Here is a 57671-nt window from a genome sequence, read left to right as displayed (position 1 = left end):
TAATGCCGGAAGAACAGAACAGATAATCACTTTTATACCGTTTTGTTTTGCCAGCTCACACATTGAAAATATATTCCCGGAAGTTGCCTCAAGCGAATAAGGTCCGGTGTTTTGGGCAATGTCATTTATACCTGCCAAAATAACCACCACGTCGGGTTTTAAATTGATTACATCCTGACGAAAACGCAACAACATTTGAGGCGTTGTCTGGCCGCTTATGCCTCTATTGATATATTTTTTTGCATTAAAAAATTCAGGTCTTTTATTGATCCAGCCTTCTGTAATTGAATTTCCCATAAACACAACCCTGCTATGATCCTGAGGGCTTAATACCGGAACTTTAGCATTTTCGTCTTTATAACGATTTAAATTGGGCCAATCCTGAGCGTGGGAAATAGTTATAGAAAAAAAGAGTAGTAAACAGTAATAAAAATATAGTGTTGTTTTCAATTTGAAAGAGGTATTCGATTACAAAATTAGATTTGATAGTTCGATTTTATCATTTTGAATATTAACTAACAATAAGTAGTATGAATAAAATTTTAACATTAAGCATTACAATTAAAAAAGTAAACACTACAAACACTCAGTAATACACAAAAAGCAAGATCATCCCGGCAAATATACTAAAACGTTTTAGCAAAAAAAATATTTTTGAAAAAATTAATAATCGAACTCTAACTTTTCAGTTTAAATAAGTTAAGGAATAGGTTTTAAAATTGGTTTTGTGTGTTTGTTTTTAGCAATAAAAAAAATCCAAAGTACGGGTATACTTTGGATTTTTTTGTTGGGAATTATAGCAAAACTAAGCTACTGTTTTGTCTCTAAATTTGCTTCAAAAGGCGAAGCTGGCAAATTCTCTTTATTGTACAAATTAGCCTCTACAGGATTATCTGCCCAAGCATATCTCACTTTAAACGGATCAATAACCGCGTCGCTCCAGACTATAACTTTATCGTCTTTTATAATCGCATTTGCCCAAACAAAATGACCGTCATTTCCGGCAATTGCAAAACTTTTTAATTCGCCATTATCTTTAACCATTAAGCCTGATCCTACATCTGAAAAACTCAGAATCAATTTGCTTTCTTTTTGTTCAATTGCCTTAAAAATTGGCCCTGAAGCTACTAAATTTTTCTCGCCATAAACTTTTTTTCTTGCCTGTAATGCGAGTCTTTTACCAACATCGTATTTGTTTAAAGGATGAATATCATTCCATTCGCCTAAATCTATGGTTACTGCCATTCCGGTGTTTGGTACTTTTAAGGTATTAAGTTGCTGTTGCCTTAAAGCAGCCCAGTTACTTTCTACCGGTTCTGTTTTTGGATCCATAAAATTGGTGAGTTGTACGTATAAAAAAGGCAATTTTGGCTGCTGCCATTGTACTCGCCAGTTTGTAATTAAGGTTTCCATTAAAGCATAATATTCTGATGGCTTTTTGGTGCTCGATTCGCCCTGATACCACAAAACACCCTTTATTGAATAGTTTTTTAATGGCGCAATCATCTCGTTGTACAGTCCAACTGGTTTCCATCTCACAAAAGTTTGTGCGGGTAAAGGCAGCATTTTGGCTCCTAATTGATATTTCCATGATCCTTTTAAATCTAAAGTATCATTTCCTAAAACCAATTCGTAGGGCTTGTCTAAAACAAAGCCTCCTTTACCCGAATTATTGATAACCCGAACCGAAATTTCATTTTTACCTTCTTTTAAAAGATTACTATTGAAGGAATAAATCCTTGGCGGATACAAATATGAAGTTGTTCCCACAAAATGATTGTTTACATAAACCGAATCGGCATCGACAATTCGTCCTAAAATAAATTTTGCTATGTTTTCCTGTACTTTCGGAATCGTAAATTCTTTTCTGAACCATACGACTCCATTTACATTTCCTAACTCATTATCTGCCCAATATCCCGGAACATTCATTGTTTTCCAATTTGAATCATCCAAATCTGAATTTTTCCAATTGTTTTTTAATCCTTCATCACTATTATTGGCCAATTTATACCATTCCTGACTAATTTTACGATCATTTTCGTCGATTTGTTTCTCAAGTGTTCCATCTTTATATTTTAAAAATTCCTGATAATAATCGGGAAATTTTTTCACATTTTCTTCGCTGATCCAGGATTCGGCTGGAGAACCTCCCAAAGCACTATTTATCAATCCAATTGGAATTTTATATTTTTCATAGATCTCTAAAGCAAAAAAATAAGCCACTCCTGAAAATTGTAAAACGCTTACAGGATTTGCCGAGATCCATTCTCCTGCTGTGAAATCTTCTTTTTCATTGGCAAAATAATATTGATCCGGAACCAAAAACTGCCTGATGTTTGCATTTTCTGATTTAGCAATAACTTCTTTGTATTTGTCTTTTAAACGACCCATAGGAAGTTCCATGTTTGATTGTCCGGAACATATCCAGACATCACCGAAAAGGATATTTTTTAAGACAATTGTATTACTCGCTTTCAAAGTCATTTCGTAAGGACCGCCTGCTTTTTGTGACGGAAGTACAACTAACCATTTACCTTCTGCATTTGTAATTGCCTTGTATGTTTTATTATCGAAAGTAAGTTCTATTTTTTCTTTGGCGGAAGCCCAACCCCAAATTTTTACTTTGGTATCGCGTTGTAAAACCATTCCGTCACTGATTAAGCGCGGTAATTTTATTTGTGCGTTTGTGCTAATGCTAAGGAGTAACGTAATGAATATTATTATTTTTTTCATTTGTTGTTGTTTTTTTTTGCCCACGGATTTTACGGATAAAACGGATTTTTGCTGATTTTTCTTTTATCGCCACAAATTTCACGAATGTCCACTAATCTATACTTTGTGTTGATTTTTCAATTTTACGAATTTTTTAATTTGTGAAAATTCGTGAAATTCGCGGCTAAAAAAATCATTCATAAGTATACAATTTCAGTTTTTGAATTTCGTAATCGCCTACGGATATTCTTAAATGTCTTCCCTGATGGGTTTGGTCTCCGTTAAAATGTCGGATGGTTCGCCAGGTTTCATTTTCGAATTTTCCCTGATCTGTTTTTAAAATTCCTGCATTTAAATTTTTATTTTTTAATGGTTTAAAGGTGACTACAATTCCGGATCCGGCGATGTAAAACTCATCGGTTCCTATTTCGATAATTACAGCAGCTGATGTTGGCCAGGTATCTTCTTTGGCACCATCTGACCAATTTAAGGTATAATCATGTTTGAATGTAAATTCGTAATTGCCTAATTGAATAATCTGCACTTGATTTTCCTTATCTAATAAAACGCCGTCAATTTTCCCCTGACCTTTATTCGCTTCAATAACAGGCATTAATTGTTTGACTAAATCATATATTTTTCCCAGTGGTTCTTTTTTTGCATCAACAACAGATTCAATAGAAAAAGGCGAAAAACCCATTGCTTCATAATGTCCTATGGCATACAAACCTTTGAATGGTGCGCTGGCATCAAAACGATGTTCGGGTATAAATAAAGGATCGCCCTGACGGGTAAATAGATCATTCCAGTGTTTGAATTCAGGATTGTAAAAATCCGGAGAAAGAAAATCAATAGCTGTTCCGGCTGCTTTCCAGACATCCATAAGATGTGGCAACGGACCGGCACTTGGATATTCTCCCGGTTTTTTATCCGGCGCGTTTAATGCTGCGTTTACAAACATTGGTATGGCATAACTGTCCTTTCCGGCTTTAGCTACTTTATTGGTGAATTTAGCAAAATACCAGGCCATAAAAATCTCATCGGTCTGCAATCCTTTTCCAAAAATTTGTTCCCAATTTCCTGAGGTTTTAAAACCATTTTTCTTCCATATATCTAAAAATTCAGGAACTAGTTTTTCTTTGTTCTTTTGCAGGTATTTTATTAATTCTTCGGGAACTTCTTTTTTGAAAGCTGTATTCGCCAACGGATGATAATCTCTGGCAGTTGGCAACATTCCTATTTCATTTTCGACCTGCATCATAATTACTGTCTGCTCTTTTTGATCGAAAGCTTTAATATGCGCCATCAATTTCTGAAAAGCATTTAAATCTGCCTGTAGATTGTTTTCGCCAAAAGGCGTTAAAATTTCATGACTTTTATCTTTGTCATCTTTTATTCTTGGATATTTTTTTTGGTTTAATTTTACCCATTCCGGAGCATGACTTGACATACTGTTTTTCCAGGATCCGAACCATAAAAAAACTATTTTCAGGTTTTGTTTTCTGGCTTTCAGAATTAAATCATCAACTAAAGAAAAATCAAACTTACCTTCCTCCTTTTCTACTAATTCCCAATAAACAGGAGTTAAAACCGTATTCAGATTCATATCGGTTAATTTTTCCCAAATAGGTTCCATGCTTTCCATACTTGTTGCCGAAGAGTTTCCTAATTCGCCACCCAGTATAATAAAAGGTTTTTCGTTCACAATCAATTGGGTTTTGTTGCCTTTTTTATGAAGGCTTGGTATTTTATCCTGACAAAAACCAATTTGTGTGAATAAGAAAATCAATAAAAAAAATCTGTTTTTTGAAAAATCAAACATTCTAATTCGTTTCATATTAAAAATTAATAGTTTTATTGCACTCTTAACTAAAGTTTGAATTAAAAGTTAAGAAAACAAATAATCCATAGCACAAACCCATTTCGGGATTTGTACTACGGATTTATTTATCAAAAGAAATTTATGGTTTTACCAGTTCTCCAGAAAAATCTTTACTCACATCTTTTCCTGCAAGTCCATCTGCAGTTCCTTTATAAGCATGTTTACGAACATAATTGGCATCCCAAAGGTTTGGAGATTCATCAGGAAGCCAGAATTCATGCTCTTTTACGCTATCAGAAACGCCCCAGATTGTTACACCATATTGTTGCGGTACAGGAATGTGTTTTTTATACATATCGATCACAAATTGATACATTTCAGACTGAGCTGCTTGTTGCGCTACAGTTGGTGCATTTGTTCCTAATCGTACATCTAGTTCAGAAATTTTAATCAATTTTCCTGAAGCAGCTAATTTTTGGAACATCTGAACAATTTTATCTTTGTTAGTAGTCAGGCCAATATGCATCTGAGTTCCAATTCCATCAACAGTTCCGCCCTGACTTTCGATGTATTCGACATACTTGATTAAACCTTCGCATTTGTCTAATCTGGATTCCAGATTATAATCATTTATAAATAGCTTATCTGTAGTGTTTCCGTTTTGACGGGCTAATTTAAATGCTGTTACTGCGTAATCTTTGCCCAAATATTTTGCCCATGAAAAATAATCTGTAGCCGTATCTCCTTCATTACCGGTTCTTAATGTTCCGTCTTCTTTCATTGGCTCATTTACCACATCCCATGCAAAAACGCTTGTTTTATAATGTGTCATCATTTTAGAAATCCAGTCTTTCATGGCATCTCCGATGATTTTTGTTTTTTCGGCATCGGTTTTCTCAATGTTTATTGGTGCTGTTACGCCTCCTCCTCCAGAAACTTCGCCCGAAGTTACTACCACATTATCAATATAATACGTTCCTGCAGTTCCTCCCAAATCAAAGTTCAAACCTGTCTCTGTACCATTTCCGGTGAATTTCCATTCGACTAATTTCCAGGTTGTCGAGGTAGCCTGATCTCCCTGATAATGTGCTGTAGCTCCTGTCGTTGAACATCTTACAGAACCTGTTGCTTCAGATTTGATCATGTATGAAATCGTATAATCTTTTCCGGCTGTTAAGGTCGAAGTGAAAAGAGAATTAATCTGTGTTTTCCACTGATTTGCAGCGTCCGAAACTGCATTTACTACTTTCATGGCACCACTTCCTTCATACGTATTTGGAGCAGCAGCAAGACTTAAGGCATCTGTTGCCCCGTTGGCTTTTGTCCATCCCGTAATTCCTGAATTAAAAGTTCCATTAGGAATTAAATTTACAATACCCGATACAGCGTCAAGATCTACAACGGCGATTGTATTTACATCTATTAAATAGATAACATTTGGCAGATATCCCAGATCTAAATTAAATTGAAAAGTAGTACTTCCTGCTTTAAAATCTCCCGGAGCCAATTTAATTTTAACTTGCTGCCAGGCTGATGTTGTTGCAAAAGCTTCTGTATAACTTCCTCCTGAATTATACCAATCTTTATAAGGATATTGATTGGCTAAAGATGCATTAAAAGAAATACGACCTTTACCCGTTACATCTGATTTAATGTAGAATGAAATTTCATAATTATGCCCTGTTACAATAGGAACATTTGGAGAGGTTAGCTGCAAACTATAAGATTGCGCTGAAGCTGAACTTGAAGCTAATTGAATTGCCTGTGAATTGGTTGCTAAACCGGAATTTGCAACAATTGCGATTCCTTTTCCCGGATTATTTCTTGCCCAATTGGCAAAAGTGCCACTTTTTAAACCGGCTACATCAAGTATGTTGGTTCCACTTGAACCCGGAATTACGGTTGGTGCAATAAGACCATTTAAATAACTTGCATTTTGGTTCGAATGCCAAACCAAAGTATGACCAAAAACTGTTAGTCCTGCTTTTTTTGTTTCTGCAATAAAAGCATCAATGGTTGCAAAATTTATTTCGCCTTTTGCATTGACCATTGCGCCGTGTTTCATGGCATAACCCGGAGTTACCTCATCGAAGTTTTCGTTTACAATTTTTCTGTACGCAGCATCGCTCATGTACAAATCGGCTCCGATACCGTTTCCTAAAACAAAATCAGTATAGGTTTTTAAGGGTTGATATCTGCTGATTTTTTCAACCAGTTCTAATGGAAGCTCTGCTCCTGTCACTGCGCCATGATCCGGATCTTTTTGCCAGTCCATTTTGTTGTCGTCACATGATGACAAAATCATTAAAGACGAAGCGATTATAGGGAATATATATTTATATTTCATTTTTACTATTTTTTTAAATTACACGATTTATCTTTTTAATTAAATATGCTTTTACTTAATTAAGGAAAATCATTATAAACCGGTGTATCTAGTGAAACAATTCTCCAGTTGTCTGTATATACTTTTACTGAAGTGGCTTTTGCAGGAAATTCTACTTCGCTTGCCGTTCCTAAAACATCTTTTAATTTTACATCAGAATTTTCGAAATAAATTCCAAAGTTTTGATAGGTCGCAGCTTCACGATAAGCCAAAACGGTTTCGAAAGTAAAAGCTTCTTTAGACCATGCATAAAATTTATTTAGCGGAATGGTAATTGTTGTCCAGCCTGTCGTTTGAAAAGCAACTGATTTTCCGTCTACTAACCACGGAATGTAGTTATAAACAGCACCTGCCCATTCGCCGCCGTTAAAATTATTGACCATACACATTTTTAAATATCCTGAATCTTTCCAGGCATCCGGAACATAGATTTCAAATTGCAATGCTACTTTGTCAAGCGGCGTATTTGCAGGAATATAAGGAGTTAATTGGGTTCTCCAGTTATCAGAACCTGTTCCTGCTGTCCATACTTCTGATTGACGCACTTTTGTATCAAAAGCAGGCATACGTGAAGGATGATGCGGTACATATTTTCCCTGAGAAGTATTTCCTGTTCCTATAGTGGCTGATTCTATATCTGTTGGCAAAATCATAGTAGCTCTGTCCCATGAACCCTGACTTCCTTGTCCGTCGAAATTGATTAAAATACCTTTTTTGAAATTAAAATAAGCCGGAGAATAAGCTCCTCCGTTTGAACTCTGAACAAATATTGAACCTCCGTTGTCTGAAATTCCGCTTGGAACTGTAACGGTAAAAAACTCACCATCAGGATCAGATGTAATGCCGCTTGTTACTTCGACATTACCAGGAAAAACTACTTTACTTACTTCGGTTAAACCGGAACCTTCAACAGTAATGGTTTCGCCAGGATTTGGCATCGTGTTCGAAATACGGTCAATAACCGGTTTTGATGAACGAATTTCGAATGAGAATATTGCTTCATTACTATCATTTACAAATCGAATGGTATTTCGAACTGAAGGATCTGCATCGATTGTAGGCGTATCAGCAGAAATATTGATCAGCATAGAATTATCAGATACAAAAACAACATTAAAATAAGTGGAGTATCCGTTGATATACACTCTTTTTAATCCGGTAAATCCGGAACCTTCAACACGTATGGCCTGACCTAATCGGGCAAAAGTAACTTCTCTATCCGGCACAGACGAATTTACATCTTCCAGAAATACTCTGCTTATGGTAATTGTTTTGCCACTAGAATCGCTATTATCACAAGCAGTAAACAGGATGCTAAAAACCATCATTATAAGAAATGCGATGGGCGCCGAGTACTTTTTATTTAAAATATATTTCATATTAATCTTCTTTAGATTTATTATTTTTCTACTAGAATAAGTCTTTGATTCTTTCTTCGGTGAACTGATACGGAACTGGATTTTCTCTCAATAAAGGATTTTGAACAAGCTCAGACTCCGGATAAGGCAACACAAAAATGGTAGCATCTATTACACCAATAGCACGAGAACTGGTGCTTTTTGTAGCATCAACAGCAACTGCATTTGTTGCCGAATCATAAAGAATTGGTGTGACCGTTCCTCTATTTTGACCTGTTACATAGTTTACCACTTCTTGCTGTTTGTAATACGATCTTCTAACCAGATCATACCAATACTGACCTTCCATACACAACTCTACTCTTCTTTCGTGAATAATATCAGCATAGGTAAGTGTTGTTTTAGGATCAAGACCTGCACGTACACGAAGTTTATTTACTCCTGATAAAGCAAGGGCATCTGCGGTACTGGCATTGTTTCCTAAGGCAGCTTCGGCATAATTTAGATACACTTCGCCTAAACGCAGCATATAAGTATTTAAAGCCGAGTTCATACGGGTAATTTTAGAATTGTCTTTTGTTGATCCTACTACTCCTTTTTTTACTGTTAAGAAATCTTTGGCGTGATCTACGGTATATCCTCCGTTTGACTTGCTTATTTCCGGATAAAAATCATCATCACCCATCCAGGTAGCTTTACGGCGTGCATCTTTAGATTCATATTCTTGTAAAACATTGTATGAAGCTCTTGTCCAATAACCCCAGGCAGCATCATCTCCGGTAATATCAGAGCTAAATGCAAAATAAGCCTGTTGTGTATTGTTTACTCCATAATCTCCGTTAGGAACCCACTGCAAAGCAAACATTGACTCTGAATTGTTGTTGTTTTCGACCATAAATAAATCAGCATAATTAGGCATCAAAGTATAAGGACCTGAAGTGATTACTTTTTCTGCCGCTTTTTTAGCCAGATCAAGATATTCCTGATTTCTTGATCCGCTATTTGGGTTATCGCTTATTCCTGAATAGGATAAATAAACGCGTGATAACATTCCAAAAGCACTATATCGTGTTAAACGTCCTGACTGACCTGCCGTTTCCGGAAGATATTTAGCTGCATATTCTAAATCACGCATAGCAAATTCGTAAACATCTTTTAATGGATTTTTATTGACGATTGGATTTTTTACCAATTCTCTCGGGTCTGTAGAAATGATTACATCTCCCCATAACGAAGCCAAATACCAATAGGCGGTTCCTCTCATAAATCTTGCCTCAGCAATATATTTGCTTTTAAGGCTTTCGTTTACAGTACTGCTATTAATACCAATAATAACATTGTTGGATTGCTGCACAACATTGTACAAAGATCCCCAAGCCGAAACTAAAGGCCCTGTTAATCCTGTTTCTGTAAGATCTGTAAACGGATACACGTAATCAGAAAAAGGAGCATATAAGTTTGCTGCGCGTCCGTCGCCTAAACCATAATAAAATTTATCATTAAAATCGAACCAGACTTTATTGTATAACGGCCCTGTTGCCGCCTGAAAATCAGACTCTGATTTATAAAAGTTTTCTTTGGTAATTCGATCTTGTGGTTCAACATCTAAAAGATCACTACAACTAGTCCAAACAAATGGCAATGCGATCAAAAGAACCTTATAAATTATTTTTTTTGTTTTCATCGTTTGTAGTATTTTAGAAATTAACATTTAATCCAAGTGTAGTAATTATTGGCGACGGATAACGTCCGTTGTCAATACCGGTCAAAAGAACATTTTGATTAATAGAACCTACTTCCGGATCATAACCTTTGTACTTTGTAAATGTTAATACGTTTTGTGCATTAGAATATACTTTGATATTAGAGATACCGTATTTTGAGTATAATTTCTTTGGCAAATTATAGCCTATCGAAATATTTTTTAATCTTACATAAGAACCATCTTCTACAAATCGATTACTCAAACGATAGTTAGATGCAGATGATGCAGATGAAGCTCCAATTCTTGGCATATAAGGATCACCACCCACGATTTGCACGTTACGATAATCGTTTGGCCCGTTTGGATCGATTAAATCTAACTGGGCATATCCCAAAGCCGATTTTAATAAATTGGTGTTTTCGCGTGGGTTTTCTAACCAGCGTCTTTGATAGTTTAAGACATCGTTACCATAAGATCCGGTAAATAATATATTCACATCAAATCCAAGAAATGAGAACGTATTCCCGATACCAAAAGTAAAATCAGGGGCCGGATTACCAATATAGCCGGTATCTTTTTCGTTAATAACACCATCTTTATTTACATCTTCAAACATATAATCCCCAATCCATACACCGTTTTCTCCAATGGCCATTCCTTCAGGTAAAGCAGTTGGTTTAACTACGCCGTCTTTATCCTTATAATAAAAATCTGTAGCTTTCTCAAAGCGGCCTATTACTTTATATCCGTAAAATTGTCCTATTGGCTGCCCCACCGCAGTACGCGTAACCACAGTTACATCAGAACCTTGCTGCAGCGTCATATTATAAACTCCGGATTCTGTATTAAGCGCCAGAACTTTGCTTCTGTTCATAGAAAAAACGAAATTAGATTTCCAGCTAAAATCATTTCTCTGCATGTTTATAGTATTCAATGTAAATTCAAAACCTTTGTTTTCAAGAGCTCCAATATTGAATGTTGGAGGAGCTGTAGAACCTTGTCCAGATGTTCCGGCATAAGCTGGAAGTGCTAAATCAAGCAGTAATCCGTCTGTTTTTTTATAATAAACATCAGCAATAAGTTCGATTCTGTTATTAAAAAGTCCCAGGTCTAAACCAATATTACTGGATTTGGTTTTTTCCCATCCCAGATCAGGATTTGCTGTGTTAGTTGCAATTTGACCGCTTCCCCAATTGGTTGCAGAAGTACCGTAAACTGACGTATAAGCATAATTAGGAACACTTTGATTACCTACAATACCCCAACCTAATCGCAGTTTCAAATTATTAATTGTTTTATTATCTTTTAAGAAGTTTTCATTTGAAACTTTCCAGGCCAATGCTGCTGACGGAAACCAATCCCAACGATTGTCTTCGGCAAACTGAGAAGAACCATCTCTTCTAATTGTACCTGTTAGCAAATATTTATCATTAAAGGAATAAAATACTCTTCCAAAATAAGAACTAAGCGCTCTTGTAGAACTTCCGTTTGAATTTCTTGCTGTCGTAGGATCACCAGCATCCAAATCAGTTGCTCCGTTTGTAATATATCCTGAACGGTAACCCGAAAGATTTTCCCAATGTTGTTCCTGCATTTCCTGACCCAACATAACGTTTACAGTGTGAATACCAAAACTTTTATTGTAGGTTAAAAGATTATTCCAAATCCAGTTTTGACTTAGCGTTTTTGCTCTTGTACCTTCTCTTACATCATTTACAAGTGCACCAAAAGCATACGATGGATTAAATGTGTAATTATTGCCAAAACCATAATCTAGAGAGTATTGCGATTTAACCTTTAAGCTTTTAGAAAAACTGATCTCTGCATAGGTATTTCCTCTTATACCATAATTCTCGTTATGATTGTCTCTCATTAAAGCCAAACCTAACGGGTTATTTTGAACAAACTCAGTTGTATCAGGTCCGTCAAAAGTACCATCGGCATTACGGGCAGCAACATTTGGCGTTTGCTTAAGTGCTGTAAGGATTAATGAACCATCTGTAAATGTTGTTACTTGTTCTGTTTTATTAACTGCCAGATTTACTCCAAGTTTTAAATAACTTTTTACCTGAGAATCTATAACTCCTCTAAGATTGAAACGGTTAAATGAGGAACCAATTGCAATACCATCCTGATCCAGATATCCAATTCCTAAAGCATAAGTCGTATTATCTGATCCGCCTGAAGCAGATAAATTATAACTCTGCATCATAGCGGTTGTAAATAATTCGTTTTGCCAGTTTGTACCGTCACCCAATAAATCAGGCCTGATAAAATTATTGTCCCTTTCTACAATTCCCAGATCTGCACGGGTATTTTTTAATGTTCCGTATTCTCTAAGATTAAGGACTTGCAATTGTTTTGGAATTTCCTGCCACCCTACATAACTATCAAAATTCAGGGTAAGTTCTCCTTTTTTTCCTGTTTTGGTGGTAATCATAATAACTCCATTTGCCGCTCTTGATCCATAGATAGCCGTTGCAGAAGCATCTTTTAAAACATCCATCGAAAGAATGTCTGATGGATTTATTCCCGCAAGCGGATTTGCATTCATAGAACCTGTTGACCCATCGATTACAACACCATCTATAACATAAATAGGTTCATTAGATCCTGTAATCGAACTTATACCACGAATACGAACAGAAGAACTCGAACCCGGAGCACCATTATTCTGCTGAATATTGACCCCTGCAGCGCGTCCTTGTAAAACCTGATCGATTGTTGTTGCTACAGATTGTGTTACTGCGGCACTACTTACCGAAGAAACAGCACCGGTTAAATCTCCTCTTTTCATGGTACCGTATCCTACTACAACAACTTCTTTTAGATTGTTTAAGTCTTCTTCAAGTACTACATCAATTTTACTTTTATTAGCGATCGCGATTTCTTTTGCTTTGTAACCTATAAAGCTATAGACCAGAATTCCAGAAGAAGGTGCGTTAATAGAGTAAGTTCCGTCAAAATTAGAAACGGTATTGATGTTACTTCCCTTTACAATAATATTTACTCCGGGTATTGGCCCATTGCTATCCGAAACTGTTCCTGATACCTTTGTTTGAGCATTTACAGCGGCAGAAAATACGAACATCAGGATCAGGTAACCCAGATTTTTAAAGTATTTTGATTTGCTTTTAGTAATTAAAAAGTTAGTCATAAATAATTGGTTTAATTAGTTAATAGTATGGTTTAGTTAGTTTTTGTTTTGAAGACTTATAGTATGTATTTGCCTTTATGAAAAAAAGTACTTTACAAGCCTTTTTAAAAACAAATATATACAAAAAACAACAACACACAATCGGTTGCGTTAATTTTTATTTCGAATTATTAAAAAATATACCTTAAAAAAAACGTATAACTTATTTTAAATTATAAAATATTGAATATATCTTAAAATAAGCATTTCGAGTTACGAAAACGTTAGAGATATCAAATCATTTGGACTAAAACCTTAAAAAAAACATAAAAAGTAAAAAAGCAGTTATTTTTTTTATTGAAGTGATTTTAATCAAAATTGAATTACAAAAACAAGGAAGTAAAACCTGCAAAAAACATCCAATAATAGAAAGAATATGAGGTTTTAGGTTATTCAATAACAACATTTTAGCTATTAATGTGCTAAACATTCAAAAAAACAAAAACAAACAATCGGTTGCTCATAAAAGCACAAAACTCCCTTCAAAATGAATTGAAAGGAGTTTGTAATTTATTACACAAATTGTAACTAAAATGTAATTTTATTCAGCTTAAAAAACTTACAATTTCATCTTTTTAGCATCTTCTATAAATTGATTCAGACCAATATCTGTTAATGGATGTTTTAGCAATCCTTTAATCGCAGAAAGTGGTCCTGTCATAACATCTGATCCCACTTTTGCACAGTTTACAATATGCATAGTATGCCTTATCGAAGCCGAAAGTATTTGTGTCTGATAATCGTAATTATCGTAAATTTCTCTGATCTCTGCAATTAAATGCATTCCGTCTGTCGAGATATCGTCCAGTCTTCCTAAAAAAGGTGACACATAAGTTGCTCCCGCTTTTGCAGCCAGCAAAGCTTGCCCTGCCGAAAATACCAAAGTAACATTGGTTCTGATACCTTTAGACGAGAAATATTTACAGGCTTTTACCCCCTCTGCAATCATGGGTAATTTCACCACAATTTGAGGATGTAAAGCAGCAAGCTCCTCTCCTTCTTTAATCATTCCTTCAAAGTCTGTCGAAATAACTTCTGCCGAAACATCTCCGTCTACAATATTGCAAATGTTCAGATAATGTTTCAGGATATTGTCTTTTCCTGTAATGCCTTCTTTGGCCATCAAAGACGGATTTGTAGTAACGCCATCCAGAACTCCCAAAGCCTGAGCTTCTTTTATGTCTTCGAGATTAGCAGTATCTATAAAAAATTTCATAGTTTTTGGTTTAAGGTTGTTTATAGAGACGCATTGCTACGTCTAAGTAAAGTTGTAGTGAGAGAAAATGTGTATTTTAGATTTATTCTTCAAAAAACATTCAATAAAAAATAACTCTTTATTATTTTATCAAACTGACTTTTTTTCAATTTAAGAATTAGAAAACAGTAACTAAACCTTCAATCTATTTCCTGAATTCAAACTAAAAAAATCGTCATAATCGCAATACACATTCTCTTCATTCATCTAAAAAAATAATCATTTTGTTTTTAAAATAGCATCCAAAAAAAAATAACCTCCTATAGCTATCACATTAATTATTTTTGATAATATTTCCCACCAGATTGTTTTTAATTGAGACCTAACAGATTTAAAAAAACCTGTTAGCTCTTCTTATACTAGATATATTGATTGATAATATTTTCAAACAATTCTTGTTTTCCACTTTGAAGGTTTAATTCTCCATTATCATGTGCGATAGCATACAAATCTTTCAAATTTAATTTCCCATCGGCGAAGTCTTTTCCTTTTCCAGAATCGAATGAACTGTATCTTTCTTTTCTCAGTTTTTCATAAGGAGAAGAAGTAATAATTTTATCAGCTGTCAATAAAGCTCTTGCAAAAGTATCAGCGCCACCAATATGTGCCAGGAAAACATCCTCAAGATCTGTTGAATTTCTTCTGATTTTGGCATCAAAGTTTACACCTCCGCCTTGCAGTCCTCCTGCTTTTAAGAATACCAACATCGCCTCTGTAGTTTCCTGAATATTATTTGGAAACTGGTCCGTATCCCAACCGTTTTGATAATCACCTCTATTAGCGTCAATACTTCCTAACATTCCTGCTTTTGCAGCTACTTCTAGTTCATGCTGAAAAGTATGTTGTGCCAATGTTGCGTGGTTTACTTCGATATTAATTTTAAAATCTTTATCTAAACCATATTCTTTCAAGAATCCAATGGCGGTTGCCGAGTCAAAATCGTATTGGTGTTTTGATGGTTCCATTGGTTTTGGCTCGATAAAGAAAGTCCCTTTAAAACCTTGCGATCTTGCGTAATCTCTGGACATAGCCAGGAATTGTGCCATATGGTCTAATTCTCTTCCCATATCTGTATTCAATAACGACATATAACCTTCACGTCCGCCCCAGAAAACATAATTTTCTCCATCTAATGCAATTGTAGCGTCCAAAGCCAGTTTTACCTGACCTCCCGCTCTTGCCACTACATTAAAATCAGGATTTGTCGCTGCTCCGTTCATGAATCTCGGGTTCGAAAAACAGTTTGAAGTTCCCCAAAGCAATTTAATCCCGGATTCGGCTTTTTTCTGTTTTAAATATTCCGTAATGGTAGCCAAACGTTTTTCTGATTCTGCAAAAGTTGGACCTTCTGCAATTAAATCATAATCATGAAAACAGAAATAATCGAAACCCATTTTACTGATAAATTCAAAAGCAGCATCGGCTTTATCTTTCGCTGCCTGAATAGGATCTGATGACTGATCCCATGCAAAATTTTGAGTTCCCGGACCAAACGGATCACTTCCTTGTCCGCAGAAGGTATGCCAATATGCAATGGCAAATCTAAAGTGCTCGCGCATTGTTTTTCCCGCTACAACCTGATCCGGATTATAGTATTTAAATGCTAACGGATTATCAGAATCCTTTCCTTCAAATTTAATTTGACCAATACCTTTATAGTATTCTTTATTTCCTAAAACTACCATTTCTTTATTTTTTATGTGTTAATATAAATTCTAATTCTTGTTTCCATTTTTGATAAGCCTTGTCATAAGGCTCTTTGTTTTTAAGCGGTAAAAAAGTCATTACATGATCATTGGTCGTAATACTCGAGCCAAATTTATTGTAATCGCCATCTTTTAAACCTACAGCCCTTGCCGCTCCAACTGCTCCTGTTGTGTTGTAAATTTCAATTTCATGACCAATTAATGTCGCCACCGTATTAGAGAAAATCTCTGAGCGAAACAAATTATCATTCCCCGCCCTAATCACGTTTATAGTCGCATTATCATCTTTTAAGCATTCCATTCCGTACACAAACGAAAAAGCAATTCCTTCTAATGAAGCCCTGAACAAATGTGCACTATTATGAATATTCAAATTCAGATTCAAGAAATGCGTTCCGATGTTTTTGTTATTAAACATACGCTCAGCTCCATTCCCAAACGGAATCACCACTACTCCATCTGAACCTATGCTTATTTTCGACGCCTTTCTATTCATCGATTCATAGGTTTCGTCGCCCATATTATTTCGCAACCAACGGTACTGAATTCCGGCTCCGTTGATGTTTAATAATTTACCAACTCGCGGAGTTTCCAATTCATAATTTACGTGCACAAAACTGTTAACTCTTGTACTTTTTCCTTCAGATATTTCGCCCACAGCATAAAACACACCGGAAGTTCCGCCTGTTGCAGCAACTTCTCCCGGATTTAGTACATTCAGTGACAACGCATTATTGGGCTGATCTCCCGCTCTGTACACCACCGGAATACCTACAGGAAGTCCGGATTCTTTTGAACCTTTTTCGTTTAAAACACCCTGATTCGTAAAATTCTCTACAATATCCGGTGTTAACGATGGATCGATTCCGTAATAATCCAGCAACCAATTGGCCACTTTGTTTTCCTGATAATCCCAAAGCATACCTTCAGATAAACCGTTTTTTGTGGTCGTAATATCACCTGTCAGTTTATACGCTATATAATCTCCAGGCAACATATATTTATAAACCTGATTATAAATTTCCGGTTCATTTTCTTTCACCCATTTTAGTTTCGATGCTGTAAAATTTCCCGGAGAATTCAACAAATGCTGCATGCATTTTTCCTGTCCTAAATCAGCAAAAGCTTTATCCCCAATTTCAACCGCACGACTGTCACACCAAATGATCGCATTACGCAATGGGTTGCGTGTTTTATCCACAATAACGAGTCCGTGCATTTGATAGGATATACCAATTCCCTGAATTTTAGAAGCCTCAATGTTAGCTTCCCGAATCGCCCTTTTAGTTGCCACACAAATGTGCTGCCACCAAATTTCAGGATCCTGCTCTGCCCAATCCGGATGCAATGACACAATTTCCATTTCGTTTTGCGGTTCATGTAAAACGATTATTTTTTTTCCTGTTTCGGCTTCTACCAAGGCAACCTTGACCGAAGAACTCCCAATATCATATCCTATATAATACATAACTTATAATGATTCTCTTATTATTAAATTCGTTGCCACATAACACTGAACAACCTCATCGTGCGTAATAAACGCGGCTGCTTTTGTGCCTAATTCCTTGAAATCAGTCGAAATAACCGAAATCCCTTTGTATATAAATTTCTTCATTGGCGTTTCGTTATAAGACAAAAAACCAACATCAGTTCCGGGTTCTAAATCCCGTTCTTTACATTGTTCCAAAAAGTGACCTAAAATTCGATCACTCACACTGATATAAGCAATTCCTTTTTGTATATTAAACTTTTTGGCATCTGTAATAACTTCATATTCAAACTTAAAATCAACGCAAAACTTTTTAAAAAACTCCAGTGTTTCCTTTGGATGATTTGTATAATCCGGATAAACAAACTGAATACTTTTATACTTTTTAAACAAATCAACCGCATCTTCCAAAGCGTTATAAAATGCTTTTCCAAAATCCTGAAAAACATAATTATTTTGCTTCTTTGTATGAATGTTCCAGTCAATCAGCAACAGCTTTTCATTGGCAATTACATCTAAAGTTGGCGACACTTCTTTGTCATCAAAATTCATCACCACATATTTATAATACTTCCCAACACTGTTATTAATGATCGTTTTAAAAACATCAATATTATAATGATGAAACTGCACATCCGTAATCACATTATCTGCCAGATTATTCACAAACGAATGATACAGAACCTCCTTATACGCCTTAAAAGTATCCAATACCAAAAGTACTTTTCTGGTTTCGCCAGATACATAATATCCTTTATTTGGCACAGAATCAATACTTTTTTGATCCTTTAAAATAGAATATGCCTTAAAAACCGTGTCCCTCGATAACTGATTCGTTTTACAAATACTATTCACCGACGGCAGCAAATCGCCCTTTTGCAAAATATTCTCCGCAATCGCATTATTAATTCCGTTAACCAATTGCTGGTATTTCGGAATATCACTCTCATGATTTATTGTAAAGACAAATTTCTCTATATTTTCGCTCATCATACTGTTCTGTTCTGGTATGCTAATATAAGCAATCATCTTTTGTAAAAAATAGTATTTATGTTAAATATTATCTTCTTAATCATTTAAATACTAACAACTTGGGCGTGTCCCTCCGGGCCGGGCTATTCGCTACAAGTCCTCGCTCTTCCTTCGTCAGGCTGTGGGCTTTTCGCTGCTATCCCTCACGCAAACCTCTGCTAAACACATTGTTGTCATTGCAACGTAAGGAGACTCTAACGATAGCGAACAAACGAAATAAATCTCCGTAAATAACTCCGCAACGAGAATCCAAACTTTGTCTAACATCTCGCGAGAATTTCTCTCCCGAGGCTTCGGGATCGAAATGACAATATTGTTTTTAAACTTTGCATCTTAGCGCCTTTGCGAGATTATTTTTTTTCTAAATATAACTTAATGACATTGAATAATATCCCCTCATTCAATCGTTATTAAAAACAGAACTGACACAACTGAATTTACAACTTCATTAAAAATGATGACTCGACGTATACATTGCCAAATAAGTCCCCACAAATCCTTCTGCTTCTTTTGTACTCAATATAATTCCGTCAACATCTTTAGACAATAAAATCCATTCGCTTTTTTCTGCCGTTTTATAATAAAAATCATAATACCTGCCTTTTCCCTCTATTTTTACGAAAAGCTCTTTTGCATTGGCTTCAAGCTCCTTTTTAGCAACAATTTCAGGTTTACCCTTCTGAATTTTACTTGCCGTTCTCTCTAAAAAAACTTCCGTTTTTCCGTCTCCTTTCAGTCTTTTCCCAATCAATAAATAATGTTTCTCATTCTGAAAAGCGACCAAACCTGCAGTTTCCAAAGTATCTTTTGGCGCAAATTCTAATTTTGTCGAAGCTTCAAATTTTAAATGCTGTTGTCTTCTTCCAATAAAAGAAAAATTAGTTTCGGTATGAATAGATTCTTTTCTCGGCTTCATGAACAGTTTTCCATCTTTCAAATCGTACCATTTTTCAGAAGGCGTTCTAATAAAATTCCATTTTAAATCTAATTTATTGTCGTTAAAGTCATCATGCGAAACAAAATTCCCGCTCATTGGCGCTATTTTCTCTTTCGAAAGTGGCAAATTCGGCCGTTTATTAACCATCGGGATTGCTTTGTTTCCATCTACAATTGTTGGCCAGTCATTTTTCCATTCTACCGGCATCATAAACGTTTCTCTTCCTGTATTATACAAATCCATTCCGTAAGGTCTGCAGCCCAAAAACACAGCCCACCAATCTCCGTTGGGCAGTTCTACAAAATCAGCATGTCCCGTTGTCGAAACTTCATTTTTACGATTTGGGTCTAAATGCGATTGTGTCATTATGGGGTTATTGCTATAACTTTCATACGGTCCGTAAATGTTTTTACTTCTAAAAACTACTTCAGAATGATTGTAGCCCGTTCCGCCCTGTGCACAAATCATATAATAAAATCCATTCTTTTTAATCACATGCGGACCTTCGATCCAGACAGGTTTTATCGCCATATCTGTCCCTCCGTTAATCACCAATTTTGATTCCCCAATAATCTTTTGCTTTGCTAAATCATATTCGAACATATAAATTGCACGATGTCCGTCATGAACCGAAATATTGTTTGGCGGCGGACCATTATGTGTGATATACAATTTTCCGTCATCATCAAAAAAGATATCCGGATCAATTCCGTCAACACCCGGAATAACCATTGGATTCGACCACGGGCCAGCCGGATTTTTAGCCGTAACGATAAAATTTCCACCTCCGCTTACATTGGTACAAATAACATAAAATGTTCCGTTATGATAACGAAGAGTTGGCGCGTACATTCCGCCTGATAATCTCGAATTACCAAAATTAGCCTGTTCCGGACGATCAATAATATTTCCTATTTGTTTCCAATTGACCAAATCGGTACTTTCAAAAATGGGCAATCCAGGGAAATAACAGAACGAAGAATTTACCAAATAAAATTTATCTTCAACCCTGCAAATGGTAGGGTCCGGATAAAATCCAGCCAAAATGGGATTCCAATATTCGCTCTCAGATTTCGATATATTTGCATAAGCATCATCTTTTCCTTTGTAATCAAACCAATCAAAAGCGGCGTACTCCGGGTACACAATCGGTTGTGAATTCTGCGAAATTTTTTTACACGACGAAATAGTAATCATTAAACTGATTACAAGTACGATCTTAAAACTTATACTCTTTATTTTAAACATATCTTTATCTGAAACAGCTCTTTAAAAATTAAAATTAAGTTCTCTGTGTGCCAACATTTCGTGTTGCTGCAAATTGACGCTGTAAAATCTGGCAGCTCTGTGCGAGACCGCTTCTTCTTTCTCGTTAGAATCCTGTATCAGATCCATTTGCAATATCTTTCTTCTAAAATTAGATTTATTGATTTCGATTCCCAGAATTTCTTCATAAAGATGCATGACCTGCAGCAAAGTAAATTTTTCCGGTAACAAATTAAATCCAATCGCGCTTTTACAAATATTCTTTCTCAGTTCTTTTAAACTATAATCTAAAATTATTTTATGTTTATCGCTTAAACCTGAAATTTCGTTAATGCCAATCCACACAACATTTGGATTAAAAATATCATTTTCTAAATCGTCGATATCTCTTTTTACCATCGCATAATATCCTATAGAAATATCTTCCTGAGAGGATGATCGCGACGGATAACCAAACGCTTTTAATTGTTCGAGAAAGAAATTATCAACGCCCATATATTTTTTTAGAATATTTTGAGCAGTACTCGAAATAGTTTCCCCCTCTTTGATATAATCATTTGCCAGTTCCCAATTTATATTGCCCTGATTGTCTTTTTGTTTGACCAGCAAAACCTTCAGGCTTTCTTGTTCAAAATTAAATATCACACAATCAATTTCTATTCTGTTTGTAATATATTGACTGGCGGTATCCTTCCCTTTTTCATCTCCTTTTTCCATAGAAAATAAAATTTAAACATATTACTACTATTTTCAATCAACAGAAATCTAATCGATCATTCTTCTAATCCCGTATGGATCTATGGTCACGATCGAACCATCTTCGGTATAATCGATTTTGGTTACTTTCATACTTCTTAAATGCGTCACTCCTTTTGACAAGCTCGAATCGTGATAAAACAAATACCATTCGTTCCCGACTTTACAAATCGAATGATGCGAAGTCCAGCCTACAACGGGATTCAGGATTCGTCCCTGATACGTAAAAGGCCCATACGGATTATCTCCTATGGCGTAACAGATAAAATGTGTATCACCGGTAGAATAGGAGAAATAATATTTATCGTTGTATTTATGTACCCAGGAAGCTTCGAAAAAACGACGTTCATTATCTCCCGCTGACAAGATTGCTCCATTTTTATCCAGAATTTTTATTTCTTTCGGATCTTCGGCAAACTCCAGCATATCGTCTTTAAGCAAAGCAACTATTGGCCCTAAGGCAGGTTCATTTCCTGTTGGTTCCTCGTGATTTTGATCGTATTTATTGTTTCGGTACTTTTGAAGCTGTCCGCCCCAAATTCCGCCAAAATAAATATAATGTTTCCCGTCTTCGTCCTCAAAAACAGCCGGATCGATACTGTAACTTCCTTTTATGGCATCTGGTTCCGGCAAAAAAGGCCCAACCGGAGAATCGCTTATAGCAACACCAATCTGGAAAATGCCATTGGCACGTTTTGCAGGGAAATACAAATAATACTTTCCGTTTTTGCAGGCCGCATCCGGCGCCCACATTTGTTTTTCGGCCCAGGCAACTTCATGTACATGCAAAGCAACACCATTGTCTACAACTTCTGAATGAATATCTTCCATCGAAAAAACATGATAATCTTCCATACCAAAATGATCGCCATTATCATTAAATGGAATCCCGGCATCGATATCATGCGAAGGATAAATATAAATTTTCCCGTTGAATACATGCGCCGATGGATCAGCCGTGTACATGTGCGAAACTAAAGGTTTCGAAATGGCTAATTTATTAATTTGTTCAAAATTAATTTGTTCAATACTATCTTCAGGCATAGTCGTTTTTTAGATTTTATTTTAAATAATTAAGTTCTTCTTTCTTTTAAATCGGCTTCTATCTCCTCTTCCATTTTTTTATTTATTTTATAGAAAAACAATAAACCAACTCCAACCAAAAATGGAATAGCAGGAAAAATACTCACCAATAATTTTATTCCGTTTATCGCGGTTGCAGTTTGCGTTAACGAATTGGGCACATAATGAAAATAGCCTAAAAATAAAGTCGTTAAAGATCCTCCAATACTCAAACCTGCCTTTAATCCTACCATCATGGCAGAGAATATTATCGCCGTAGCACGACGGTTGTTGAGCCATTCTGAGTAATCTGCAACATCAGCAATCATCGCCCAAAGCAGTGGAATTGTGATCCCGTAGAAAAATCCGTGAAAGATTTGAGAGAAAAATATCAAACCAATAGAAGTGGGCGGAAAGAAATAAAACGCCATGATAAACAAAGTCGAAATGAATAAAAACAATCCAAAAATGTTTCGTTTTCCGTATGTATCCGCCAGATTTTTAGACAATGTAATTCCCACGATCATAAAAATGATTCCGCCGGCATTAAACAAACCAAATCCTGCTGAAACGGGATCATTCCCAAAATGGTTTAATCCTATATTTGATAAAATATCCAGAATAGGCTGGATGAAAATCGCCAATTGTTCTTTGTTGACATAATTCTCAAAATAATACACATAAGCACCGCCTTTCATCGCCAGAGTTATGAATACCAATGTTGTCAAAGTCAACATAATTACCCACGGCTTATTCTTCATTAAATCGCTTAAGTCTTCTTTGATACTTGATTTTTGCTCCGGTTTTGGGATAATACGTTCTTTCGTAGTCAAAAAAGTGATCAACAACATGATCGTACCAATAATGGCCAAAGCGGTCATAACTTTTTCGATACCAATCGCTTTGTCTCCATTTCCGGCACTTTTAATGATGCCGAGCATAAAAACCTGAACAAAAAACTGCGCAAACATTACCGCTACAAAACGGTACGATGACAAACTGTTTCTTTCGCTCATATCGCCTGTAATTACTCCGCTTAGCGCAGAATAGGGCAAATTGTTACTGGCATAAAAAAGCAATAATAATGTATAGGTTACAACGGCGTAAATTACTTTTCCGTGATACGAAAAATCAGGTGTAGAAAAAGCCAGTAAAGCAATCACACCCAATGGTATTGCCGTAATTAAAATCCAGGGTCTGAACTTCCCCCATTTTGTATTGGTTCTGTCTGCCAGAACACCAATAATAGGGTTAAAAATAAAAGCCGCAATTAGCCCCACAACCAACATAATAATTGAAGAATCTGTAGGCGACAATCCGTAGATATCTGTATAAAAATAAGCCAGATAGGTCATCAGGGTCTGAAAAACTAAATTTGCTGCCAAGTCACCTAAGCTGTATCCGATTTTTTCTTTAACGGATAATTTTTGAGAAATGTAATTCATTATTGGTTTGTGGTTATTTTGGTTAGTTTAAAATCAAAAACTGCTTTTTGCTTTTATAATAATAAGAATTTATTTTATCATTTTTTCCCGTTCCTTTTATTCATGTAATGCTCTAAAAACAAGTCTGTTCATTTTAAACAATCGGTTGTGTAAAATTAGCTAAAAAAACATATTATGCAAATTTAGTTTGCTTTATTTCAATAATATTTTCAAAAACAACCGATTGTAAAATAATTTTCAAAAAGAAGGTCTTATTTAGCTCAAAAATTATTCTTTTCCTTCTTTTAACTGCATAACACTGTTGTACGCTTTTTTAGGCTGCAGCTTTGTATCAAACAATAATGGGTAGTTTGTTCTGCCTTTTATTGGCCAGTCGTTCAACCAAGATTGTCCGTCATGAACGCCCCAAAAGGTTACCCTGCTAATTTTCTCTTTATGTTTCAGGAAAAGCTTAAAAATATCGGCATAACGCTGCGCTAATTTTGTCTGAACAGAATCCGGAAGTGTTTCAGGATATGGATTCATTTTTGGGTTTCCTTCAAAATTCTGATTCACATCTGCTCCTTTCAAATCCCACGGATTGGGTAAAACGGTAATATCTAATTCTGTAAAAGCAACTTTAACCCCAAGTGCAGAATAGGCCAGAATACTTTTTTCGATTTCTTCTAATGATGGACTGTCCAGTTTCCAATGTCCCTGACTTCCTACTCCATCAATTTTTCCGCCTGCTGCTTTGATCTTTTTCACCAATCGAATTACACCTTCTCTTTTTGCAGGCTCTTCAAGATTATAATCGTTATAATACAAATCAACTTTTGGATCTGCTGCTGCTGCCAGCTTAAAAGCATCTACTAAATAACTTTCGCCAAGCGTATTCAAAAAAACAGATTTTCGCAAAGTTCCATCCTCGTTTAAAGCTTCATTGACAACATCCCAGGAGTTAATTTTTCCTTTATATTTAGAAACGATCGTCGTGATATGATCTTTCATAAAAGCTTTCATTTCTGTACTGTCCTTAATCTTTTCCATCCATGGCGCGAGTTGACTGTGCCAAATCAAAGTATGTCCGTGAATGAACATTTTGTTTTTTTCTCCAAACGCCACAAATTTGTCTGCCAAAGTAAAATCGTATTTGTCTTTTTGCGGATGCACAAACATCGATTTCATGATATTTTCGGCCGTTATTGCATTGAACTCTTTACAAATCAGTGAATCCTCGGCTGCATTTTTTTCTTCAATTTGACTGGCGCTTAAGGCTGTTCCGATGTAAAAATCGTCTTTGTAACTGTTTTTTAAAGAAGTGACTTCTTTTTTAGGGGAACAATTCACCAACAGCAATGTGGTAATCGCCAGTAAGTAAGGGTTAATAATTTTCATATTTTTGGTTTATAGTTAATAGTTCTTTTTTTTTAAACTTATAGTTTGAATACTTATCGCTTTGGTGAGACCTTACAGGTTTTAAAAACCTGTAAGGTCCAGCTACGTACAACTTCGCCAGTTTTGTCATTTTATTTTAAAACTCTCCGGAGGCCCTAAATAAGTTTCTGATAGTTGACCTGTTTCGGTTTCAATCACAATCTTCTGAAGCACTAAAGCAGGATCAATTCCGTAGAATTTCAAGACATGATTTCCTCCATTTTCAATTTTGTGCAAAGAGGTTATGATTTTTATATTATCAGCAACCGACTCATTCCAGCTTTTCTCAGAATTATCGGCATTCAAATTCATTATCTGAGGAGTTTCAGCATCAAAAGAAACTCCATATTTTAATCCGTCTCGCACTGTAAAATTAAGCGTTGGAGAAAAATAAGCACGCACTTTTACCTCTCCCTTGCTAAAAAAATGAACATCATATTCGACTCTTGGCAATTGTTCAGAAATTGTAACAGGAGAAATATTCGAAGGTTTTAAAGTTATGCCAGATCCTGTTTTCCCGATATTCGGAATCGTTGTCCATTGACTATTATTCCCTTTTATATCTCTTGAATAATTTTGAGCATCTATGGCAATATATCCCTTATTTTCAACAAATCCATGAGCTTCATTTAATGCTGCATTTTTAATATTTACAATTATATCAAATTTTTGTTTGTTTGCCGTGACAACAAATTTACTTTTCAGGTTTCCTTTCGGAGCTTTTTTCCAATCGACGCTAATCACAATTCTTTCTTCTTCATTGATGATTCCATTTGATTTCGAGAATGTAATCCAATCGTTTTTAGACGTTATTTTAAAATCAAAAAGGTTTGTTCCGCGATTAAATAAATCGATATAAGTGGTTTTATTACCTTCAGAATTTAAACTTGTTAGCATTATTTCCTGTTTATTATTGATCCAATAATTTTCAGATCCCTCAGTCGCAATTCCTACTTCGGATTTATTAGACAACTCCAAAACTTTTGTTTGCGGAATTACATTGGTTTTAGGTTCTTGCCAATTCGTATACCCAATATGCGTTTGCGCCATCATATGATTCCATTTTCCTCCGGCTAGTTTTGTGTGATAATAATTCGTCAATACACTGTCTTTCTCAAAAAGTGCTTTTACCTGTTTCGCATAATAATTTGCCGAAGCTCGCCCTTGATTGGCATACAACTGATTTTTTGCTGTTGCGACATAAAGTTCGTTTAAATTAGAACTTGCCAAAACAGGAAATAAAACCAATTGATAAAAAGCATCTTTATACTCGGGTTGCAACTGATCATTAATTTTATTGGCTTTATCAACCAGTTTTTTATAATCAGCCAAAACATTTTCTGCTTCGTTATAATTTACAATGCTATAGGTTTTAGCATTTAATAATTCAGGTTTTCTGCGGGCATTGTATTTTGTGTATAATTTTATGATTTCAGCAATTTCTTCCGGATACTGATTCGCAAAAGTTTCCTTTGCCCATTGCACATAATATTGCTCTAAATTAGTCGCATTAAAAGCTTCCGGATTCCAGGCCATATCCAGAAAAAATTGAATTGGGAATTCCATAGGTTTGATGTCTCCCACATTTACAATCCATATTCTATTAACGCCATATTGGTACGCCAAATCCATTTGTTCCCACGTGCGCTCGATTTGGTTCGTATTGATCCATTTGTAATTTCTTGGACCTCCAACATAATCGAAATGATAATAAATTCCGTAACCGCCTTTTCTTGGTTTTGCATCGAGTTCTGGCAATTTCCTGATATTTCCCCAATTATCATCACATAACAAAAGTGTAATATCATCCGGAACGCGCATTCCTTTGTCGTAATAATCCTGAACTTCTTTATAAAGTGCCCACATTTGCGGCGTTTCTTCAATTGGCTTTTGGGTTACTTCTGCAATAATATTTCTTTGTGTTTTTACAATATTTTCCAATAAATCAATTGCCGTTCCCTGTGTCATGGGTTCATCGCCATCGCCACGCATCCCAACAGTTACAATGGTCTCCTTATTACCCATTCTTTTCACTCCGTCTTTCCAGAACGAAATTAGGTTTTCAGCATTCGTACTAAAATCCCATTTTCCTTTTCCTAAAGCCGACCATTCGGCATGTGCTCTCGTTAAAGGTTCATGGTGCGAAGTTCCCATTACAATTCCGTATTCATCTGCCAACACTGCATTCTGAGGATCATCTACATAAAACATTCTTCCCCACATCGATGGCCACAAATAATTGCCTTTCATTCTCAAAATCAGTTCAAAAACTTTATCGTAGAATTTAGCATTAAATCCGCTATATTTTTCAAATGCCCAGCCTGATAAAGCCGGAGCTTCATCATTGATAAAAATTCCACGGTATTTTACTTTCGGTTCACCCTGAGAATGAACACCCGGCAAAACATGCAATTCTGATTGTTTTTTAACGGGAACATCGGCCCAGAAATACCAAGGAGAAACACCTATCTGGCCCGATAAATCATAAATACCGTAAATTGTTCCGCGTTTATCAGAACCGGCAATTACCAATGCTTTTTTAACTCCTTTTACGGGATTATCTACAATTTGAGTGGTAAATTTTTCCCATTTCCCTTTTAGTAGATTTGCATCAATTTTACCTTCTTTTGCTAATTGATCTATAATTTCACTTTTACCAAGTGTTCCAATAATCACAACGTAATCTGTTGCTGTTGAAATTCTATTAATTTGTTTTGAATGTAAATCTGAAACTTTAAAAAGATCATTTTCTAAATGACCTACAACGCGTAAAACTCCTGAAAAATCATTTTTGCTTACTAAAACCGGAGCTATTTTTCCTTTTGAAACCAAAGGAAACTTTTCAGAAGAAGCCTGATTTACTACATATTTTTCTGGATTTATGGCATAAGATTTTGTACCGATTCCGAAAAGAAAAAGTAAAAATATTCTAAATATAAATTGAGTTTTATGGTCGTTCATTTAAAATTTTTATTAGTTAATGTAAATATTTAAACACACAGAACCATAGCTTTTCTTTATGCTTAAAAAAGGCATTTCATTCTAAATAAATCACATAGCTAATGTAAAATTCAAGCTTTGTCAAAGTTTAAAAATTTGACAAAGCTAAACTCAACAGAAACCTGTCAGGTATAAACCATGATACTTACCTCAAACTTTGATTTAACTTATATGCAATTCCCATTTCTAATCCTCGTAATTCGGCAAGACCTTTTAATCGTCCTGTCAAAGAATATCCGGGGTAACTCTCTTTTGTTTCATCAACAGCATGTAAAAATCCGTGATCGGGGCGCATGGGCAGACTCACTTTTGTTTTGTTCATTAGCAAAAGAAGTTTTTCTACAATAATTTCAATCTTTGTATCACCTTTTAAATGTTCTGATTCCCTAAAAACAGTTTCGCTTTCGCGGAAGGTATTTCTAAGATGCAAAAAGTGAATACGATCGCCATAATCGTCTATAATTCTCTCCAGATTATTATCAGGATTGGCACCTAAAGAACCTGTACAATAGCATAATCCATTTAAACTGAATGGAACCGCTTCAAAAATTGCCTTAAGATCGTCTTCTGTAGAAACTATTCTGGGTAAACCTAAAACAGAAAATGGAGGATCATCAGGATGAATCGCTAATTTCGCTCCATATTCTGAAGCAACCGGAGCTACTTGAGTTAAAAAATAAATCAGGTTTTCTCTTAGTTTTACATTATCAATATCAGCGTAATCATCTAGTAACGAAAGAATTTTTTGGGCTGTAAAATTGACTTTGCTTCCCGGCAATCCTAATAAAACATTTTTAAACAGTAATGCTTTTTCTTCTTCCGAAAGTTGGTTGCCAAACTTCAATGCATTCTTTTTTTCTGTTTCAGAATAATCATGCTCAGCATTTGGTCTTTTTAAAAGATAAACATCAAAATAAGTAAAAGCATCCTGATTGTATAACAGCGCTTTACTGCCATCTTCGTTGATAAAATTATGATTTGTACGAACCCAGTCTAAAATAGGCATGAAATTGTACGTGATGATCTTAATACCACAATCTGACAAGTTTTTAATACTGATTTTATAGTTTTCTATATATTGTAAATAATTGCCCGTTGCTCTTTTTATCTCTTCATGAACCGGCAAACTTTCTACAACGGTCCATTCTAAACCTGCCTCTTTTATTATTTGCTGTCTTTCTTTAATATCTTCAATATTCCAGATTTCCCCAACCGGAATTTGATGCAAAGCCGTTACAATTCCGGTTGCTCCTGCTTGTTTAATATCCAGTAAAGTTGTGCTGTCCTGAGGGCCAAACCATCGCATTGTTTGCTGCATTTTTATCATAATACCTGCCTTTTAAAATTAAAATCCAATGCTGTTGCCGCCGTCGACAGGCAATATCGTTCCTGTTGTGAATTTAGATTCGTTTGATGCAAAATAAAATACTGCATCAGCAATATCAGATGGTTCTCCCAAAATTCCCATTGGAGTTCTGCCCAATACTTTATTTTTTCTCTCAGGATCACTGTCTAAAGCTTTTGCTGACATTTTTGTTTTGATAAAACCCGGAGCCACGCAATTAACACGAACTCCAAACGGAGCCAACTCTACTGCCATAGCTCTTGTCATTGACTCGATTGCCCCTTTGCTAGCCGAATAAGCAATAACTTTTGGAATCCCGTATTGTGATGCCATTGAGCTAATATTAACGATATTTCCTCCGTTATTTTCTTTCATGTTTTTTACCACGGCTTTACTCACCGCAAAAACACTCAAAAGATTGGTATGAATTATCGATAGAAAATCTTCATCGCTTACATCCAAAAATTCTTTTTTTAGATTGATTCCGGCATTGTTTACCAGAATATCTATCGGATTATTTTTAGCTATTGTTTCAATCATGGCAGGAATTCCCGCAATATCATTCAAATCAAATAAAACCGGAATAGCATTTTCTCCAATTTCTAAACAAGCTTCTTCAGTCTTTTCTTTTGATCTTCCAATGATATAGGTTTTAATTCCGTTATCACATAATTTCTTCGCGGTTGCAAACCCCAAACCCGAATTTCCTCCAGTTACAATTGCTGTTTTTGTACTCATCCTTTTTGTTTTGTATAATTAATTTCCTGGTGCAAACGGAAATTTTAATGATTTAAAATATTCTAAAGTTTCTGTTGGTTTTTCAACTCCTACAGGCAATTCTTTTCCTGAATATTGCTGAAAATAAAGCAAACAGGCATCCCTCCACCATTTTGCCTCTTTATACTGAATCTGCAATAACATCTGAACCTCTTTAAAACGTTCTGCATCAATATACTTCTCTGCCTTATTCCAGCTATTCTGCATTTCCTGAACCTGATTTACACCTTCCTGATATTTGAGCGCCATACCGCTCCAAAGCGTTTGACCATTTTTTAATTTATAATCCCAGGAAACATGATGAAACCATAGTAAATCTTGTTCAGGGCAAGTTTCCAGATTATCAAAAATCTTTTCGACTTGAGTTGCATATTGAGCAGTGGCATTGGTTCCCGTTTTTGAACGGTCGAAACCAATTCCGTTTTTATCGGCTTTATGATAGTAAGTCGGATTCCATTCTGGTCTTGATAAATCCGAAACCCACGGACCCGGCCCATAATGGTGGCCTGTATCCATAATATGATGCAAACCAAGCGGTGTCATATAATTGATTACAGCTTCTCGTGATTTTATCATCATATTTTTTATAGGATTAATAAAATTTTTATTATTCGAAAAAGTACATCTCAGCCATTCATCTGCAATAACTTCAGCATCTAAATACGGATTCCAGGCCAACCTCCCAAAGCCGTACCAATTTGCCTGTGCAAAAGGATGACCAGTCCAGTTTAAATCGTTTCCTATATTCGATACCCCGGCTATTCCGGTAAGTTTTGTATTGGTTAATGATCCATCAACAACTTTAGCCACTGTTGAGCCTTTTCCTTTTTGATAAGTATCTGATTCTAAAACTTCCTGAAATAATTTTGGCAGATAAACCAAATGCGTACTAAAACCCAAATATTCCTGCGTGACTTGAAACTCCATCATTATAGGCGTTTTTGGCATCGCTCCAAACAAAGGATGAAAAGGTTCTCTGGGCTGAAAATCAATAGCGCCGTTTTTAACCTGAACAATTACATTAGCCTTAAATTTTCCATCATAAGGCTGAAATTCAGCGTAAGCTTGTTTGGCACGATCATTTGCATCATGTTCAGAATATACAAAAGCTCTCCACATAATTACACCTCCAAAAGGTGCTACCGCATCTGCTAACATATTGGCACCGTCAACATGATCTCTTCCGTAATTTTGTGGTCCAGGCTGGCCTTCTGAGTTTGCTTTTACCAAAAAACCACCAAAATCAGGAATTCTCTTATAGATTTCTTTTGCTTTCTCTTTCCACCAATTGGCAACAGCAGCATCTTTTGGGTCTGCCGTTTTTAAACCTCCAATTTCTATTGGCGCCGAAAAACGAGCTGTTAGATACACTTTAATTCCGTATGGTCTAAATACGTTGGCTAAAGCTTCCACTTTCTCTAGATATTGTGGCGTTAATATCAATGCATTTGCGTTTACATTTGTTAAAACCGTTCCATTTATTCCTACCGAAGCATTAGCTCTGGCATAATCAATATATCTTTGATCAATAAAATCAGGTAGTTTTTGCCAATTCCATAAAGAAAAACCCGCATAACCGCGCTCAACAGTTCGGTCTAAATTATCCCAATGATTTAATACTCTAAGGTTTATTTTAGGAGAATCAATGACATTTAAATTTGAGATTGATTTATTAGTTTGCAATAATCTTAAAAAATTATAGACACCATATAAAACCCCAACATCATTTTTTCCTGTAATAACAATCTGCTTTTTATTTTTTAATGAAATAGATTTAATAATAAAACCTTCGTTGTTTATTCTTTTGAAATCAGACAATATATTTTTTTGAATATCTGAACTTAAAGAGGATTGAGAACCGATAATTAAATTATTTTCTCCTTCTATTTTTGATTTGATTTCAATTTTATTTCCCAACATATTTGTCAAACCCGATTCTAATTCTCTCAAAGAAATCGTTGAAGTTTCAGAATTCCCTAAAGAAACTATTCCTTTAATCCCCATTTTATATTCCTGAGTAACTTGAAGATTTGTAATCTTATCGTATTGAAGCCACAATCTATAATCCTTTTGAGCAGAAGCTGAAAAGGAAATCAAAAGAAACAAATAAACAAATCTCAATAAAGTCATGTGCTATTTAATTTTATTCTTAAAATTTTAATCTAAAAAATACATTATTACAAATAAAACAACAATTGCAATCGGTTGCGTAAAAATATAGGATTGTTATTTAAGAAAAAAATTTTAGGTCGCTTTTTTTTCAAAAAATAAACATATATAACAAATTAAAGCAGGATAATTTAAAAAACTATCCTGCTTTAAAGGGGTCGGACTCAGAATTTAAATACTGAAATCCCAATAATTATCTTTTTGAATTTTATCTTTTGTAATAAGCTACAATACTTGCTTTTGCCAATGTTTGATTCCAAAGATTAAAACCTACAACAGCGGGATTTGTATTTGCATCTGTTCCCAATTTATCTGTTTTAAGAGCATATACCGTGATAATATATTGATGAAATCCATGCCCTACAGGCGGACAAGGCCCACCAAATCCCTTAATACCATAATCCGTAATACTTTGTATGGCTCCTTTAGGAATTAGATTGTTTTTAGTCCCAGCATTGGTTACCAATTCATTTACATTTGCCGGAATATCAAACACAATCCAGTGCCAAAACCCGCTTCCGGTAGGCGCATCAGGATCATACATTGTTATGGCAAAACTTTTTGTTCCTTCGGGAGCATTTTTCCAGGACAATTCCGGTGATTGATTTTCTCCGGAACAACCAAATCCGTTGAATTCCTGAAGTTTAGAAGCTTCACCACCAAAATCTTTACTCGTTAATGTAAATGTGTTTTGACCAAAAGTTGTAGCACTGAAAATTAAGAACAGTACCATAATTAAATTCACCTTTTTCATTTTACTTTATTTTAAATTTTAAGCAAATTTAGATTCGGAAAGACAAAAAAACTTCAGAGAAAGGATCAAAAACTATTGCTAAAAGTTCAATTTTTCTGGTGATACTTTGGTGTTACACCATACTTTGACTTATACGCCTGAGTAAAACTGGACAAATTTTCGTAACCAACTTCAAAATAAATTTCAGACGGATTTTTTTGCTCTTGCTGCAATAAAAAATGAGCAAATTCAAGTCTTTTATTTTGAAACCATTTTATAGGAGATTCTGAATAATGTTTTTCAAATTCTCTTTTAAATGTAGACACGCTCATATTGCACAAAAAAGCCAGTTCTTTTAAAGTTAATTTATTAAGATGGCTATTTTCGATTACCTGAATAAATTTTTGAGTGGCATTATCAGCATTTACAGATAAAGAATAAAGAAAATCAGTTCCGTGTTTTTCTGCTAAATAAAGTATTATTTCTTCCAATTTAACTTCCAGTATTTTCTTTTGAAGATTTTTTGAAAGTTTAGAAAGATCAAGAAGGCTGTGTACAAAACGCTTTAAAAATTCATCATATTCAAAAGCATATACAGATTTATGTATTGTTGATTCAACTTTCTCCAGTTCCATTTTTCTAATGAATCTTGATACCATTTCATTCGAAAAAAACAAAAGCACACTTCTGTAATTCGATACACTTGAAAGCTTTTCGGTCATCAGGCAATTTCCGGATTTCATTACAAGAAATTGAGAATCGTCAATTGATAAAGCAGAATTATCAAAAATAACTTCTTTAGTTCCTTCAATTAGAAAACTAAATATATTTTGATTTAAAATAATTTGTTGTTTAGAAACTCCTTTCGAACTGCTGTAATCAAAAACCTGAACAAGCTGTGAGTTTTCTAAATTCAATTCATCAGGAATTGTAATGGTATGCATATTACTATTTTACTATCGTCTCTAAAGATTTCTTTTTATCAGAAGATTCACGAGCAAGAACTTCTGTGTTAAGAAAAGTAATTTCTTTAGCATCATCGCTCTTTTGTGATTTCAAATTTTTAATAATAATTTCAGCTGCAGCTTTTCCCATTTTTTCGGCAGGATGCGTAATTGTCGAAATATTAGGGTCGATTATTTGAGAAATTGGATCATTATTAAATCCAATAATTGCTATTTCATCCGGAACTTTAATCCCTCTTTTTTTAGCCGTCTGAACCGCGCTAACTGCAATAATATCTCCGGGAGCAAAAAGCCCATCCGGAATTGGATCTAAATCAAACAATTGATTGCTTGCTTTTACTCCCTCTTCATAAGTAACTGATTTCAAATTAATGATCAATTCTTCATCAATAGGTAAATTATGATCTTTTAAAGCTTCAATATAACCTCTTTTTCTTTCGTTATAAAGATTTCCAAATTCTGATCCGGCAGTTAAATGGGCAATACGAATACAGCCTTGTTCTATAAGATGCTTCGTTGCTTTATAACCCGCAGTATAATTATCAATAACTACTCTAAAAGTATTGTAGTCTTTAGGAACCCTGTCAACAAATACAAGTGGGATATTATTATTAGAGAATTGCTGAAAATGTGAAGTATCTCTCGTTTCCATTGCCAATGAACAAATAACCCCGCTAACACGATTGCTATACAAGGATTTTGCCATATTAACTTCCTCATAATAAGAATCATGTGACTGCATAATAATTACAGTGTAGTCAGATTTTTGCGCTGTAATTTCAATACCGCTAATCAAAGAAGATAAAAATGGCTGCGTAACAGTCGGAATTAAAACTCCTATTGTTTTGGTTTTATTACCACGTAAACCAGCGGCCAAAGTATTGGGAACAAAACCCATTTCTTCGGCTGTTTTTTTTACTTTCTTGATCGTTTTATCACTAATAGTGTGATGATCTTTTAAAGCACGTGAAATAGTTGATGTAGCAAGATTTAATCGCTCAGCAATATCGTAAATCGTTACATGTTTATTTTCTTCCATGAAATCAATAATATGAGATGTAAATATAAACTATTTTACGACAAGAAAATCTTTCGAAAAAAAGCAGTTTTCAAATAAAAAATACCCTCTGTATTACTTCAACTATAAACGACAAAATAATACAGAGGTATTTTGACTGGGCAAATAACCTATTATTTATTTTTTTTATCTTTTAAGATTTTACCTTCTTTGGTAAATTCCAAATCGATATTGTTTGTTAAATCGACATCCAAATCCTTGTGTCCATAATCAATATGTGTTATTTTTTCATTTGGATGATTTTTTGCTACATAATCTTTTACAGATACAGGAATAAATCCAGTTGGAATTGGACTTTTACCGCCATCAACTTCACGATATGAACCATCTTTCCAGAATTCTATTTCTGTTCCATCCTTTAGCTTTACTTCATATCCTTTTTCACCATGTTCAGCATCTTTTTTCACAACATCTATTGCGCTATTGCTAAAGTATTTTTTCAAAAATTCCTGCGCAGGTTTTGGCAATTCTGTAATTTCAATCTTCTTCTGTGCATTAGCCGATAGTGCAAAACCAAGCATTAATACGACAATTATGATTATCTTTTTCATGATTTTAGTATTTAAAATTTGTAATTTTCTCACACTAATTTACAATAAGCGAAAATACATTCAAATCAATTTAAGAAACCTTTATTATTTTAAAAATAAGATTTCTTATATTGTAACTCATTACAATTAAAAAAGTTATGACAGATTCTATTACAATAAAAGTAGCTACCATTAATGATTTAGATGAAATAATAAAACTACAAACCGCCAATCAAACTTCTCAGGGCGGGACATTATCCGGAGGATTAACAGCACATCAAATTCAGGAAATGATTACCGATATGCCACAAATAATAGCTGTTATTAACAATGAAATTGTCGGTTTTTTATTGACAACATCACAAAATGTAAATAATAATCGTAAAGTTCCCATTGTTGATGCAATGTCAGCGTCTTATAAAGGTTCTCCACATTCTTATATTTACGGACCAATTTGCGTGAGTCAAAATCAACGCGGAAAAGGACTAGCGCAACTTATGTTTCAGGAACTCTTAAAATTGGAACCTAATCGGGAAGGGATTTTATTTATTAAAAGTGATAATCTGCCATCTTTAAAAGCACATGAAAAAATGGGGATACATAAAGTGAGTAACTTCCATTTCAACAATGCCGATTTTGATGTATATGCTTATTTATCTCCATCTAAAAAAGATACAATCTAATACTACTCTTTACAAATAACCTTAAATAAAAAGACATGCGTTATCCAGCTATTCTAATTATCACTTTTTTAATCGTTTCCTGTAAAAACGAAACTAAATCTACAGCACTTTCCGGCTATTTCACTTATCAGGAAAATAGTGATGTAGAATCGGCTGGCGTGAAAATGATTCCAATAAAAACTCCCGTAGGAGAATTTAAAGTCTGGACAAAACGTTTCGGTAATAATCCTAAAATTAAAATACTTTTATTACACGGAGGTCCAGCAATGACACATGAATACATGGAATGTTTTGAGACTTTTTTTCAACGAGAAGGATTTGAATTTTATGAATATGATCAATTGGGATCGTATTATAGTGATCAGCCAAAAGACAGCAGTTTATGGACAACCGAACGTTTTGTAGAAGAAGTCGAGCAAGTACGTAAAGCCATCGGAGCCAATAAAAATAATTTTTATGTTTTAGGCAACTCCTGGGGCGGAATTCTTGCCATGGAATATGCACTAAAATACCAACAAAATATGAAAGGATTATTGGTTTCAAACATGATGGCCAGCGCACCGGATTATGGAAAATATGCTGATGAAGTATTAGCCAAACAAATGAAACCAGAAGTTTTAGCAGAAATTAGAGCACTTGAAGTCAAAAAAGATTTTACTAATCCTCGTTATATGGAATTACTCATTCCGAATTATTACCAACAACATTTGTGTCGTTTAAAAGATTGGCCAGACGGATTAAATCGCGCCAGTAAACATATCAATAATGAGGTTTATACCATAATGCAAGGTCCGAGCGAATTTGGCATCAGTGGTCGCTTGGCCAAATGGGATATCAAAAATCGCTTACACGAAATTACCATTCCAACCCTAATGATCGGTGCCAAATACGACACCATGGATCCAAAAGCCATGGAAGAACAAAGCAAACTAGTCCAAAAAGGTCGCTATTTATACTGCCCAAATGGAAGTCATCTCGCTATGTGGGACGATCAAAAAGTTTTTATGAATGGAGTAATTCAGTTTATAAATGATGTTAATTCAGAAAAAATCTAATTTTTCATAATAAGTGACATCATAACAAACTCAAATTAATAATAAGATAAGAATCATTTGGGCGTTTTTCCGCCGCGGCGGACCGGGCTGTCCGCTAAATCTTTTGCGAGAGAGATTTTGGCTTGGCTTCGCCAGAAATTTAGTGAATCGCAAAAGGATACCGCTCCCATCCCTAACGCATTCTGAGGTAAGTAGAAATACTATTTCCAAAAGAAATTCCAATTCATAAAATCCCAAATTCCAAAATATTACGTGTATTTACTTCACCCAGGTAATTTATAACTTTTTGCAAACATAGCCAATGGTTTCAACCATTGGACACAACGTGCCATCAAGGCTTAAACCTTGGACTATTTGTAAAATATTAATGAGAATTTTAACAAAGGGTTCAATTTCTAAATCCCAACATATAAGCGCACAGCTTTGCGGACTTAGCGATTTATAAGGATCTAAAAAAAAACTAGCGTTCCTTGCTGTTAAACCAAATCCCGAACCAATTTGTAAAACAAAAAATCTCATTTCTTTACAAACAGTTTTTCAAAAGAAAGGCGACAGACCCGCGATAGCTATCGGGGCTCCCACATAACTCCAGTATTTTATAAAACAAAAAATCCTCATCAAATAAATGATGAGGATCTTTAAAAGAAAGGCGACAGACCCGCGATAGCTATCGGGGCTCCTACATAACTCCAGTATTTTATAAAACAAAAAATCCTCATCAAATAAATGATGAGGATCTTTAAAAGAAAGGCGACGACATACTCTCCCACATAACTGCAGTACCATCTGCGCAGGCGGGCTTAACTACTCTGTTCGGGATGGGAAGAGGTGAGCCCCGCCGCAATAACCACCTTAAGAAGTTATAATTGCTTTGGGCAATTTGTTCTTCAATTTTTAATTTTTAATTGAAGTAATATCTTAACATACTGAGATAAAGAAACATAAAAGTATTAGAAAGTTTCTTCCTCCCGATTGCTCGGGAGGAAAAGGGTGTACATAAGCTTACGGATTATTAGTACTACTCGACTATGACATTACTGCCTTTACATCTATAGCCTATCAACGTGGTCATCTTCCACGATCCTTAAAAGAAATCTCATCTTGTGGTGGGTTTCGCGCTTATATGCTTTCAGCGCTTATCCCTTCCAAACGTAGCTACTCTGCGGTGCCCCTGGCGGGACAACAGATACACTAGAGGTTTGTCCAATTCGGTCCTCTCGTACTAGAATCAGATCCACTCAAATTTCTAACGCCCACAGTAGATAGAGACCGAACTGTCTCACGACGTTCTGAACCCAGCTCGCGTGCCACTTTAATGGGCGAACAGCCCAACCCTTGGGACCTTCTCCAGCCCCAGGATGTGACGAGCCGACATCGAGGTGCCAAACCCCCCCGTCGATATGAGCTCTTGGGGGAGATCAGCCTGTTATCCCCGGCGTACCTTTTATCCTTTGAGCGATGGCCCTTCCATGCGGAACCACCGGATCACTATGCTCTACTTTCGTACCTGATCGACCTGTATGTCTCTCAGTCAAGCTCCCTTATGCCATTGCACTCTACGCACGGTTACCAAGCGTACTGAGGGAACCTTTAGAAGCCTCCGTTACTCTTTTGGAGGCGACCACCCCAGTCAAACTACCCACCAAGCAATGTCCCCCGCAAAACGGGGTTAGGCCTCAGATAAACAAAGGGTTGTATTTCAACAATGACTCCACAACGCCTGGCGACGCCACTTCACAGTCTCCAACCTATCCTACACATCATTTATCCAAGGTCAATACTAAGCTATAGTAAAGGTGCACAGGGTCTTTTCGTCCCACTGCGGGTAAACGGCATCTTCACCGTTACTACAATTTCACCGAGCTCATGGCTGAGACAGTGTCCAGATCGTTACACCATTCGTGCAGGTCGGAACTTACCCGACAAGGAATTTCGCTACCTTAGGACCGTTATAGTTACGGCCGCCGTTTACTGGGGCTTCAATTCAATGCTTCTCCGAAGATAACATCTCCTCTTAACCTTCCAGCACCGGGCAGGTGTCAGGCCCTATACTTCATCTTACGATTTTGCAGAGCCCTGTGTTTTTGATAAACAGTCGCCTGGACCTCTTCACTGCGGCCAGCATTGCTGCTGGCGACCTTTCTCCCGAAGTTACAGGTCTATTTTGCCTAATTCCTTAGCCATGAATCTCTCGAGCACCTTAGGATTCTCTCCTCAACTACCTGTGTCGGTTTACGGTACTGGTACTAATTACCTGAAGTTTAGAGGTTTTTCTTGGAAGCCCTTAGGCGCACTATCTCTTTGTCCGAAGACTCCGAGTACTATCGTATTTCCCCAAAATCTGTGGATTTGCCTGCAGATCTTATAGGTAGGTACTTCAACGAACTATTCCGTCAGTTCGCGGCGCTTTCATCACTCCGTCACCCCATCACAGTAATTAGTAGTACGGGAATATTAACCCGTTAGCCATCGACTGTCCCTTTCGGGTTCGCCTTAGGACCAGACTAACCCACAGCTGATTAGCATAGCTGTGGAAACCTTAGTTTTTCGGTGTGCGGGTTTCTCGCCCGCATTATCGTTACTTATGCCTACATTTTCTTTTCTAACCAGTCCAGCATACCTTACGATACACCTTCAACCCTGTTAGAATGCTCCCCTACCACTTAGAGTAAACTCTAAATCCATAGCTTCGGTAATATACTTATGCCCGATTATTATCCATGCTCGTCCGCTCGACTAGTGAGCTGTTACGCACTCTTTAAATGAATGGCTGCTTCCAAGCCAACATCCTAGCTGTCTGGGCAGACAAACCTCGTTCTTTCAACTTAGTATATATTTGGGGACCTTAGCTGATGGTCTGGGTTCTTTCCCTCTCGGACTTGGACCTTAGCACCCAAGCCCTCACTGTTATGAAACATTATATAGCATTCGGAGTTTGTCAGGAATTGGTAGGCGGTGAAGCCCCCGCATCCAATCAGTAGCTCTACCTCTATATAACTTTACGCATAACGCTGCACCTAAATGCATTTCGGGGAGTACGAGCTATTTCCGAGTTTGATTGGCCTTTCACCCCTACCCACAGGTCATCCGAAGACTTTTCAACGTCAACCGGTTCGGACCTCCACTGTGTGTTACCACAGCTTCATCCTGCCCATGGGTAGATCACACGGTTTCGCGTCTAACACTACTGACTAAAGCGCCCTATTCAGACTCGCTTTCGCTACGGATCCGTGGCTTAACCACTTAACCTTGCCAGCAACGTTAACTCGTAGGCTCATTATGCAAAAGGCACGCCGTCACCCCACGAAAGGGCTCCGACCGCTTGTAAGCGTATGGTTTCAGGATCTATTTCACTCCGTTATTCACGGTTCTTTTCACCTTTCCCTCACGGTACTGGTTCACTATCGGTCTCTCAGGAGTATTTAGCCTTAGCGGATGGTCCCGCCAAATTCAGACAGGGTTTCACGTGCCCCGCCCTACTCAGGATACCACTATCTATTATACTCGTTACCCATACGGGACTATCACCCTCTATGGTGTCACTTTCCAGTAACTTCCGGTTCCTTGTACATAAAATGTCGTGGTCCTACAACCCCAATCTTGCCGTAACAACATTGGTTTGGGCTAATCCGCGTTCGCTCGCCACTACTTACGGAATCACTTTTGTTTTCTTCTCCTCCGCCTACTTAGATGTTTCAGTTCAGCGGGTTTGCCCACCTATCGGTGTACTATGTCTTCAACATAGTGGGTTGCCCCATTCAGGTATCTACGGATCAATCGGTGTGTGCCCGTCCCCGTAGCTTTTCGCAGCTTATCACGCCTTTCATCGCCTCTGAGAGCCAAGGCATCCCCCATACGCCCTTATTTTGCTTATTGTACCAATCATAAAATCAATTATGACCGTTTTTTTTGTCTTTATTATTGCTAATAAAAACGCTTTCTACTTTTTATTATTTTCTTATCTCAATATGTCAATGAACTTTAAGCCAGTGCTCAGTTTACAGTTTTTAGTATTCAGTTTGCACCGAACAACAACCACCATTTTACCGATCACTACTTTTGTGGAGAATAACGGAGTCGAACCGTTGACCTCCTGCGTGCAAGGCAGGCGCTCTAGCCAGCTGAGCTAATCCCCCATTTTTTAGTTGTCAGTTAACAGTCCTCAGTTAACAGTACTTAAAACGGTTACTCAACCTCTAAAATTTCCTTTTTCTAAGTTTACAGTCTTTTTTAATTTTTAATTCTCAATTTTTAATTGAAAACCTTAAAAAAGTAGTCCCGGGCAGACTCGAACTGCCGACCCCTACATTATCAGTGTAGTACTCTAACCAGCTGAGCTACGAGACTCTGTTTTACTTAAAATTTATTATTTGAACTAACAGCAAGAGTAAAATAGTCTTAAAATTATAATCCTATAAAGCTTCTTCTTTTTTCCTCAGCGTGTTGATAAATCAACTAACACATAAGGCTCTAGAAAGGAGGTGTTCCAGCCGCACCTTCCGGTACGGCTACCTTGTTACGACTTAGCCCTAGTTACCAGTTTTACCCTAGGCAGCTCCTTGCGGTCACCGACTTCAGGCACCCCCAGCTTCCATGGCTTGACGGGCGGTGTGTACAAGGCCCGGGAACGTATTCACCGGATCATGGCTGATATCCGATTACTAGCGATTCCAGCTTCACGGAGTCGAGTTGCAGACTCCGATCCGAACTGTGACCGGTTTTATAGATTCGCTCCTGGTCGCCCAGTGGCTGCTCTCTGTACCGGCCATTGTAGCACGTGTGTAGCCCAAGGCGTAAGGGCCGTGATGATTTGACGTCATCCCCACCTTCCTCACAGTTTGCACTGGCAGTCTTGTTAGAGTTCCCGACTTGACTCGCTGGCAACTAACAACAGGGGTTGCGCTCGTTATAGGACTTAACCTGACACCTCACGGCACGAGCTGACGACAACCATGCAGCACCTTGTAAATTGTCTTGCGAAAGATCTGTTTCCAAACCGGTCAATCTACATTTAAGCCTTGGTAAGGTTCCTCGCGTATCATCGAATTAAACCACATGCTCCACCGCTTGTGCGGGCCCCCGTCAATTCCTTTGAGTTTCATTCTTGCGAACGTACTCCCCAGGTGGGATACTTATCACTTTCGCTTAGCCACTGAAATTGCTCCCAACAGCTAGTATCCATCGTTTACGGCGTGGACTACCAGGGTATCTAATCCTGTTCGCTACCCACGCTTTCGTCCATCAGCGTCAATCAATTAGTAGTAACCTGCCTTCGCAATTGGTATTCCATGTAATCTCTAAGCATTTCACCGCTACACTACATATTCTAGTTACTTCCTAATAATTCAAGTCTAACAGTATCAATGGCCGTTCCACCGTTGAGCGATGGGCTTTCACCACTGACTTATTAAACCGCCTACGGACCCTTTAAACCCAATGATTCCGGATAACGCTTGGATCCTCCGTATTACCGCGGCTGCTGGCACGGAGTTAGCCGATCCTTATTCTTACGATACCGTCAAGTCCCGACACGTCGGGATGTTTCTTCTCGTATAAAAGCAGTTTACAATCCATAGGACCGTCATCCTGCACGCGGCATGGCTGGATCAGGCTTGCGCCCATTGTCCAATATTCCTCACTGCTGCCTCCCGTAGGAGTCTGGTCCGTGTCTCAGTACCAGTGTGGGGGATCTCCCTCTCAGGACCCCTACCCATCGTAGCCTTGGTAAGCCGTTACCTTACCAACTAGCTAATGGGACGCATGCTCATCTTTTACCGTTGTGACTTTAATAGTGGTTTCATGCGAAACTGCTATACTATGAGGTATTAATCCAAATTTCTCTGGGCTATCCCTCTGTAAAAGGTAGATTGCATACGCGTTACGCACCCGTGCGCCGGTCTCTAGATCCGAAAACCTATACCCCTCGACTTGCATGTGTTAAGCCTGCCGCTAGCGTTCATCCTGAGCCAGGATCAAACTCTTCATCGTATATTGTTTGCTTGATTGCTCAAGCTATTGTTATTCGAATCAGTCTCTATCGGTTATTCTCTAATCTCTCGATTATCTTACTCTTTATTCTTTTGCCCTAACATCTCTGTTAAAGCGGCTGTCAATTCAATATGTCTACGAACGTGTTTCAATTTTGTTTCGCTTGTTTCTCAAAGCGGGTGCAAAAGTAGAAAACTTATTTCTAACTGGCAAATGTTTTTTGAAGTTTTTTTAAAGAAAATTTCTTTCTTTTCACTTCTAAAACCTACCAATCTATCAATGAACTTTCCGTGTTTTGCGGGGTGCAAATGTAACATCCGTTTTCAAATCTCACAAGCTTTTCGCAATCTTTTTTTGAAAATAAATTTTCTCTTTGATCTCGAATGCTTGTCAGTATTTCAGTGAACGTCTATCGCTGTTGCGGGTGCAAAAGTAGCTAGTTTATTCAGTTAAACAATAGCTTTCCTTAACTATTTTTAATCTTTTTTATAATTAGCTGGTTGGGTGGTTTTTACAAGTCGAAGTTTTTTATGGTTTGGGTGACTTTGTTGGGTTTTGCCTCTTTTGGGTGGTTTTAATGGGTTTTGCCACGAAGGCGCTAAGACGCGAAGGTTTGTTTTTTTCTTGCTTCTCCTGGTTTATCTTGAGTCTTAAATAAGACACAAAGCTAGATTTTACTGCGATTTATAGTTTCATGCAAAGACATAAAGACGCTAAGCTTTGCTTTTTGGAGCATTTTGTTTCTCTTTTATATTAAATGTTTCTTTTGAAAACTACTGCCCTAGCCCCGATGGGAGGGAAAATCCTTTTGTGGTGGGGTTCACCACAAAAGATTGGAAGGACAGCGGGAAATAGCTCCTAATCTTTATTAAACTCCAAATCTTTAAAATTCCAAATTCCAAAAAGGTTCTCCCGTTAGCTATCGGGACGCTCAGCAGGACAAAGTTGCTTCTTCTTATATATAGGTGTAAAAAATAAACCCGACGGCATTTGAAAACTGTCGGGTTGTGGGAATGAAATCTTACCTTATATATAGGAGAGAAAAAAGTGTCCTTATATATTGTTTATGCTATCTATTACTTCTTTTGTAATATGGATGCTTTTGAGTTTGGCCTGATGATCGAAAATTGGGCCTGTCGCCATTAGCTCGTCTACACGTGCATAGTCGATGAACTTTTTAAGATCTGTTATTAGCTGTTCTTTGTTTCCTGTAAAAGTACATGCGGTCATTTGATTGACGTGGAAGCGTTCTTCTTCGCTCATAATATCATCTAGTGAATCTACGGGTGGCTGTAAACCTTTACGATTGCCACGAATTAAGTTCAGAAACATTTGATATAAACTTGTAGATAATCTTTCAGCTTCTTCGTTTGTGTCGGCTGCAATGATATTAACGCAGGCCATTGTTTTGGGTTTGTCTAAAAACTCTGAAGGCTGGAAGTTTTCGCGGTAGAACTCAAAAGCCTGTATCATTTGGCGTGGTGCAAAATGTCCGGCAAATGCATAGGGTAATCCGTACGCAGCAGCAAGTGCGGCACTTTCTGTGCTTGAACCCAGAATCCATATGGGAACATTTGTGCCTTCGGCAGGAAAAGCGCGAACTTTTGCTGTGGCATTTTCGGCAGAAAAGTAATCCTGAAGTTTGGTTACGTTTTGAGGAAAGCGTTGTGCCTGCTCAAAAAAGTCTTTTCGGATAGCTTCGGCGGTTGGCTGATCTGTTCCCGGGGCTCTTCCTAATCCTAAATCGATTCGGTTTGGATAAAGTGTTTCTAAGGTTCCAAATTGTTCTGCCACTATTAAAGGAGAGTGATTAGGCAACATGATTCCGCCTGAACCTACTCGTATGTCTTTTGTATGACTGGCGATATAACCAATTAAGACTACTGTAGCAGAACTGGCGACGTGTGCCATATTGTGATGTTCTGCCAACCAGAAACGCTTATAACCTAAGTTGTCTGCAAGTTGAGCTATTTCTTTTGTTTTTTGAAATGTTTCGCTTGCATTGCTATCTTGTGTAATGATAGCTAATTCTAATATTGAGATTGAAATTGGGTCTTTCATATATAATGTAGCTTTTATGCAAAATTAATTCATTTACAACAAAGCTTAAATTTTTTCATGTTAAGAGAATTGTAAAATTTATCAGTGTTAAATATTTTAATGCCGTTATGTGCAATTTAAATATCGCCGTTAATAGCTTAAAAATTAATTTTATACCAGAAGCAACAACTTTATGATCTTAAATTTATTTTTTACAAAAATTTCCTATCGATCAAAAAAGTTGAATGATTTAAAACCTAAATTTGTACTTCAAAAAATGAATTTCGATCCTAGATTTTTCCTCAAATGACACATAAAATTTTAATTATAGACGACGAAGAAAAACTGAGAAGTCTGCTGGCACGCATTATAAAATCAGAAGGTTTTGAAGTTATCGAAGCCAAAGATTTAAAATCAGGCTTTAAGAAACTGGAACAAACCGAAATTGATGTGGTTTTATGTGATGTAAAATTACCTGACGGAAATGGTGTTGACTTTCTTCAAAACATTAAAGGAAGTTTTCCTTTGATCGAAGTTATTTTGTTAACTGCTTTTGGCAATATTCCGGATGGTGTTCAGGCGATGAAAAACGGTGCTTTTGACTATATTGTAAAAGGTGATGATAACGACAAAATCATTCCGCTTTTGTACAAGGCTGTCGAAAAAGCACATTTGCAAAAAAAGGTACAACAACTCGAAAAACGTATTGGCGATAAATATTCCTTTAATACCATTATAGGAAAATCAAAAGGAATTGAGCAAGTTATTGATCTTGCCAAAAAAGTCGCCAAAACCGATTCGACCGTTTTATTGACCGGAGAAACCGGAACCGGAAAAGAAGTTTTTGCACAAGCTATTCACGAAAACAGCAATCGCGTAGGGAAATCTTTTGTGGCGCTAAACTGCAGTACTTTCAGCAAAGAAATCCTGGAAAGCGAATTGTTTGGGCATAAACAAGGTGCTTTTACAGGAGCTTTGAAAGATAAAAAAGGTTTTATTGAAGAAGCCAATGGCGGAACTTTATTCCTGGATGAAATTGGAGAAATGCCTATTGAACTTCAAGCCAAATTATTACGTGTTTTAGAAACCAGCGAATATATCCCGATTGGTGATACAACTCCTAAAAAATCAAATTTCAGATTAATTGCTGCTACGAATCGAGATTTAAAAACCGAAAGTGAAGAACACCGTTTTCGTTCTGATTTGTATTTTCGTTTGAATATTTTTGAAATAAAACTTCCTCCGTTAAGAGAACGAATTAAGGATATTGCTCCTATTAGTCAATATTTTGTAAAGCAATTTTCTGAGAAAACAAATAAAAAAACCTTAGATATTGCCGATGATTTTCTTCAGAAATTAGAGAATTATTCCTGGCCGGGGAATATTCGTGAACTTAAAAATATAATCGAAAGATCTGTTATTCTGAGTAATGGAGATACTTTAACTACTGATGTTTTGCCTTATGAAATGCAGCATCAGCCTGAAAAAGCTACCAAATCAATGTCGGCTTTTTCTATGCAAAGTGTTGAAAAGTTACATATTCAGAAAGTTTTAAATTATACGAAAGGCAATAAAGCTGAAACGGCTCGATTACTTGAAATTGGGATTGCTACTTTATATCGAAAATTGGAGGAATATAGTATACAATAATTAGGTTTTAAATTTCAACAGATAAATTCCAAATTCCAATATCAAAGGCAAATTTCAAATTCAATTTTTAAAGCTCGAGATAAGCGTCATATATATAGATCATTTATTCTTCATGATAAAAAGCTCCAGCGGAGCGACACCTAGACAATCTATAAATATGTCACCCCGCTGGGGTTCTGATAAATACGTATTGGCCATTCTCTATAAATATGACGTCCCCCTGGGACTTTTAAAATTCAAAATACAAATCTTAAATCCTTATCATTTCAATAAAAGCTTATCATTTTGATAGGCTTTTTTTATGCCTGATTTTTGGCATGAAACTACATTTCCTTTATTGACAACACTTTAGCACTATTCTTGTTTTTTCGGAACATATTTTGGCATAAGGAGGAAGAACACAAAAATTCATTCTCATGAAAAATCAAGTCACCTCAATCTACAAACAAGCAGAGCGCTTCGCTGACATTACCAAAAAATCTATCATTTCCGGTAATATCGTAAGAGCAAAAAAATGCTTGGCACTTGCTGAACGTTTATTTATTACCGGAAGTATCGAAACTAAAAATGCCATTTCTAATGTGTATGTTTTTTCGGTTTCTTCTTTTATGGAAGTACGTCACTGCAATATTTCACATCTGTTTCCTCAAACGCTTAAAGCGGAATATATCAAACAAGTTAACACATCTGGTGTATAAAAAGTTTAATCGGTTAAATGTTTAATTGTTTAATCGGCTAGCAATCTGAAATCGTAAGTCTAAAATCTAAAATAAAAATCCATGTTAATCACTTTCCTTTTACTCGCATTGGCAGTTTTGCTTTTTGCCATTTGTTTTAAATCAGTTGAATTTTTTGAAAAAATCTAAATCATGACTGCACTATTTATTATTTCGATCGCCGTTTTTGGCTATTTGGTTTATGTATTAATCAAACCTGAAAAATTTTAAAAAATGAAAAAGTCACAATCAAGAAAAATGCAAATAGTATATGCGTGTGTGGCTTGGTCATTAGCCTTTATAATACTTATTATGTTTTTATAAAAGCTCCAATTTTATTTAATTTCTAACAAACAAAATATGAACACAGAATTACTAGGCGTCATCACTATTTTTATCGTTTCGATAGTTTTAGCCATTCCAATAGGGAAATATATAGCTAAAGTTTATTTGGGTGATAAAACATTGTTTGACCCAATTTTCAATCCAATTGAAAAATTTATTTTTAAAATCAGCGGCATCAATTCCACTGAAGAAATGAACTGGAAACAACACTTAAAAGCACTTTTAGGTATAAATATGGTTTGGTTCTTTCTTTGCTTTTTTGTTTTACTGTTTCAAGGATCATTGTTTTTAAATCCCGATAACAACCCGTCTATGAGTCCTGATTTGGCTTTTAATACTGCCATTTCATTTGTCGTAAATTGTAATTTACAGCATTACTCAGGCGAAAGCGGCGTTTCTTACTTGTCACAAATGTTCTTAATGTTCTTGCAATTTGTTTCTGCTGGTGTTGGAATGGCAGCTGCGGCAATGATTTTTACTGCAATGAGAGAAAGAACTACCGATAAACTGGGTAACTTTTACAATTATTTCATAAAAAGCTGTACACGTATTTTATTACCACTTTCTACTATTGTAGCAGTTGCTCTATTATTTAGCGGAACTCCTATGACGTTTGAAGGAAAAGATGCTATCACAACTTTACAAGGTGATCATGTAGAAGTTTCTCGCGGACCCGCAGCGGCATTTATCGCTATTAAACATATTGGTACAAATGGTGGTGGTTTTTTTGGAGCCAACTCGGCGCATCCTTTCGAGAACCCAACTTATTTTACTAACGCGGTTGAATTATGGGCGCAATTAATTGTTCCGTTTGCCATGATTTTTGCTTTAGGTTTTTATCTAAAGAAAAAGAAATTATCCTATGTGATTTTTGGAGTCATGACGCTTGGATTTCTATTACTGGTCATTCCAACAGTTATTAGCGAAATCAACGGAAATCCTGCTATTGAAAAAATGGGAATCTCCCAAGCAACCGGAGCCATGGAAGGAAAAGAGGTTCGGTTTGGTCCAGCGATTTCAGGTTTTTGGAGTATTGCCACAACCGTAATTTCTACAGGTTCTGTAAATAGTATGCACGATAGTTCAATGCCAGTTTCCGGTGCTATGGAATTGCTTGCCATGATGGTCAATGCCTTTTATGGCGGCTGCGGAGTTGGTATTCTTAACTTCTATGTTTTCATTATTCTGGCTGTATTTATCTCTGGATTAATGGTAGGTCGAACACCTGAGTTTTTAGGTAAGAAAATCGAAGCGCGGGAAGTTAAAATTGCTGCCTTTATTGCTATTCTTCACCCTTTATTAATATTATCAGGAACAGCTTTAGCTTCTTATTTTGCAGCACATGATACTGCAATGGGTTACTGGTTTAGCGGAAACGCAACAGGCTGGTTAAACAATCCGGGACATCATGGATTCTCAGAAATGTTATATGAATATACTTCAAGCGCCGCTAATAACGGTTCTGGTTTTGAAGGTTTAGGAGATAACAATCCGTTCTGGAATATCACTACAGGAATTGTGTTGCTATTGAGCCGTTTCATTCCTATCGTTGGGCCATTGGCAATTGCAGGATTATTGGCTAATAAAAAATACATTCCGGAAAGTGCAGGAACTTTAAAAACTGACACTTCTATTTTTGGAGTAATGGTTTTCGCCGTAATCGCAATTATTGCTGCTTTATCATTCTTCCCAGCGTTGGCTTTAGGTCCATTGGCAGAATATTTTACCTTAAAATAATATAAAAGAAAATGACATCTAATAAATCCAATTCATTATTTGAAAGCAAACAGGTAAAAGAAGCTTTAGTGCAATCTTTTGTGAAGCTTAATCCAAAAATGATGATCAAAAATCCGGTAATGTTTACCGTAGAAATAGGAACTGCCATTATGTTTGCTGTTTGTATTTCCATTTTAATGGGAGCAACAGATCAAGGTAGTTTTATCTATAATTTAATTGTGTTCTTAATTTTACTTGCAACGCTTTTGTTTGCCAATTTTGCAGAGGCTATTGCCGAAGCCAGAGGGAAAGCACAAGCTGACAGTTTAAGAAAAACACGTGAAGAAACTCCTGCAAGACAAATTTTGCCTAACGGAGAAATCAAAAACATCAGTTCATCTGAATTGAAAAAAGGAGATATTTTCGTTTGTGAATCAGGTGATTTAATTGCTACTGATGGTGAAATTATCGAAGGTTTAGCAACTATCGATGAAAGTGCTATTACGGGAGAAAGTGCTCCTGTAATTCGGGAAGCCGGAGGTGATAAATCATCTGTAACCGGAGGAACAAAAGTGCTATCTGACAAAATTAAAGTAATTGTAACTTCTGAGCCTGGCGAAAGTTTCTTGGATAAAATGATTGCTTTGGTTGAAGGTGCAAGCCGTCAGAAAACACCAAACGAAATTGCCTTGACTATTTTATTAGCCGCATTTACTTTAATCTTCGTGATTGTGTGCGTTACGCTAAAACCGTTTGCCGACTATGCAAATGCACCCATCACGATCGCGGCTTTCATTGCACTATTTGTTTGTTTGATTCCAACTACAATTGGAGGTTTACTTTCAGCAATTGGTATTGCAGGAATGGACAGAGCGTTGCGTGCCAACGTAATTACAAAATCCGGAAAAGCAGTAGAAACTGCCGGAGATATTGATGTATTGCTTTTGGATAAAACCGGAACAATCACCATTGGAAACAGAAAAGCAACAAATTTCTACCCTGCAAAAGGAGTTTCAGAAGAAGATTTTATAAAATCTGCTGTATTGAGTTCACTGGCAGATGATACTCCGGAAGGGAAAAGTATCGTGGAATTGGCTGGAGCCGAAACTGCCAATAAATTATCAATTGAAGGTGCTACTTTAATAAAATTTACCGCAGAAACCAGAACTTCCGGAGTTATTTTAAAAGACGGAACCAATATTAGAAAAGGTGCTCAGGATGCTGCAAAAAACATTGCACTTCAAACCGGAAACTCTTTCCCTGAAGATATTGCCCAAAAAGTAATTGATATTTCGTCTAAAGGAGGAACGCCATTAGTGGTTATTAAAAACAATCAGGTTCAGGGTGTTATCGAATTACAGGATATCATTAAAACGGGAATGAAAGAACGTTTTGACCGTTTGAGAAAAATGGGTGTAAAAACGGTGATGGTTACAGGAGATAACCCTCTAACAGCTAAGTTTATTGCCGAAGCTGCCGGTGTTGATGATTTTATTGCCGAAGCAAAACCTGAGGACAAAATGAATTACATCAAAAACGAGCAAAACCTTGGTAAACTTGTTGCTATGATGGGTGACGGAACGAATGATGCTCCTGCCCTAGCTCAAGCAAATGTGGGTGTTGCCATGAACAGCGGAACTCAAGCTGCTAAAGAAGCCGGAAACATGGTCGATCTTGACAATGATCCAACGAAATTAATTGAGATTATCGAAATTGGTAAACAGCTTTTAATGACTCGCGGAACTTTAACTACTTTTTCTATTGCAAATGACGTTGCGAAATATTTTGCTATTGTTCCTGCTCTTTTTATTACTGCGATTCCTGCGCTTGAAGGATTGAATATCATGCGTTTGCATAGCCCAGAAAGTGCTATTTTATCAGCAGTAATTTTCAACGCTATTATCATTCCTATCCTGATTCCGCTTGCGCTGAGAGGTGTTGATTATAAACCAATCGGAGCTAGTGCAATCCTTAAAAGAAACTTGTTGATTTATGGTTTAGGCGGATTGATTGTTCCTTTTATCGGAATTAAATTAATTGATTTGGTAGTTTCTCTTTGTATGTAAATCAAACCTGACAGGTTTTAAAAACCTGTCAGGTTTACAAAAACTCAATAAAAAACAAAGACTTTGGATTACTACGCTTCTACGAAAAACTTAGAACCTTAGCAACTTAGTCCCTTAGAATCTTAAAAAAATGAAAACAATATTTTCACTATTAAAATTGACACTGCTTACCGTAATTCTGTTTGCAGTTATTTACCCTCTTGCAATTTATGGAATTGCTCAGTTTGCTCCTAATCAAGGAAAAGGAGAAACTATTTCGGTTAACGGAAAAGTGGTTGGTTATCAAAAAATCGGTCAGAAATTCGATAAGTCGAATTATTTCTGGGGAAGACCTTCGGCTGTAGATTATAATGCTGCCGGAAGTGCGGGAAGCAATAAAGGACCAAGCAATGCTGAATATTTGGCTTTGGTTCAAAAAAGAATTGATACATTTTTAATCGTTCATCCTTACCTGAAAAAATCTGAAATTCCTGCTGATATGGTTACGGCTTCAGGAAGTGGATTAGATCCGAATATTTCTCCAGAAGGTGCTTTGATTCAGGTAAAACGTGTTGCTAAAGAAAGAAAATTAGCTGAAGATAAAGTGAAAGCTTTGGTTGAAGCTAATATCAATACTCCTAAAATTATGGGAACTCCAACGGTAAATGTGTTGGAATTGAATGTGGCACTTGATCAATTGAAGTAATACGTTTTTAAACCCGACAGGTTTTAAAAACCTGTCGGGTTTGACAAAACGTTATTAGTCTTTGCGAGGAATGAAGCAATCTCATTTGCTAAATCGACAATGACTTTTAATAGTGCGGTTGCTTCGTTCCTCGCAATGACCAATTGGAACGTTATAAAATTAATACCTACAAGGTTTTGAAAACCTTGCAGGAAACGAAAATGCCTTTTTTACCCCAAAAGCCCTAGCCCCGATAGTAGTGGAAATCCTTTTGTGCGGGGGTTCCGCACAAAAGATTGAAACGGATAGCGGGATTAGCTCCTAAAAAATCTACTAATAAATAATTGAATACCACAAAAATGAAAAAAATAATACTTACCGCTTTAATCGCATTTGGTTTTAGCAATTTACATGCACAGGAAGAATCAAAAAGTCCGCTTACGTTTTCAGGATATGTAGACGTTTATTATAGTTATGATTTCGGGAAACCGGATAATCATACTCGTCCAAGCTTTTTTTATAACTATAACAAAAGCAATGAAGTAAACCTGAATTTAGGTCTAGCAAAAGTGAATTACTCTAAAGATAATATTCGTGGAAATTTTGCCTTAATGGCGGGAACTTATGCCGAATATAATATGGCTGCTGAACAAGGTTTATTGAAGAATGTATACGAGGCAAATTTAGGTGTGAAGATTTCGCAAAGCCATAATTTATGGATTGATGCAGGAATTATGCCAGCGCACATAGGTTTTGAAAGTGCAATTGGAAAAGATTGTCCCACTTTAACAAGAAGTATTCTCGCTGAAAACTCTCCGTATTATGAAACGGGAGTAAAAATTGGTTACACCTCTGAGTCCGGAAAATGGTATTTGGCAGGAATGTATCTAAATGGCTGGCAACGTATTGAGAAAGTAAAAGGCAATCAAACGCCTGCTTTTGGAACACAAGTTACTTATAAACCATCAGACAGAGTGGTTTTGAATTGGAGTACTTATGTTGGAAATGAACAACCAGATATAGACAAAAAATGGCGCTATTTTAATAACTTTTACGGGCAATTTAAAGTAACGGATAAAACAAATGTTACGGCTGGTTTTGATGTTGGATCCCAACAAGCGGCTAAAAACAGTAATAAATACGACACTTGGTTTTCGCCAGTTTTGATCGTGCAATACAAACCAACTGATAAAATTCAGCTTGCAGCTCGTGGCGAATATTATAGTGACGAAAAAGGTGTTATTATCGCAACTGAAACGCCAAACGGTTTTAAAACTTACGGATTTTCAGCTAACTTTGATTACTTAGTTACTGATAATGTAATGTTTAGAATCGAAGCCAGAAATCTTTCTAGTAAAGATGAAATATTTACAAAAGACAATCTTCCAACGGACACAAATACGTTTGTAACGACTTCGCTGGCGATTTCTTTCTAGAAATTATTTTGCCACAGATTTCACAGATTAAAATGATTTTAAAAATCTTCATAATCCGTGAAATCTGTGGCTAAAAAAACAAAAAGAACTTAGTGCTCTAGCGCCTTCGTGGCAAAAAACATGAAAGAAGAAAAAGAAAATAACGCACAGCACTTTCTCGATTTAATTCAGAAATCACGAAAAGGAAAGTTTAAGGTCTACATTGGGATGAGTGCCGGTGTGGGGAAAACTTATCGGATGTTACAAGAAGCACATTCGCTGTTGAAAAACGGAATTGATGTGAAAATTGGTTACATCGAAACACATATGCGAAAGGAAACGCATGAACTTTTATCTGGTTTGCCCGTTATTCCGCGGCGAACCATTTTCTATAAAGGGAAAGAGCTCGAAGAACTCGATGTACAAGCGATTATCAACCTTAGACCTGAAGTGGTAATTGTTGATGAACTGGCACACACGAATGTTGAAGGAAGCAAAAATGAGAAACGCTGGCAAGATGTTCTTGAGATTCTGGAAGCGGGAATCAATGTGATTTCGGCAGTGAATATTCAGCATATTGAGAGTCTGAATGAAGATGTAAAACGCATTACCAATATTGACGTTCAGGAACGCATTCCGGATAATGTTTTGCGATTGGCAGATGAAGTGGTGAATATCGATTTGACAGCTGAAGATTTGATTGCACGTTTGAAAGAAGGAAAAATTTATACGCCCGACAAAATTCAGACCGCTTTGACCAACTTTTTTAAATCGGATCAGATTCTTCAATTGAGAGAATTGGCTTTGAAAGAAGTAGCAAGTCAGGTGGTTCGAAAAGTGGAAAGCGAAGTCCCTAATTTGCATGCTTTAAGACATGAAAAATTATTGGCCTGTATTAGCAGTAATGATAAAACGGCTAAAATTGTGATTAGAAAAGCGGCTCGTTTGGCGAGTTATTACAACGGCTCCTGGTATGTTTTGTATGTAGAAACACCTAAAGAAAGCAGCACTAAAATTGCATTGGACAAGCAACGTCATTTGATTAATAATTTTAAGCTGGCCGTGCAATTGGGTGCAGAAGTTATTAAATTAGAAAATAAAAATATTGCGAATGCTATTTTGATGGCGGTTGAAGAAAAACATATTACAACTGTTTGCATCGGAAAACCGCATTTGAATTTATTTAAAGTAATTTTGTCTACAACGATTTTCAGACGCTTATTAAATAGCTTGTCTTTATCGAATGTAGACCTTGTTATTTTGTCGTAATTTTTTTTACCATAATAGTCGTTTTAAACCATATAAATTATATAAGTTCATTTAAAATTTAACCGCAAAGAACGCAAAGGTTTACGCTAAGTTCGCTAAAGTTTTTAACCTTTCCTTAATTATGCATCCCCTTATATTATCTTATATAACTTATATGGTTCAAAAAAAAAATAAAATGTTTTTAAAATAAACATCATGAGAATTAAAACGAAATTGAATCTGGGAGTTGGATTGTTATTTTTAATGATAATCATACTTTCGTTAGTGAGTGGATATTCTGTTTTTTTGATAAAAGCAGACACGGAGAATATTCTGAAAGCGAATTATAATACGCTTGAATATTCCAGAAATATGATTTTGTCTTTGGATGAAATTAAAATGAATACGGATAATAATCTTCAGACTTTTAAAGACTATCTGGAGAAACAAACACAAAATGTTACTGAACCCGGAGAAAAAGAAGCTACAGCCAGTCTTGAAAAAAGCTTTTCTCTTTTAGAAAAAAATGGTTCTAATGAAGCTCTAAAAATGCAAATCAGACAGGATATTTTTGCGATCATGAAACTCAATCTCGATGCCATAAAACAGAAAAGTGATATCGCCAAACATACCGCCGAAACTGCTAATTTATGGATTGCCATTGTGGGCACTTTATGTTTTTTGATTGCCTTTAATTTACTGGTAAATTTACCCAATAATATTGCCAATCCAATTAAGGAATTAACCCAGAGTATTAAGGAGATTGCGAATAAAAATTATTCGGAAAGGGTACATTTTACCAATCATAACGAATATGGAGATCTCGCAAAATCGTTTAATACAATGGCGCAAAAACTTCAGGAATACAATAATAGTAATTTGTACAAATTATTCTTTGAAAAGAAACGACTGGAAACGCTGATCAATAATATGCACGATCCTATTATTGGGCTGGATAACGAAGGCATTATTTTATTTGTGAATGATGAAGCACTGAAAATAATCGGGATGAAATCTGAGGATGTTATCGGAAAATCGGCTTCTACTCTAGCCTTATCAAATGATTTGATTCGTTCTTTGATTTTGAAAGAATTAGCAACTGATTCTCATAAAAAACAACCTATGAAAATTTTCGCTCATGGTAAAGAAAGTTATTTTGATAAAGAGACAATTAATATCACGATAACTCCAACGGGTGAAGAAAAGGAAATCAATATTGGTGATGTCATTATTCTGCGAAATATTACTTTATTTAAAGAACTGGATTTTGCGAAAACTAATTTTATTGCCACGGTTTCACACGAATTAAAAACGCCAATTGCTTCTATAAAACTGAGTCTTCAATTGCTTCAAAACAATAAAACAGGCGACATGAACGACGATCAAAAACAATTGGTCGAAAGTATTAAAGATGACAGTCAGCGTTTATTGAAAATCACGGGCGAATTGCTGAATTTGTCACAACTGGAAACCGGAAATATTCAGCTGAATATTGAAAAAAGCAATCCATATGCTATTGTAAATTATGCTGTTGAAGCGGTAAAAGTTCAGGCCGATCAAAAACAAATTAAATTGGTTATTGATGCTGATGAAAATTTACAAAATGTAAAAGCCGACAGCGAAAAAACAGGCTGGGTTTTGATTAATTATCTTGCGAATGCCATCACTTATTCGTCTGAAAAAAGTACAATTATCATCAAATTAAAAGAAGAAAAGGATCAGATAGTATTTCAGGTGATAGATACCGGAAAAGGAATTGAAGCACGATTCAAAGACAAGATTTTTGATAAATATTTTAAGATTCCCGGTAGTCAGAAATCAGGAACCGGATTAGGTTTAGCCATTAGCAAAGAATTTATCGAAGCCCAAAATGGAGTTATTGGTGTAGAAAGTAATTTAGGTTTGGGAAGTACGTTTTGGTTTTCGTTGAAAGTATAAAAAA

General features: G+C 36.2%; 37 protein-coding genes, 2 tRNA genes and 3 rRNA genes (1 of these 42 running past the window's edge). 11 read left to right on the top strand and 31 right to left on the bottom strand.

Annotation, left to right across the window (positions count from 1 at the left end; all coding sequences use genetic code 11):
• The 24 genes from LNP81_RS11155 to LNP81_RS11040 form a co-directional block, all read right to left on the bottom strand.
• A protein-coding gene (locus tag LNP81_RS11155) for an SGNH/GDSL hydrolase family protein (RefSeq protein ID WP_230035806.1) crosses the window boundary here: on the bottom strand, positions 1 to 450 show its 5' portion. Its footprint begins 240 nt before the window's first position; the window shows 450 of its 690 coding nt (coding positions 1–450); its start codon is at positions 448 to 450; its stop codon lies beyond the left edge, outside the window.
• Between the two features lie 360 nt (positions 451 to 810).
• The gene (locus tag LNP81_RS11150; protein ID WP_230035804.1) at positions 811 to 2736 is read right to left on the bottom strand and encodes a sialate O-acetylesterase; all 1926 of its coding nucleotides are present in this window, start codon (positions 2734 to 2736) and stop codon (positions 811 to 813) included.
• 172 nt (positions 2737 to 2908) lie between these two features.
• A complete protein-coding gene (locus tag LNP81_RS11145) occupies positions 2909 to 4552 on the bottom strand; it encodes a GH35 family beta-galactosidase (protein WP_230035802.1) in 1644 nt (547 codons plus the stop codon).
• 124 nt (positions 4553 to 4676) lie between these two features.
• A complete protein-coding gene (locus tag LNP81_RS11140) occupies positions 4677 to 6884 on the bottom strand; it encodes an endo-1,4-beta-xylanase (RefSeq protein WP_230035799.1) in 2208 nt (735 codons plus the stop codon).
• Positions 6885 to 6943: 59 nt separating this feature from the next.
• Entirely contained in the window at positions 6944 to 8302 is a 1359-nt protein-coding gene (locus LNP81_RS11135; protein WP_230035797.1) for a glycan-binding surface protein, read from the bottom strand.
• Positions 8303 to 8333: 31 nt separating this feature from the next.
• Positions 8334 to 9965 (bottom strand): RagB/SusD family nutrient uptake outer membrane protein, encoded by a 1632-nt coding sequence (locus LNP81_RS11130; RefSeq protein ID WP_230035795.1) that lies wholly within the window; start codon positions 9963 to 9965, stop codon positions 8334 to 8336.
• A 13-nt stretch (positions 9966 to 9978) separates the two neighbouring features.
• Positions 9979 to 13143, bottom strand: coding sequence for a SusC/RagA family TonB-linked outer membrane protein (locus LNP81_RS11125; protein WP_230035793.1), 3165 nt, complete (start codon positions 13141 to 13143; stop codon positions 9979 to 9981).
• 598 nt (positions 13144 to 13741) lie between these two features.
• A complete protein-coding gene (gene fsa / locus LNP81_RS11120) occupies positions 13742 to 14398 on the bottom strand; it encodes a fructose-6-phosphate aldolase (RefSeq protein WP_230035791.1) in 657 nt (218 codons plus the stop codon).
• A 398-nt stretch (positions 14399 to 14796) separates the two neighbouring features.
• Positions 14797 to 16122 carry a xylose isomerase gene (gene xylA / locus LNP81_RS11115; protein WP_230035789.1) on the bottom strand — a complete coding sequence of 442 codons (1326 nt, stop codon included), beginning with the start codon at positions 16120 to 16122 and terminating at the stop codon, positions 14797 to 14799.
• Between the two features lie 4 nt (positions 16123 to 16126).
• Entirely contained in the window at positions 16127 to 17611 is a 1485-nt protein-coding gene (locus LNP81_RS11110; RefSeq protein ID WP_230035787.1) for a xylulokinase, read from the bottom strand.
• Positions 17612 to 17614: 3 nt separating this feature from the next.
• On the bottom strand, positions 17615 to 18622 hold the full coding sequence (locus LNP81_RS11105; RefSeq protein ID WP_230040902.1) for a GntR family transcriptional regulator: 1008 nt from the start codon (positions 18620 to 18622) through the stop codon (positions 17615 to 17617).
• Positions 18623 to 19112: 490 nt separating this feature from the next.
• Positions 19113 to 20849, bottom strand: coding sequence for a glycoside hydrolase family 43 protein (locus LNP81_RS11100; protein ID WP_230035785.1), 1737 nt, complete (start codon positions 20847 to 20849; stop codon positions 19113 to 19115).
• Positions 20850 to 20870: 21 nt separating this feature from the next.
• The gene (locus LNP81_RS11095) at positions 20871 to 21584 is read right to left on the bottom strand and encodes an NUDIX hydrolase (protein ID WP_230035783.1); all 714 of its coding nucleotides are present in this window, start codon (positions 21582 to 21584) and stop codon (positions 20871 to 20873) included.
• A gap of 48 nt (positions 21585 to 21632) precedes the next feature.
• The gene (locus tag LNP81_RS11090) at positions 21633 to 22667 is read right to left on the bottom strand and encodes a glycoside hydrolase family 43 protein (RefSeq protein WP_230035781.1); all 1035 of its coding nucleotides are present in this window, start codon (positions 22665 to 22667) and stop codon (positions 21633 to 21635) included.
• 29 nt (positions 22668 to 22696) lie between these two features.
• Positions 22697 to 24130: an MFS transporter gene (locus LNP81_RS11085; RefSeq protein ID WP_230035779.1), complete on the bottom strand. Its 1434-nt coding sequence runs from the start codon at positions 24128 to 24130 to the stop codon at positions 22697 to 22699.
• A gap of 267 nt (positions 24131 to 24397) precedes the next feature.
• Entirely contained in the window at positions 24398 to 25507 is a 1110-nt protein-coding gene (locus LNP81_RS11080) for an endo-1,4-beta-xylanase (RefSeq protein WP_230035777.1), read from the bottom strand.
• A gap of 126 nt (positions 25508 to 25633) precedes the next feature.
• Entirely contained in the window at positions 25634 to 28507 is a 2874-nt protein-coding gene (locus LNP81_RS11075) for a glycosyl hydrolase 115 family protein (protein WP_230035775.1), read from the bottom strand.
• A 184-nt stretch (positions 28508 to 28691) separates the two neighbouring features.
• Positions 28692 to 29864, bottom strand: a complete 1173-nt coding sequence (gene uxuA / locus LNP81_RS11070; protein ID WP_230040900.1) for a mannonate dehydratase — start codon at positions 29862 to 29864, stop codon at positions 28692 to 28694.
• Between the two features lie 27 nt (positions 29865 to 29891).
• Positions 29892 to 30629, bottom strand: a complete 738-nt coding sequence (locus LNP81_RS11065; protein ID WP_230035773.1) for an SDR family NAD(P)-dependent oxidoreductase — start codon at positions 30627 to 30629, stop codon at positions 29892 to 29894.
• Between the two features lie 18 nt (positions 30630 to 30647).
• Positions 30648 to 32798, bottom strand: coding sequence for an alpha-glucuronidase family glycosyl hydrolase (locus LNP81_RS11060; RefSeq protein ID WP_230035771.1), 2151 nt, complete (start codon positions 32796 to 32798; stop codon positions 30648 to 30650).
• Positions 32799 to 33045: 247 nt separating this feature from the next.
• Positions 33046 to 33591 carry a YbhB/YbcL family Raf kinase inhibitor-like protein gene (locus LNP81_RS11055; protein WP_230035769.1) on the bottom strand — a complete coding sequence of 182 codons (546 nt, stop codon included), beginning with the start codon at positions 33589 to 33591 and terminating at the stop codon, positions 33046 to 33048.
• 86 nt (positions 33592 to 33677) lie between these two features.
• Complete coding sequence (locus LNP81_RS11050; protein WP_230035767.1) at positions 33678 to 34514, bottom strand: helix-turn-helix domain-containing protein; 837 nt, start codon at positions 34512 to 34514, stop codon at positions 33678 to 33680.
• A gap of 4 nt (positions 34515 to 34518) precedes the next feature.
• Positions 34519 to 35574, bottom strand: a complete 1056-nt coding sequence (locus LNP81_RS11045; RefSeq protein WP_230035766.1) for a LacI family DNA-binding transcriptional regulator — start codon at positions 35572 to 35574, stop codon at positions 34519 to 34521.
• A gap of 152 nt (positions 35575 to 35726) precedes the next feature.
• On the bottom strand, positions 35727 to 36164 hold the full coding sequence (locus LNP81_RS11040) for a PepSY-like domain-containing protein (protein WP_230035765.1): 438 nt from the start codon (positions 36162 to 36164) through the stop codon (positions 35727 to 35729).
• 137 nt (positions 36165 to 36301) lie between these two features.
• Between LNP81_RS11040 and LNP81_RS11035 the strand changes: the two genes are divergently transcribed.
• Together LNP81_RS11035 and LNP81_RS11030 are read left to right on the top strand one after the other, a co-directional pair.
• Complete coding sequence (locus LNP81_RS11035; RefSeq protein WP_230035764.1) at positions 36302 to 36826, top strand: GNAT family N-acetyltransferase; 525 nt, start codon at positions 36302 to 36304, stop codon at positions 36824 to 36826.
• 35 nt (positions 36827 to 36861) lie between these two features.
• Entirely contained in the window at positions 36862 to 37881 is a 1020-nt protein-coding gene (locus LNP81_RS11030; RefSeq protein ID WP_230035763.1) for a proline-specific peptidase family protein, read from the top strand.
• A gap of 276 nt (positions 37882 to 38157) precedes the next feature.
• On the opposite strand, the gene LNP81_RS11025 is transcribed toward LNP81_RS11030, so the two are convergent.
• The 7 genes from LNP81_RS11025 to LNP81_RS10995 all read right to left on the bottom strand — a co-directional run bounded on the left by LNP81_RS11025 (position 38158) and on the right by LNP81_RS10995 (position 45930).
• Positions 38158 to 38400 (bottom strand): hypothetical protein, encoded by a 243-nt coding sequence (locus LNP81_RS11025; RefSeq protein ID WP_230035762.1) that lies wholly within the window; start codon positions 38398 to 38400, stop codon positions 38158 to 38160.
• 226 nt (positions 38401 to 38626) lie between these two features.
• A 5S ribosomal RNA gene (rrf, locus tag LNP81_RS11020) occupies positions 38627 to 38736 on the bottom strand.
• A 137-nt stretch (positions 38737 to 38873) separates the two neighbouring features.
• Positions 38874 to 41757 (bottom strand): 23S ribosomal RNA (locus LNP81_RS11015).
• A gap of 186 nt (positions 41758 to 41943) precedes the next feature.
• Positions 41944 to 42017: transfer RNA gene (locus tag LNP81_RS11010), tRNA-Ala, on the bottom strand.
• A gap of 137 nt (positions 42018 to 42154) precedes the next feature.
• Positions 42155 to 42228, bottom strand: a tRNA-Ile gene (locus LNP81_RS11005).
• Between the two features lie 127 nt (positions 42229 to 42355).
• Positions 42356 to 43869: ribosomal RNA gene (locus LNP81_RS11000) — 16S ribosomal RNA — on the bottom strand.
• Together the 16S, 23S and 5S rRNA genes with 2 tRNA genes alongside form the textbook arrangement of a ribosomal RNA operon.
• A 1053-nt stretch (positions 43870 to 44922) precedes the next feature.
• Positions 44923 to 45930 carry an LLM class flavin-dependent oxidoreductase gene (locus LNP81_RS10995; RefSeq protein WP_230035761.1) on the bottom strand — a complete coding sequence of 336 codons (1008 nt, stop codon included), beginning with the start codon at positions 45928 to 45930 and terminating at the stop codon, positions 44923 to 44925.
• A 285-nt stretch (positions 45931 to 46215) separates the two neighbouring features.
• Between LNP81_RS10995 and LNP81_RS10990 the strand changes: the two genes are divergently transcribed.
• From LNP81_RS10990 to LNP81_RS10950, 9 genes are all read left to right on the top strand, one after another.
• Positions 46216 to 47559, top strand: coding sequence for a sigma-54-dependent transcriptional regulator (locus LNP81_RS10990; protein WP_230035760.1), 1344 nt, complete (start codon positions 46216 to 46218; stop codon positions 47557 to 47559).
• Between the two features lie 416 nt (positions 47560 to 47975).
• A complete protein-coding gene (locus LNP81_RS10985) occupies positions 47976 to 48257 on the top strand; it encodes a DUF7674 family protein (protein ID WP_230035759.1) in 282 nt (93 codons plus the stop codon).
• A gap of 171 nt (positions 48258 to 48428) precedes the next feature.
• Complete coding sequence (gene kdpF / locus LNP81_RS10980) at positions 48429 to 48506, top strand: K(+)-transporting ATPase subunit F (protein ID WP_072975519.1); 78 nt, start codon at positions 48429 to 48431, stop codon at positions 48504 to 48506.
• 129 nt (positions 48507 to 48635) lie between these two features.
• Positions 48636 to 50357: a potassium-transporting ATPase subunit KdpA gene (kdpA, locus tag LNP81_RS10975; RefSeq protein ID WP_230035758.1), complete on the top strand. Its 1722-nt coding sequence runs from the start codon at positions 48636 to 48638 to the stop codon at positions 50355 to 50357.
• 11 nt (positions 50358 to 50368) lie between these two features.
• Positions 50369 to 52402 (top strand): potassium-transporting ATPase subunit KdpB, encoded by a 2034-nt coding sequence (gene kdpB / locus LNP81_RS10970; RefSeq protein ID WP_230035757.1) that lies wholly within the window; start codon positions 50369 to 50371, stop codon positions 52400 to 52402.
• A 130-nt stretch (positions 52403 to 52532) separates the two neighbouring features.
• Positions 52533 to 53087 carry a K(+)-transporting ATPase subunit C gene (locus LNP81_RS10965; RefSeq protein WP_230035755.1) on the top strand — a complete coding sequence of 185 codons (555 nt, stop codon included), beginning with the start codon at positions 52533 to 52535 and terminating at the stop codon, positions 53085 to 53087.
• A 338-nt stretch (positions 53088 to 53425) separates the two neighbouring features.
• Complete coding sequence (locus LNP81_RS10960) at positions 53426 to 54502, top strand: porin (protein ID WP_230035754.1); 1077 nt, start codon at positions 53426 to 53428, stop codon at positions 54500 to 54502.
• A 120-nt stretch (positions 54503 to 54622) separates the two neighbouring features.
• Positions 54623 to 55750 (top strand): sensor protein KdpD, encoded by a 1128-nt coding sequence (locus LNP81_RS10955; RefSeq protein WP_230035753.1) that lies wholly within the window; start codon positions 54623 to 54625, stop codon positions 55748 to 55750.
• Between the two features lie 195 nt (positions 55751 to 55945).
• Positions 55946 to 57667 carry a sensor histidine kinase gene (locus tag LNP81_RS10950; RefSeq protein WP_230035752.1) on the top strand — a complete coding sequence of 574 codons (1722 nt, stop codon included), beginning with the start codon at positions 55946 to 55948 and terminating at the stop codon, positions 57665 to 57667.
• Positions 57668 to 57671 lie beyond the last annotated feature (4 nt).

The sequence above is a fragment of the Flavobacterium piscisymbiosum genome, from assembly GCF_020905295.1.
In the GTDB taxonomy this organism is placed as follows: Bacteria; Bacteroidota; Bacteroidia; order Flavobacteriales; family Flavobacteriaceae; genus Flavobacterium; species Flavobacterium piscisymbiosum.
The sequence above is the reverse complement of the archived record's forward strand: the minus strand, read 5'-3'. Positions and strand labels throughout refer to the sequence as shown.

Bases quoted from the DNA above. Each gene is read 5' to 3' on its own strand.
- LNP81_RS11150 (WP_230035804.1), bottom strand. From the start codon at position 2,736: ATGAAAAAAATAATAATATTCATTACGTTACTCCTTAGCATTAGCACA.
- LNP81_RS11145 (WP_230035802.1), bottom strand. From the start codon at position 4,552: ATGAAACGAATTAGAATGTTTGATTTTTCAAAAAACAGATTTTTTTTA.
- LNP81_RS11140 (WP_230035799.1), bottom strand. From the start codon at position 6,884: ATGAAATATAAATATATATTCCCTATAATCGCTTCGTCTTTAATGATT.
- LNP81_RS11135 (WP_230035797.1), bottom strand. From the start codon at position 8,302: ATGAAATATATTTTAAATAAAAAGTACTCGGCGCCCATCGCATTTCTT.
- LNP81_RS11130 (WP_230035795.1), bottom strand. From the start codon at position 9,965: ATGAAAACAAAAAAAATAATTTATAAGGTTCTTTTGATCGCATTGCCA.
- LNP81_RS11125 (WP_230035793.1), bottom strand. From the start codon at position 13,143: ATGACTAACTTTTTAATTACTAAAAGCAAATCAAAATACTTTAAAAAT.
- fsa (WP_230035791.1), bottom strand. From the start codon at position 14,398: ATGAAATTTTTTATAGATACTGCTAATCTCGAAGACATAAAAGAAGCT.
- xylA (WP_230035789.1), bottom strand. From the start codon at position 16,122: ATGGTAGTTTTAGGAAATAAAGAATACTATAAAGGTATTGGTCAAATT.
- LNP81_RS11110 (WP_230035787.1), bottom strand. From the start codon at position 17,611: ATGTATTATATAGGATATGATATTGGGAGTTCTTCGGTCAAGGTTGCC.
- LNP81_RS11105 (WP_230040902.1), bottom strand. From the start codon at position 18,622: ATGAGCGAAAATATAGAGAAATTTGTCTTTACAATAAATCATGAGAGT.
- LNP81_RS11100 (WP_230035785.1), bottom strand. From the start codon at position 20,849: ATGTTTAAAATAAAGAGTATAAGTTTTAAGATCGTACTTGTAATCAGT.
- LNP81_RS11095 (WP_230035783.1), bottom strand. From the start codon at position 21,584: ATGGAAAAAGGAGATGAAAAAGGGAAGGATACCGCCAGTCAATATATT.
- LNP81_RS11090 (WP_230035781.1), bottom strand. From the start codon at position 22,667: ATGCCTGAAGATAGTATTGAACAAATTAATTTTGAACAAATTAATAAA.
- LNP81_RS11085 (WP_230035779.1), bottom strand. From the start codon at position 24,130: ATGAATTACATTTCTCAAAAATTATCCGTTAAAGAAAAAATCGGATAC.
- LNP81_RS11080 (WP_230035777.1), bottom strand. From the start codon at position 25,507: ATGAAAATTATTAACCCTTACTTACTGGCGATTACCACATTGCTGTTG.
- LNP81_RS11075 (WP_230035775.1), bottom strand. From the start codon at position 28,507: ATGAACGACCATAAAACTCAATTTATATTTAGAATATTTTTACTTTTT.
- uxuA (WP_230040900.1), bottom strand. From the start codon at position 29,864: ATGCAGCAAACAATGCGATGGTTTGGCCCTCAGGACAGCACAACTTTA.
- LNP81_RS11065 (WP_230035773.1), bottom strand. From the start codon at position 30,629: ATGAGTACAAAAACAGCAATTGTAACTGGAGGAAATTCGGGTTTGGGG.
- LNP81_RS11060 (WP_230035771.1), bottom strand. From the start codon at position 32,798: ATGACTTTATTGAGATTTGTTTATTTGTTTCTTTTGATTTCCTTTTCA.
- LNP81_RS11055 (WP_230035769.1), bottom strand. From the start codon at position 33,591: ATGAAAAAGGTGAATTTAATTATGGTACTGTTCTTAATTTTCAGTGCT.
- LNP81_RS11050 (WP_230035767.1), bottom strand. From the start codon at position 34,514: ATGCATACCATTACAATTCCTGATGAATTGAATTTAGAAAACTCACAG.
- LNP81_RS11045 (WP_230035766.1), bottom strand. From the start codon at position 35,574: ATGGAAGAAAATAAACATGTAACGATTTACGATATTGCTGAGCGATTA.
- LNP81_RS11040 (WP_230035765.1), bottom strand. From the start codon at position 36,164: ATGAAAAAGATAATCATAATTGTCGTATTAATGCTTGGTTTTGCACTA.
- LNP81_RS11035 (WP_230035764.1), top strand. From the start codon at position 36,302: ATGACAGATTCTATTACAATAAAAGTAGCTACCATTAATGATTTAGAT.
- LNP81_RS11030 (WP_230035763.1), top strand. From the start codon at position 36,862: ATGCGTTATCCAGCTATTCTAATTATCACTTTTTTAATCGTTTCCTGT.
- LNP81_RS11025 (WP_230035762.1), bottom strand. From the start codon at position 38,400: ATGAGATTTTTTGTTTTACAAATTGGTTCGGGATTTGGTTTAACAGCA.
- LNP81_RS10995 (WP_230035761.1), bottom strand. From the start codon at position 45,930: ATGAAAGACCCAATTTCAATCTCAATATTAGAATTAGCTATCATTACA.
- LNP81_RS10990 (WP_230035760.1), top strand. From the start codon at position 46,216: ATGACACATAAAATTTTAATTATAGACGACGAAGAAAAACTGAGAAGT.
- LNP81_RS10985 (WP_230035759.1), top strand. From the start codon at position 47,976: ATGAAAAATCAAGTCACCTCAATCTACAAACAAGCAGAGCGCTTCGCT.
- kdpF (WP_072975519.1), top strand. From the start codon at position 48,429: ATGACTGCACTATTTATTATTTCGATCGCCGTTTTTGGCTATTTGGTT.
- kdpA (WP_230035758.1), top strand. From the start codon at position 48,636: ATGAACACAGAATTACTAGGCGTCATCACTATTTTTATCGTTTCGATA.
- kdpB (WP_230035757.1), top strand. From the start codon at position 50,369: ATGACATCTAATAAATCCAATTCATTATTTGAAAGCAAACAGGTAAAA.
- LNP81_RS10965 (WP_230035755.1), top strand. From the start codon at position 52,533: ATGAAAACAATATTTTCACTATTAAAATTGACACTGCTTACCGTAATT.
- LNP81_RS10960 (WP_230035754.1), top strand. From the start codon at position 53,426: ATGAAAAAAATAATACTTACCGCTTTAATCGCATTTGGTTTTAGCAAT.
- LNP81_RS10955 (WP_230035753.1), top strand. From the start codon at position 54,623: ATGAAAGAAGAAAAAGAAAATAACGCACAGCACTTTCTCGATTTAATT.
- LNP81_RS10950 (WP_230035752.1), top strand. From the start codon at position 55,946: ATGAGAATTAAAACGAAATTGAATCTGGGAGTTGGATTGTTATTTTTA.